Raw genomic sequence first — 49,208 nt, forward strand, 5'->3', positions numbered from 1 at the left:
CTCCCCCCCCCCTCCCCCCCCCCCCACCCCCCCCCCCCCCCCCCCCCCCCCCCCCCCCCCCCCCCCCCCCCCCCCCCCCCACGGCCGCGATCTCGCATGTGTGACGAAACATCGGACTCTCTCTGTCAAGGAGCCACGACGACATGACCATCAACAGGCGTACGGTGATGGCGGCGGGCGCCGCCGGAGTGGCGGCGGCGGCCGTGGGGACGGCCCCGGCGTTCGCCTCGGGAGGCGCGGAACCGCGGGGTGGAAGGCCGGCGAAGGAGCTGTTCGGGACCCTGCCCGACGGCACACGGGTGTACCGCTGGACCGTGGCCGCGGGAGGCACCCGGCTGCGCGTGCTGTCGTACGGCGGCATCGTCCAGGCCCTCGACGTACCCGACCGGCGTGGGCGGTACGCGAATGTGTCGCTGGGCTTCGACAACCTCGAGGACTACGTGGCGAGCAGCCCGTACTTCGGCGCGATCATCGGCCGCTACGGCAACCGCATCGCGGGCGGCGCCTTCACGCTCGACGGCACAACGTACCGCCTCCCCCTCAACGACGACCCGAACAGCCTGCACGGCGGGGACAAGGGCTTCGACAAGCGGGTGTGGGACGTCGAGCCGTACGCGCGAGGGCGGGACACCGGCCTCACCCTGCGCTACGTCAGCGCCGACGGCGAGATGGGGTACCCGGGCACCCTGCGCGTCCGGGTCGACTACGTCCTCACGCCTCGCGGCGACCTCCGCATCGACTACGAGGCCGTCACGGACCGGGCCACCGTCGTGAACCTCACCAACCACACGTACTTCAACCTCGCGGGCGAAGGCAGCGGCAGCATCCTCGACCACACGCTGAGGATCGCCGCGTCCCGCTACACCCCCGTCGACTCCACCCTCATCCCGACCGGCGAACTCGCCGCGGTCGCGCACACCCCCTTCGACTTCCGCCACGGCAAGCCCATCGGCCGGGACATCCGCGACGCGCACCCGCAGGTCGTCTTCGGCCGCGGCTACGACCACAACTTCGTGCTCGACAAGGGACTCACCGACAGCCCGCAGCATGTCGTGACCGTCACCGAGCCCGTCCACGGCCGTGTGATGGAGATCGCGACCACCGAGCCGGGAGTGCAGCTGTACAGCGGGAACTTCCTCGACGCCACGCTCGCGGGTTCCTCCGGGAAGGTCTACCGCCAGGGCGACGGCTTCTGCCTGGAGACCCAGCACTTCCCCGACTCGCCCAACCAGCCGTCCTTCCCGTCGACGGTGCTCCGCCCGGGACGGACCTACCGCTCGACGACGGTCCACTCCTTCGCCACCCGCTGATACGGGAGGGCCAAGGGACCGGGCAGACCGGGGTGCGGATGTCGTGTGTGATTCTTGTGTCCATGTCGATCATCGCAACCGTGGTGGTACTGCTCATCGCCGTGCTCCACGTCTACATCCTGGTCCTGGAGATGTTCCTGTGGACCGGTCCGCGGGCCCGGGCCGCGTTCGGGACCAGTGTCGAGTTCGCCTCCGAGACGAAGGCGCTCGCGGCCAATCAGGGGCTGTACAACGGCTTCCTCGCCGCCGGTCTTGTGTGGGGCGTGGTGGCGTCCGACCCGGTGGGCTTCCAGGCGAAGGTGTTCTTCCTGGTGTGTGTGGCCGTGGCGGGTGCGTACGGTGCCGCCACGGCCAGCCGGAAGATCCTCTTCGTGCAGACCGTTCCGGCGCTGATCGGTCTGGCACTGGTCCTGGCCGCCCACTGAGCGAGGCCCGGCGGACCGAATCGGGCCGTCGGGACGTCAGTGCCGGCGGCCTGACCGACGGGGAGCGGTCAGCGGGCGTCTGCCCCGTCCTCGCCCGGGTCGGGGTACGAGAGCCGGCACCGGCCGCCCGCCGGGAGCCGGACCTGCAAGCGCCGTGCGTCGCCAGGGGCAGTGCTGGGCCTGGCGCTTGCCGTGCCGGTATGCAGCGGTGGCCGCGGCCAGGAATCCCTCCTGGCCGGTCAGGACGGGGTTGGCCGCGCGCTCGGGCAGGTGCAGGCAGACGGTCGTGTGCCGGGCGGCCCGCAGCCCGGCGCCGGTCAGCACGCCCCGGCGCCGGCTCAGGTGGTGAGCCCGCCCCGCGCGCGCAGGCCGCGGACATCTCGAACGCCGGATCCGGGCAGTCGACTTCGACGACTACCCGGACGCCACCATCGCCGGCGCCACCCGCTCCCACGGTGGCGCCGTCACGCCCACTGATCCCGTCTGGCGCGCCCTGCTCCTGTTCCGCGACATCGACCTCTCCTGCGCGCCGTCCGGGTCGCACTCGAGACGTCCCGCGAGGGCGTCGGCACGGGCGGGGCGCGGCTCGAAATCCGCGTGGGCGGGCGGATCCTGGCCGAGATCGAGGCGCCCGTGACCGGGGACCGCTACGCCTGGACCGTCAGCACCGCCGAGCTCGCCGCGCCGCTCCACGGCGTGCACGAGCTGAGCCTGACCCTGCACGGCGACTTCCGGCTGACCGCCTTCCGGTTCGGCGCTGCCGGCACGGCCCACTGAGGCCCCTCGACCCCACAGGCCGGCGGCCCGCACAGAAGGAGCGGACCGCCACCCGGCGCGCGAACCCGAGGCGCCCTGGCGCCTCGGCCGTCCCCTTCCGACACCCCGCCGCCCCGAGGTGGGCCCCCGTGTCACCGATCACGTCATCTCACGACACCTCGCCATCGCCACACCTGGAGGAATCCCTCATGTCGTTCACCGACTTCGGACTCGACGAACTCGTCAGCTACCACCCTGAGTCGACCAACCCGCGCGACTTCGACGAGTTCTGGCGGAGAACTCTCGACGAGTCCCGCTCGCACAGTGGGGTGGTCAGGGCCGAACGCGTCACCGAGCAGTACGGACTGCGCACCGTCGACGTCGACGACGTACGCTTCCCCGGCTGGAACGGCGAGCCCGTGGCAGCCTGGCTGCTGCGCCCGCGTGGCGTGGACGGGCCCCTGCCGGTGGTTGTGACCTACATCGGCTACTCCGGCGGCCGCGGTCTGCCCACCGACCAGCTGCTCTGGTCCGCCGCCGGATACGCCCAGCTCGTCGTCGACAGCCGGGGCCAGGGCCGGGACACCCCGGACCACGGCATGGGCGACGGCACCCAGTGGGTCGAGGGCTTCATGACCAAGGGCATCGACTTCCCCGAGAACCACTACTACCGGCGGCTGATCACCGACTGCGTGCGCGCCGTGGACGCCGTCGCGGAGCTGCCCGGACTCGACGGCGACCGGATCGTGGTGACCGGAGGCAGCCAGGGCGGCGGCCTGGCCCTCGCCGTCGCGGGGCTCAGCGGGGACCGCGTCGCCGCCGTGATGCCGGACGTCCCGTTCCTCTGCCACTTCCGCGAGGCCACGCAGATCGCCGTAGAAGGCCCGTACCAGGAGATCGTCAAGTACCTGCGCCGGCACAGCCAGCACCGCGTCCAGCAGGCCTTCGCCACCCTCGACTACTTCGACGGCGTCAACTTCGCCCGGCGGGCCACCGCGCCGGCCCTGTTCAGCGTCGGCCTGATGGACCCGATCTGCCCGCCCCGGACGGTCTACGCCGCCTTCAACAGCTACGCGGGCGAGGACCGCACCATGACCGTCTGGCCCTTCGCCGACCACGGAGGCGGCTACGGCGCGAACCCGCCCACCCAGCTGTCCTGGCTGCTCGACCACGGGCTGGCGCCGAAGCTGTGATCGCCGGCAGGCGGTGTCGCCTGTGGCGCTGCCGCGGATGCCGCCACGGGTGTGGCTGAAGCTGTCCCAGATGGACGGGCCACGAGCCCACCCTGGCGGCACTGCCGTGGGCCCCGGAGGCGCTGCTCCCGTCCGCCCTGGGGCGGCGCGCTCCCGTCCTTGGCGCGGTACTGACGACCGTCCGCCGGATCATGGCGGACCCGACCCTGCTGCCCGTCGGCTCACAGCCGGAGAGCCCTCCGGCCGTCCCCGGGCGCGCGCCCTCGGCATCCCTCTCGACGGCACCCACGGCCCCTGGAACGCGATCACGGACGTCCCGGGCGTCGAGGTCGGGCACGTCACTCTGATCGAGGGCGAAGGCGTTCGTACCGGCGTCACCGCCCTGCTGCCGAGGGGCCGGAACGGGGTCGGTACGCCCTGCGCGGCCGGCTGGTACTCGCTCAACGGCAACGGCGAGATGACCGGCACGACCTGGATCGAGGAGTCCGGAGGCTTCAACCTGCCGATCGCACTCACCAACACCCACGCGGTCGGCGCGGTCCACACCGGCGTGGACCAGTGGGTCGCGGAGAACCATCCGAGGCTCGCCGCGCAGTGGATGCTCCCCGTGGTCGCCGAGACCTGGGACGGCTACCTCAACGACATCAACGGCCGCCATGTCCACCCCGAACACGCCATCGCCGCCATTGACGCGGCCGCCTCGGCCCACTGGAGGAGGGATCGGTCGGCGGCGGCACCGGCATGAACTGCTACGGATTCAAGGGCGGTTCGGGAACCTCCTCGCGCACCGTCGGGTACGGGCCGGACACCTGGACCATCGGCGCCCTAGCCCAGGCCAACTTCGGCGACCGGCGCGAACTCGTCATCGCCGGCGGGCCGGTGGGCCGCTCCCTGCTCGATGACAACCCGCTGGAGGACGACGACTGGTTCCAGCGGGACCTGGGAGGTACGCCCGGCCGCGTACCGGTCGGGGCGGGTTCCGTCATCGTCGTCCTCGGGACCGACGCGCCCCTCCTCCCCGGCCAGTGCAAGGCCCTCGCCCGCCGTGCCGCACTCGGACTCGGGCGCACAGGAACCTCCGGAGGCCACTTCTCCGGCGACATCTTCCTCGCCTTCTCCACCGCCAACGCCGGTGCCCTGAGCAGCACCTTCCCCGAGGGGGACCCGACCGAGGAGGACTACGACAACCTCCGCTTCGTCCCGTGGGGCCGGATCGACCCCTTCTACGAAGCGGCGGTGCAATGCGTCGAGGAAGCGGTGCTCAACGCCCTGGTCGCCAACGAGCCCATGACCGGCCGTCGGGGACACCGCACACCGGCCCTCCCGCACGACCGGGTCCGCGCCCTGCTCGGTCTCGCCTGACCCGAGCCACGCGCCTCTTTCCCGCAATCTCGCCCTCACCACATGACCAGATCTGCCGCGAACCCGGCCCTGACCTGCCCGGACACGACCTTCTGCGACACCCTTCAGCTGGTTCCTGTCCGGGCGGTCTTCGTGGATCAGCCCGCGGCGCCTGGCGCGGTGCATCGCAAGGCGGAGGACCGCGGCTCGTACTGGACGTACGTGCGCGGTCCGACAACGCGGCGAGGTGCCGTGCCAGGCGTGGCGGCCCGCGAGGATCGCCCGGACAGGGCCTACGGGACGTTCGTGACCGTTTCGCAGCGGACGGCCACGTCCGCGGTGCCTGCCTCGCCGTCGCAGCTGTCGGTGGCGGCGCCGCCGTCGATCTGGTCGTTGCCGGCCACGGTCACGGAGGCGTCCGCGACCGAGCTGTCCCCGACGAGGATCTCGTCCCCGGTGCCGCCGATGATGCGGTCGTTGCCCGCGCCCCGGGCCTGCCCGCCCGCCTCGTCGCTGATGCTGTGGTCGCCGATTGCGAAGAAGCCGCCGTCGGCTCCCATGTCCAACAGGTCGTTGCCGCCGCTGCCGATGGCCGCGCTGACGCCCGCGCTGTCGCCGATGATGGTGTCGAAGGCGCCCGGGCCGCCGCGCAGGATGTCGTTGCCCGCCCCGGTCCCCGTGCCCCGGAAGGGCGCGGCCGAGTCCCCGAGCAGGCCGTCGTCGCCCGCGCCGCCGTCGAGGCGGTCGTTGCCCGCCCCGCCGATCAGCACGTCGTCGCCGCCGAGCCCGCAGATCAGGTCGTTGCCCCGGTTGCCGCTGATGGTGTCGGCCGCCGCGGAGCCCACGATGACGTCATTGCCGGGCGTGCCGTTGATCGTGCCCGTGCCGGTGAGGGGGCGGGGACGCCGAAGCAGGTGGTCGCGGCGGCGGTGGCGCTGCCCACCGGGAACTCCAGTGTGATCAGCGCCGCGGTGACGACACCGGCCGTGATGAGTCGTGCCCTGCGAATCTTCCTCCCACGGTCCGTAGCGGCAACGGGGTGAGGACTGCCACGCGGCGGCCGGTGTGCAGCGGGGCTTGGGCCGTGCGGCCCGCATTCTCCTTCCTACGGGCGTACGGCACGCCCCAGGACGGAACACCTAGGTGTTCCGCCGGTTCGGCCCCCTTTGACGCGGAGGCCGGCGGAGGGTCGTTGCGGGCGCCGGCGGCATGCTGAAGCACGCGGACGATGGTGGAGTCGACCGAGATGTCCCAGTCGATCTCACCCGCCTCGTCGGCTGCGGCCTGGACCTGCTGGAGCAGTCGCTCCCACGTGCCGCCGACGGACCACAGCCAATGGAGTTCGTAAACGGTCTTCCACGGGCCGAACCGTTCGGGCAGGTCATGCCACTGCACACCGGTGCGCACCCGGTGCGGAATCCCGTCGATCACCTGCCGGTGTTTCCGCCACCGCCCACAACGCCGGTTGCTGACGGGCAGGAACGGCCGCAGCCGTTCCCACTCGGCATCCGCCAGGTCACCCCGCCCCATGACCACAACAACGACCTCGGCGCGGAGTCGTCACATGATCGGCCGGACAAGTCCCAGGGCCTGTCTTGTGCCCTAAGACGGCTTGACGGAGGACCAGGCGGTGACGGTCACCCGGTCGTCGCAGAAGGCGAACACGCCGTCGTCCATGGCGATCTGGTGCTTCCCGGCGCCGAGTACGCCGATGACCAGCGTCGGGTAGGTGGCCGGGGCGGCGCCGGACTCGCAGTAGCCGTCCGCCTCGCCCTGGACCTGGACGAACGTGAGCTTCGTCCACGCGCGGGCGCCCGGGGCCAGCAGCACGTTGGCCGCGGCGGGGCCGGTATGAGTGGTGGCCAGCGGCTTGTTCTTCTCCGGCGAGCCGTTGCCCGCCGCCGCGACCATCGGGTACCCGTACACCTTGCAGGAGGACGGGGAGGTGTTGGTGACGGAGACGACGGCGGCCCCGGTTCCCGTGCCCGGCGGGCGGACGTCGGCCTGGTGCGCCTCGGAGACCTCGATGTCGTCGATCGTGCAGGACTTCTTCGTCACGCCGCCGGTGCCGCCGGAGGAGGAGCCGCCCGAGGACGACGCGCCGCCTGTGGAGCCCCCGCCCGAGGACGACGCGCCGCCCGTGGAACCTCCGCTCCCACTGCCGCTGGTCGTTCCGCCCTTGTCGCCGCCGGTGGGCGTGGGATCGGCCTGCCGCGAGGCCGCGGGCGGCGTCGACGGGTCGACGGCCCCGCCGTCGTCGCCCGTCGGCGTACAGCCCGTCATCAGAGCCGCGGCCGCCAGGGTCGTCGCCAGAGCCGCCGCGGTGCGGCCGATGCCTGCTGTGTACTGCACTGGGTGCTCCCCGAGGTTCACGACCGGTCCCACACCGGTACTCGCGTGCAGGTACACGGCCCCCTGACCAGAGCAGGTTCCCGCCGCACGCCGCTGTGGCGGTTCCGTGACGCACCCATGACGAACGGTGGTCACCCCGCTGCCGTACACCGGGCACATCCCACGGCACGGTCAGCCCCGCCTCCTGGGCGCCGACCAGTTCGACCCAGTGCGGCGACATGCAGTCGACTCGCTGTGAGGATTCCTGGACGGCGTTCGGGAGCAGGTGAACCGTGTGGGATCGCGTCCGGGGAGCGGGGCGCGTCGGCGTCAGGACGGGATCCCGGGGTCGGCGTAGCGCAGCAAGGCGCCCACGCCCTCGTACAGTCCCAGCTCGCTCTCCGGTACGACGACCAGCTCGGCACGGGTGCCGACGAGGGCCCGGACGAGGGCCTCGTCGGCGTGTTCCTCGCGCGGGGCCCGCACGCCGAAGGACGTGAGCTCCGCCTCGGTCAGGGCGAGCTGGGTGGGCTGGGAGCCCACCCAGAGCTGCGGTGAGGACCCCGGCGGCCGGTTCAGCAGCAGTGCTGCCACCTGGCCCCGCTGGAGGGCGCCGACGGTGGCGGCCAGCCCCTCCGTAACGGGCCCGTTCAGGGCACGCCGACCGATGAAGATGTCCACGAGCTCCCGGTCGTGCGCGGCCATGCGGCCGCGGAAGACGCCGTCGAGCTGTGGCTCCAGCAGGGCGCGTCCGGTGTGGGTGGGGGTCGGGCCGCCCACGCGTACGATCTTGACCCGCAGGGGGTGCGGCAGGCGGTGGATCAGTACGTTGCACGCCCACTCGTCCCCGCCCACGACGACGGCGTCGGCATGGGCGCGCCGCGCCCGTTCGTCCAGCCGATGGCCGAGCCTGACGCAGGTGCGGTGCCAGGTCGCCACCGGGACCCTGCGCCGCAGCCGCTCACCCGGGGTGACGGTGGACATGGGCCAGGTGCCGGTCTCCGCCTCCAGCGCCACCCAGCCGTGGGTCTCGGCGGTCGGAAGGCCGCCGTAGTGGACGACCACGGCCATGTACGGGATTTCCGGAACGTGTTGGGTGACCAGGGGCATGGCGTCCGGCAGGGTGCTGTACCGCGCGGAGTCGTGCTCGGGCGGCTCGGGAATTTCTCCGTCCATGACGAGCGTGCCGTGGGCGGCGAAGATGGCCTGCCCGTGCACCCCCGGAACGTCTGCGTCGGCGCCGACCACCTCCTCCAGTACGTTCATCAGCGCCCGGTCCGCGCCTTGACGGGACAGGTTCTCCCGCAGCCGCCCCCAGCGCAGCGCGATCGCCCGCTCGGGATGATCGACGTCCCGGGAGGTGTCCAGATACACGGAGGCGTACGGGCCCGGCTCTGCGTAGAGGGGCTCAAGGAACGACAACCTCATCGCCACTCCCGTCGACGATCCCCCCACCTTCGATGATGCCCGAGATCAACCCGTCGGAGGCACTCACGCATCCGGTGCGCCAGACGCCGTCGATCGCCGACGGGGCGGGGTACTCCGGCCGTGAGGATCGTGGTGATGACAACCGGGTCGCGTGGCGGCGTGGCGCCGTACACCGGTCTCGGGCACGGGCTGATGCAGGCAGGGCACGAGGTGACGCTGGTCAGCCAGGTCAGCCAGGTCAGCCAGGTCAGCCAGGTCAGCCAGGTCAGCCAGGGCAGCCAGGGCAACCAGGGCAACCAAGGCAGCCAGGGCGGCCGGGTTGGCCAGGGCGTTCTGTCGCGCCTTACGTGGCCCCGGCCGTGGTGCCGTGACGGCGGCGGCCGTCCTCGCGGCGGCGGCAGGCGGCCTGGCACCGGCCCCGGCGCGGGCGGCACCGGTCTGCGCGGACCGGACCGGGCAGGGAGCGCCGGTCCTGGTGGCCCGCATCCCCGACTGGGTCGAGTCGATCGCCGTCGATCGGCGGGGCCGGATGTTCGCGACCGCCCTCCACTCCGGCCGGGTCTACCGCATCGACGCCCCGGGCATCACCCCGGTCCCGATCACCGGAGGCATCGGCGCGGGATCGTCGTGCGCGAGGACGGGCGGCTGCTCGTGGGCACCGGCAACGACCTCCTCCACTCCCTCACGGGAGACATCCTCCCGGTGTCGAAGCTTTTGCTGGTGGACCCGGCTTCAGGCGCGGTGAGCACGTACGCCTCGGGGCTCGGGGGCATCGACGGCGTCGCTCTCGCGCCGGACGGCACGGTGTGCACGACGACTCTGGGCGGCCGGACCATCGGCCGTGTCACGCCTGACCGCCGGGTCGAACACGACCGGGCGCGCGTGGCGCAGCCCAACGGCATCGCCGTCTCACCTGACGGAAGCCAGGTGTACGTCGTCCAGAGCACCGTCGCCCCGGGCCTCTACCGCATCCCCGTGACCGATGCGGGGCACCCGCAGCGCTGGATCTCCACCGAGGGGACCGACACCCTCGCCCTCCCCGACGGCCTCACCCTCGACGCCCGCGGCCGGCCTCTGATCGCCACCCACACGGCGGGCCGGATCTGGCAGGCCGAGCGCGGCACCTTCTGCGCCGTCGCGTCGGGACTGCCCCTGTCCACCCAGATCACGTACGGGCAGGGCGACCGCGGCTTCTCGGCGGGCCGGCTCTACCGGGCGGGGGTCGACGGGGGAATCTACGAGATCCCGTGAGGCAGGGCAGCGCGGTGGCCGGCCGAGCACGCGGTCGGCGGCGGGGTGCAGGGGCCTCACTCGGTTCCGGGACCGGCGCCTGCCGCCCACTTCCCGAGTTCCCCTTGCACGCCGCCTACGGAGCCTTCCTCACCGGCGAGCTCAGCGGCCTGCCCGCCGTCCTGCGCCTCGAATCCCACTTCACCATGAAGACGATCAAGATCGACAGCTGACGCGGGTGCCCGTACGGGCCGACGTGGGGAGCCGGAGCGGCCGACGGCCGTAGGCGTCACCGATCACCACCGGTCGTCGTCCGATGTGTCGGTGAGAAGTGGCTGTTCGGTCCAGATGACCTTGCCGTCCGCCGTGTAGCGGGTGCCCCAGCGGTCGGCGAACTGGGCCACCAGGAACAGGCCCCGTCCGCCCTCGTCGGTGGTCGCCGCGCGCCGCAGGTGTGGAGCGGTACTGCTGCCGTCCGAGACCTCGCAGATCAGGGCGCGGTCGCGGATCAGACGTACGCGGACAGGCTCGGCGGCGTAGCGGATGGCGTTGGTGACAAGCTCGCTGAGGATCAGCTCGGTGGTGAACGACCCCTCCTTCAGACCCCATTCGGCCAGCGTGCGGGCGACGGCGGCTCGAACCTGGCCGACGGCCGACGGATCGGACGCGACGTCCCAGGCGGCCGTACGGGTGCTGTCGAGCGCACGCGTGCGGGCGACCACCAGTGCGACGTCGTCCGAGGGTTGCTCGGGCAGCAACGCGTCCAGAACCGCGTCGCAGGTCTGCTCGGGCGTGCGGCCGGGGTGAGCCAGAGTGCGCCGCAGCAGTTCCAGCCCTTCGTCGATGTCGCGGGTGCGGTCCTCCACGAGACCGTCGGTGTAGAGGACGAGGCTGCTGCCCTCGGGGAGTCGTATCTCGGCGGTCTCGAAGGGGAGTCCAGAGAGCCCGAGGGGCGGGCCGCCCGGTACGGCGGCAAACGCCGCGCTGCCGTCGGGGCGCACGACGGCGGGCTCGTGGTGGCCGGCGCGGGCCATCGTGCACAGCTGGGTGCCCGGGTCGTAGAGCGCGTACAGGCAGGTGGCGCCCGTGACGGGCGCGACATCGCCGTCGCCGCTCTCGTCCTGGTCGATCCGAGTGACCAGTTCGTCGAGGTGCCACAGGAGTTCGTCGGGCGCCATGTCCAGGGAGGAGAAGTTGTGGACCGCGGTGCGCAGCCGGCCCATGGTGGCGGCGGCGTGCAGCCCGTGGCCGACCACGTCCCCCACGACGAGGGCGACGCGGGCGCCGGGTAGCGGGATGACGTCGAACCAGTCCCCGCCGACACCGCCGCTGCCCGCTTGCGCGGGCAGGTAGCGGTGGGCCACGTCGAGCGCGTTCTGCTCCGGCAGGGCGCGGGGGAGCAGGCTGCGCTGCAGGGTGACCGCCATGGTGTGCTCGCGCGTGAAGCGCCGGGCGTTGTCGATGGTGACCGCCGCACGGGCGGCCAGTTCCTCGGCGAGTGTCACATCGTCGTGCTCGAACGGCTCGGGCTTGCGCGACCGCCAGAAAGTGACGACACCCAGGATGACTCCGCGGGCGCGCAGCGGAGCCGCGATCATCGAATGGATGCCGGCCTCGACAAGTCCCCGGGCCCGATCGGGGTCTTGAGCCTGCCAGCCGGAGAAAGCGGTCATGTCCGCCTCCAGGACCGTCTCGCCCGAGCCGTAGCCGAGGCTCTGCGGGGTGGACGGGACGAAATGGATCAGTTTGCCGGGCGGATACAGCGGTGTGTCGTCCCGGATCCCCCGGAACGCGACACGGCGCATCGCCGCACGGCCCTCCGACGGCTCCTCGCCCCGCAGGACGGCGTCGGCCAGGTCGACGGTGACGAAATCAGCGAACCGGGGGACGGCGAAGTCCGCCAGCTCCTGGGAGGTCCGCTCGACGTCGAGGCTGGTGCCGATCTCCCATCCGGCGTCGTACAGCAGCTTCAGGCGTTCCCGCGCCACATCGGCCCGGCCGGTGACGACCTGCAGCTCGGTGGTGTCCCGCAGCGTCGCGACACAGCCGGACGGCCCGCCCCCCGGGTCGGTCGGCCGTTGGCTCACGGCCAGCAGCCGGTCCCCGGCCAGGTGCACCTCGTCGGTGGCCGAGCGCCCGGAAGCCAACAGCCGGGTGATGTCCGGGGCGAGGCCGAGCTCACGGGCGAGAAGGCCCTCGGCATCCGGGCTCAGACCGAGCAGCCTGCGTGCCTCGTCGTTGGCCAGCGCCAGCCGACCGTCGCCGTCGAGGATCAGAACGCCCTCGCGCACGGCGTGCAGCACCGCGTCGTGGTGCTCGTACATGCGGGTCATCTCGGCGGGCCCCAGGCCGTGGGTCTGCCGGCGCAGCCGCCTGCCGACCAGAGCGGTACCGAAGGTGGCGACTGCCAGCGCGGCCGCCGCGGCACCGAGCAGCAAGGGCAGCTGATGATCGACGACTCCGCTCACTGCCTTGAGTGTGACCCCGGCGGACACCAGAGCGATCACGTCGCCCTCGGCGTCGGTCACGGGGACCACGGCGCGGGTGGACGGGCCGAGGGTGCCGGTCACGGTCTCCCTGACGATCCCGCCCGCTGCCGCAGGGCCGATCGTGCCGATGTAGTGCCTTCCGATCTGTGCCGGATCGGGGTGGGTCATCCGGATCCCGTCCGTGGTCATCACCACGATGAAGTCGACGCCGGACGCCTTTCGCGCTTCCTCGGCGCGTGGCTGGAGCACCGCGGTCGGGTCGGGACCGGCCACGGCCTCCGCGATGCCCGGCGCGCTGGCGAAGGTCTCGGCCACGGCGAGGGACCGGTTGCGCGCTTCCCGCTCGCTGTCCGCCCGGGACTGCAGTACGAGAGCAATCACGGCGGCGACGACGAGGAGCACCACGATCGCCGCCTGGAGGGAGAAGACCTGGCGGGCGACGGTGCGGACGCTCAACGCGGAGCGCAGGCGGCCGAGGAATCCGGCCATAGTCCATGTCTAGCACCGGCCCGAACGACGGGCGAGCAGGCGGCCGGGCATGGAACGGACGACCCAAGAGCACGTGCTGCTGATCGGCCTGACCCGCCCCGCTCCAGGCACCTGCGTCAGAGGTGTGGGCCCGGCGGACGTCACCCGGATGCGATGCGCACCGAGGGTGGTGACACTGGTGCCATGGCGCACAAGGTATTGCTGGAAGGCGGGCCGGACGACCTCCCCGAGCGGATCGTCACCGTCGACACTCCCGGCGAGGACGTGAAGATCCCGCACCTCGGCGGATACGAGCATTTCAGAGAGACCGAACGCAGGCACGACACCGTGGAGGGAACCCTGCGGGTGTACGAATGGTGGGAGCGTACGGAGATCGCCGAGTAAGGCGGCCAGACCACGGCGTGACAGGTGCCGTGGACTCGGATCGCGCCACCACCGAGTCGATGCGCCCCGTACGTGCGTCCCGGTCTCTACGAGGCCGGCTCCACCACCGATCTGTCCACCTGGCCTGCGGGGGTGCACCTACGTCCTCACAGCACCGGACAGCGACAGCGACAACGACGTCGGCGACCTGCCGTCGGTCACCGGCGAGATCACCATGCGCGGCGACGGAAGCACCGTCAGACGCAGCTCGCGGGCCGGGACCCCGGACTTTCGCATCCTCACCGTCTCGGGGGAGGGAAACCTCACCCTGGAAAGGTTCACGATCGCGGGTGGACCGCCGATTGCCCGATCGCACCCGACCTGATCTGCGGTGGTGGCATCCTCAAGGCCGGATCGCTCGCGCTGCCCGCCAGCCCCGTGACCGGCAACACCGCCGCCGGCAGCGTCGGCGACGTGGTGCGGGGCGGCGGCGGGACACCTGCCGCCGGCTGTGGTGCAGCCGTACGGCCCCGTCACTTCCTTCGTCTGCCACCCCTCCTCTGGGCGTGGGACGGTTTCCGTACGGGGCAGGGAAGCGGCGCTCGCCGCCGGAGGCGTGACAGATCGCCTGTTACGCCGGCGACAACGAGCAGGGCGGACGTGGACTGTTCATGGTCGCCCAGCTCACCGAGCACTGGCCGCCCACGGGCATGGCTCACGGCGTGTGCAGGCGTACGGCCAAGGCGGCGATGTCATCGTCGAGGCGGCCTCTGCTGTGACGGAGGAGGTCGTGGTGCAGTGCCGTGAGCAGATCACGGGGAGGTGTGGGGGGCTGTCGGCGCATCCACGCCGTCAACGGGAAGAACTCACCGTCCCGGGCACGGGTTTCGGCGATCCCGTCCGTATAGAGGAGGAGAAGTTCGCCGGGAGCGAAGGCGAAGGCGTCCGCACGGTACTGGTCGCCGAGCAGTTCCGCGAGGCTGAGCAAAGGCGATGGGACGGACGGCTCGAGGATGCGCACATCCTTGAGACTGTGGATCAAGGGCGGGGGGTGTCCGCAGTTGACGATGGTGATGCGGCTGCCTTGGTGCGGGATCTCGACGAGCAGCGCGGTGGCGAAGCGCTCCATCGGTGCCTCGGGTGGATGGGCGGCGTTGTGCCGGGCACAGCTCGCGTCGAGCCTGCGGGCGACGTCGGCCATGGAGGCCTCGCTATGTGCCGCCTCCCGGAAGGCGTTGACGATCGCCGCGGCCGCCCCCACTGCCGGCAGGCCTTTTCCCCGCACGTCGCCGATGAGCAGCCGTACCCCGTACGGCGTATCGACCACCTCGTAGAAGTCCCCGCCGATGCGGGCTTCCGCGGCGGCCGCGAGGTACAGCGATTCGATCTCGACGTTCCGGAAACGGTGCGGCAGGGGCCGCAGCACCACCTGCTGGGCCGCGTCGGCGACGAGCCGTACCTGAAGGAGCGTGCGCTCCCGCTGAAGCCGGACATGGCTTCCGTATGCGGCGGCCACGGTGACCGCGACGATCCCCCCGCACGTCCACCACGTCCCCAGATCGGGGAAGACGAGGCTGAGGCCGATCATCAGAAGGAGGCAGACGGTCCCCAGGAGGACAGTCGGGAGGACCGGCCACATGGCGGCGGCCAGGGCCGGCGCCGCGGGCAGGAGACGGCTGAATGCCATCTCCGGCGGCGTGGCGTAGGCGAGGCTGCCGATCACGATGGTCAGAATCACCGGCGACAGCCGCACGAGCCTGCCGTAGCCGTAGCTCCGTCGGAGCCGCGGCTGTCCGGACTCGATCATGAATCCCAGAGTATCCGCGAGGGGCTCGGTCAGCGACGTGACAAGTGGGCTCCGCGTGTGACAGAGCCCGCCTGCCGGCTCGGGAGGGCGCGACCGCATGATTCGTCACTGACTCGTGGAGACAGGGCGGTCACAGAAGGTGATATCGGGTGCCAGGAGCGTCCTTTCTGCTGCGTCAGGTTCGTGGACGCCCAGCGGATCAGGGGGCGGCTCGGCGAGCGACCGGGCCTCACCGAAGAGCGGATGCTCGGCAGGCTGTCCTTCCTGCTGGGCGGCAACATGACCGTGGGCGTGGTTCGCGACGAGCTCATCCTGCGGGCTTAGGGCCGAGGAGGCACCCGCCCGGCCCGAATCCCGGCAGCCCATGGGCCTCGGCCGGATCGCCGGGCGGCTTGCTCCTCGTCTCGCCTGATCCGGGGGATCGTATCGACTTGCCGCCCGCGCAGATCGTGAAGGCTCCGCCACCAACGGCGCGGGCACCCACAGGCGAGGGCCTGGCCATGTGGACCGGGCGGAATGCGCTCGTCGCGCGGGGCAGAGCTTCTCCACCCTGCCGACCACCGGATACGGGGGCGACTGCCCGGACGGCGTCTGGTCCCGGCTCTTCTACCGGGGCCGGGTGCCCGACGACGGCCGCATCGACCCGGACGAGGCCGCCGTACGGACCGCCGAGGAGCGGCTCGCCCACCCTCCCGAGGGCCCCTGGGCGTTGTTCGTGCCGCTGGTGGCCCGCACTGTCCGTTCCAGGTCGAGGAACCCTGGTTCTCCCGCTTCGACCGGGCCGCCGCGCCCGACCCCGCCGCCCCTGGCGCCCCCTCCGGCGAACCCGGCTACATGAGGGCCGTCCGCGACCGCTACGGCATCGGCGAGGTCACCCCCGGAGGCCAGGTCAGTGACGCGATGGTGGAGATATCGACGTCCTGCCGACCGTCCTGGAACTGGCCGGTGTCGAGGCCCCCACCGCCACTTCGGCCGCAGCCTCGCCCCGCTGCTGCGCGACCCGGGTGCCCCGCACCGTACGTATGATGGAACGCCCCGGCTTCCCGTACGACCTCAAGGGCGCCATCCAGCACGAACGGCCCGAACTGGTCGGCAAGGCGGTCGCACTGCGGGACCGTGAGTGGACGTACGTATGGCGGCTTTACGAGCAGCCCGAGCTGTACGACCGTACGAAGGACCCGCGTGAGCGGACCAACCTGGCGAGTGCCCCCTCCTACGCGGACACCGAGCGGCGCGCCTGCGCGATGGCGGTGCTCCGATGGCTGATGGAGAACACCGACGTCATCCCCGCCGTGCCTGACCCCCGCCTCCCGCAGGTGGCCCTGCCGGCCCCGGGCGGGATCCTCCGGCCCGGGAAGTCCTCGTGTTGTCCGTGGCGGCGGCCAGGAGGCACGTCGAAGCGTCCCCGGGAGCGCACGGCCGACTCCGGCACGATCCACAGCACGAGCAGGAGATCGAGCATCCCGAGTGCGGCGGACGCCCAGAACATGGTGTGCCAGTCGAAGTTCTCCGTCACGACGGCGGCCAGGGCAGTCCGATCGCCGCGCCGATGCCGAGCGAGGAGCTCATGAGCGCGATAGACGGCAGTACGCGCTCCGCGGGGAGCTCGTCGTGGATGATGCCGAGCGGGATCACCGCGAGAGCCGCGCCTTGGAGGACCCGGCCGGTGATCAGCACGCCGATGTCGGAGCTGACCGCGCAGAGTACGGATCGGCGACGGCCATGCCGCAGAAGGCGAGTACGGGGGCGACGAGCCGGGAACGGAGGTTTCCGGACGGCGTGCCGGGCGCGGACGCGACGGTTGTCATCGTGCTCCAGAGGCAGTGCGAGAACGGGAGAGGGCCGGGTGCGGGGCTTCGTTCCCCCCATGTCCCGGAGGCGGAACGGCCGGCCGGAGCGGGTGTGCGGCCGAGAGCGCTGGCGCATACGGGTCTTGCGACGCGCACTCTGCTCGGCCGGCTGACGGTGTTGCCGTCACCGCCCCTGGGTGTGCTTCCGCCCGGGAAGCCGGGGCCGGGGCGGATGGGGGAGCGGGAGCGGAGCCGTACACGCCGATGGGAGGCGTGGGCCGGGAATCCCGGCCTCCGGCGCGACGGACGTGCCGGAAGCAGGAGGACCTGACCCGCTACGGGCGGTGGGGGCCGTGGCGAGGGAGACCGCAGCCCGGCTACGAGGCGGAATCCCCGACGGCCGGGCGCACGCGCACCTGCGGCAGGTCCGTCAGACGCCGGCAACAGCTGAGGACGCCGCTCCCGCTGTGCTGCGGCGCAACGCGGCACTCCTGGAGGTGACGGACGCGGCGCTCGCGATGTCCACCGCGGCTGTCATCGCCGACGACCCGCCCGGCGCACCGCGTGCATACACGCGCCGTGTCGTGGCTGGCCTCACTGACGACGGACCTGGGACGGCTCGCAGGCGACGGCGACGGCGTGGGTGCCCCGGCGGGCATCGGCGAGGGGTATGCCGCGAACCGTGGTGAACCGCGCTGAACGAGCGGAACAGGAGCGCAGCCGACCCGACTTGGCCGTGCGCCTCTCGTGCCTGACACATGCGATGTCATGCGGGGAGGGCGATTCTCAACGGGCAACTGAAAAGCATCGTTTCTGCGGTCGTATGGCCTCGTGATCTTCTTTCCGGCAATAGAGTGATATGTCGTGTCCCTTTGCTCCTGTGCGGTGTTTGATCGCGCGACGGGCAAATTTCTGCCGCGTCTTTCGGAGATCTTGAGGAGTAGTCATGCGTTCTCTGGCCGCGTCTGTTCTGGCTGTGGGCATCCTGCTGGGTGGCGCCGGTGCCGCGCTCGCCCACGACGGCGTCGGAATCGGAAGCTTCTCCGAGGGCAGTGCCAGCTTCAGCTCGCACTGTGCGGCCACCGGCGTTCCGTCCGTGTACGGCACGATCTTCACCGCCTCGTGTTCGGAGGCGGGCTGGGAGGAGGGCGCGGAATTCGCCTACCTCGGCGCCCACTGACCCGCAGCCACGCCCGGCGACGGGCGTGGCTCCGCACAACCCGCGAACCCAGTGCTCGTGCACGGTTGGCGGGAACGGCCCGCCCTCGCATGCGAGGACGGGCCGTGGTGTGCGCGGTGAGCCCATCGGTGCTCCCCGCCACCGCCATCGGACTGTTCCGCTCGACGTCGGCGGAGGGGGTGCGTTCGGTATCCCCTCCATCGCACTCGGCCGCCTCCGGATCGAGCCCGGCTCGCCCCCCGGCTCACAGGCCGAAGACGCATGCCGGCATCCCGGGCGAGTAGGGCCTGTTGCGAAAGTCGCTGGTCAGGGGCCTTGGAGTGTGTTTCCATGCCGCGGTGAAGAGCGAGAGTTCGTCCGGCGCGGACCGACGCCCGAGTACCCGACAGCGAGCTGATCGCGACCTGAGTGGCTGTGCGCGGGTGCTGGCAGAGGTCCATGAGCGCGACGGCTATCCGGTGAACTGGCCTGCCCAACCTGGCACATGGCTCACGCCGCCATCGCTCATCGCCTCGTGGGTGGCGGAACTGGATGGCCGCATCGTCGGGCATGTCGGCCTGTCCCAGAGCACCGTGGGAGACGCGGCGCCCGTCCTGTGGAACGCTCGTGCAGGGGTGAGTATCGACGCGACTGCCGTGGTCAACCGGCTGTTCGTCGCTCCGTCGGCCCGCGGCCACGGGATCGGTGCGCTGCTGATGGCGCAGGCCGTCGCAGCAGCGCGGGATCGCGGGTTGCATCCGGTACTCGACGTGGTGGCTTCTGACACTGCGGCGGCAGCCTTGTACGAGCGGCTCGGCTGGCAGCTGCTGGCCACGGTCGAGCAGCAGTGGGGCCCGGAGCAGAAGGTGACCGTCCGGTGTTACGCGGCGGCGGCAACCTGACGCTGGTGCCCGGGGTCACAGCCACTCGTTGAGGGCTGCGACCAGCACGGTCGCCTCATAGCGGACGGCGAGCTTGTCGTATCTCGTGGCCACGGCCCGGTGGCGCTTGAGGCGATTGATGCCGCACTCGACCGCGTGTCGCCCGCGGTAGGCAGCCTTGTCGAACTTCGGTGGTCGACCGCCGCGAGAGCCGAGCTTTTGTCGGTTGCGGACGCGGTCCACAGGGACCGGAATCGTCGCTTTGGTACCGCGTCTGCATAGATAGGCGCGGTTCCTGCGAGAGTGGTTGCCTTGTCGGCGCGCACACGGTCCGGTCGCTTGCGTGGCCGTCCCAGACCCAGTCTCGGCACCCGGGCCGCTTCCAGGACTGGCTCGAACTGAGGGGAATCGCCTCTCTGACCGGCGGTGATCACCACCGACAGCGGCTTCTGGCCCTGTTCGACCGCCAAATGGATCTTTGTGGTCAGACCGCCTCGGGACCGACCGAGCCCGTGGTCGGCCGGCTCGACGAAGACCCCGCCGGGCGACTCCTTCTGGAGATCCCCGTTACCTAATGGGGGGATGAAGCCGGTGGACTGCTACCCGTTACCCGGTCCAGGAGACCTCGAAAGAGATCGCGGCCACCGGCTTCGCCTCGGTGGCGATCAGCCAGCATCCAGTGAGCCATACACGCCCCCGGAGCTCGTGAGCACTCGGTCAAGACTTGGCCCTGGGTGCTGGCCGATTGCCACCGAGGGCCCGCGGTAGTGAGAGTGGCGTCAAGGCCAGCCTGCTCCGCCGCGCGCTTCTCTCGACCGGAACCTATTGGACGATCAGGCCGTTGACGTTCGTGGTCCGAGCCCTCTGCCGGGTGAACCTCTCACTTCGCCGGGATGCCTTCGAGCTCCTGCACAGACCGAGGCCCCTGCGGTCAGCTGGGGTCACGAACGACCAATCGGATGACGGGCCCAGAGCCCTTCCATTAGGGAGTCGCGTGCCTCCGCACTGGTCTTGACCAGCGGATATACACATCGGACAGAAGGACGTGAGAGACGCGCATGAGGGTGTTCTGCGGGATCGACTGGGCCAGCGACCACCACGACATCGCCCTCGTCGACGGCGACGGCAAGCTCCTCGGACGGGCCCGGATCAGCGACGACGCAGCCGGCCTGCAGCAGCTGCTCAACCTCCTGGCCGAACACGGCGACGACCCGGGGGATCAGATACCGGTGGCGATCGAGACCTCCCGTGGCCTGCTGGTCGCCTGCCTCAGGTCCACCGGCCGCGCTGTGTATGCCATCAACCCAATGGCGGCCGCGCGTTATCGCGAGCGCCACACGGTCTCGCGCAAGAAGTCCGACCACCTCGACGCGATGGTGCTGGCGAACATCCTGCGCACTGACGCAGACGCACATCGCCAGCTGCCGGCCGACAGCGAGCTCGCCCAGGCCGTCGCAGTCCTCGCCGCGGCGACCGCCGCACGGGAGCGGACGTCCTGCTGTACGCGGCCGTCCTCGGCTCGGGCGTGTGGCTGCTGAGCCGGCCGGGCGACGGCAGCCCCGTCCCGGGTTTCGGCGACGTCGGTCTGATCGACCCGGCGGCGGCCGTGCCCCTCATCGCCTCCCTCGCGGCGATCGGGCTCCGGGACAAGACCGTCTTCCTCGCGGCGCGCGGCGAGCAGTACGGACTGTCGCTGCTGCTCTTCTTCTTCCCGTACGGGGACATGTTCGTCGGCTTCCAGCTCGTCATGCTGGCACTGTGGTGGGGAGCGGCGACGTCCAAGCTCAACCACCACTTCCCGTTCGTCGTGGCGACGATGATGAGCAACGCGCCGCTGCTGCCCTCCCGCCGCCTCAAGCGGGCCTTCTACCGCGACCACCCGCACGACCTGCGTCCCTCGCGACTGCCGTTCGTGCTCGCCCACGTCGGAACCCTCACCGAGTACCTCGTCCCGCTGTACCTCGTGTTCCTCGGCGACGGCGGCTGGTGGACCTGGGCGGCCGTGCTCTACATGGCCGTCTTCCACCTCCACATCCTGTCGACCGTGCCGATGGGCGTGCCGCTGGAGTGGAACATCTTCTTCGTCTTCTCGCTCTTCCACCTCTTCGGTGCGCACGGCGACGTGACGGTGTGGCAGCTGGAGTCGCCCTGGCTGCTCGTCGTGCTGCTGCCGAGCCTGCTGGTCCTTCCCGTGCTGGGAAACCTGCGCCCCGACCTCGTGTCGTTCCTGCCGGCCATGCGCTACTACGCCGGCAACTGGGCCACCACCGCCTGGGTGTTCACCGGCGACGCCCTCGACCGCCTGGCGGCCGGCCTGACCACGTCGAACCGGCTCGCGGCCCAGCAGCTGGAGATGCTCTACGACCCGGACACCGCCCTGATGACGGCGAGTAAGATCCAGGGCTGGCGCGCCATGCACTCCCACGGCCGCGCCCACAACGGGCTGATCGACCGCGTCACCGACGGCCAGGACGACGCCGTCGTCCTCGACGGGGAGTTGATCGCCGGGTTCGCGCTCGGCTGGAACTTCGGCGAGGGCCACCTCCACGACGACCAGCTGCTGCGCGCGGTCCAGGCCCGCTGCGGGTTCGCGCCCGGCGAGGTCCGGGTGATCTGTCTGGAGGGCCAGCCCATCCACCGGCAGACTCAGGCCTATGAGATCCACGACGCCGCCCTCGGACTGCTGGAAAGCGGCCACGTCACGGTGCGCGACATGCTGACCCGGCAGCCCTGGCCCACCGACGGCCCGGACTATCCCGTCCACGGGGTGCGCTCCCTCCACCCGCTGCGCCCGCTTCCCGGCCGGCCGCCCGCGGAGACGGCGTCGTGACCACCGCCGTCATCGTCGGCGGCGGGCCCAACGGGCTCGCCGCCGCGGCCCTCCTCGCGCAGGCGGGGCTGCGAGTCACGCTCCTGGAGGCCGCCGACGAGGCAGGCGGCGGCACCCGCAGCGACGAGGCGATCCTGCCCGGACTGCTGCACGACCACTGCTCGGCCGTCCACCCGATGGCCGTCGCCTCGCCCGCGCTCCGCTCCCTGGACCTCGGGGCCCACGGGCTGCGCTGGCGGCTCCCGGAGATCGACTGCGTGCACCCGCTGGACGACGGGACCGCCGGCGTACTGCTGCGCTCCGTCGACGCGACCGCCGCCGGACTCGGCCCGGACGGCGACCGCTACCGCGCCCTGCTGGCGCCCTCGGTACGGCACTGGGACGCGCTCGCCGAGGACGTGATGGGCCCGCTGCTGCGGATCCCGGCGCACCCGCTGCTGCTCGCGCGCTTCGGCTTGCCGACCGTGCTGCCCGCCGTCGCGCTCGCCCGGATCTTCCGTACCCCGCAGGCCAGGGCGCTGTGGGCCGGCGTGGCGGCGCACGCGTACCGCCCGCTGTCCCATCCGCTCAGCTCGGCGATCGGACTCGGCATCCTGACGGCCGGCCACGCCTCCGGCTGGGCGGTCGCCGAAGGCGGCTCGCGGTCCATCGCGACCGCGCTTGCCGCCGTGCTGCGCGCGCACGGCGGCACGATCGAGACCGGCGTACGGATCACCGACCGTCGCCAGATCCCACCGGCCGACGTGACCCTCCTCGACCTCGACCCCGGTCAGGTCGCCGGCCTGTACGGCGACCGGCTGCCGGCCCGCGTGACGGCCGCGTACCGGCGCTTCCGGCGCGGCCCGGGCGCGTTCAAGGCCGACCTGGCGGTGGAGGGCGGCGTGCCGTGGACGGACGAGCGGGCCCGGCGTGCCGGGACCGTGCACCTCGGCGGCCCGCTCGCCGAAGTGGCGGCCACGGAGCGGGACGTGACGGAGGGCCGGATGCCCGAGCGGCCCTTCGTCCTGGTCGGCCAGCAGTACCTGGCCGACCCGTCCCGCTCGGCCGGCGACGTCCACCCCGTGTGGACGTACGCCCATGTCCCGCACGGATACGACGGGGACGCCACCGAGGCGATCCTGCGGCAGCTCGAACGCTTCGCCCCGGGCGTGCGCGAACGGATCGTGGGCCGTCGGGTCATCCGCCCGGCCGACTTCGCCGCCACCAACCCCAACTTCGCGGGCGGCGACATCCTCACCGGGGCGAAGACGATCCCCCAGCTCGTCCTGGGGACGCGCCCCACGCTCGACCCGTACTCCACCGGCCTGCCCGGAGTGTTCCTGTGCTCCGCGGCCACCCCGCCCGGACCCGGTGCGCACGGCATGTGCGGCGCCGGGGCGGCGGCTTCCGCCCTGCGCCACCTGGGAGTCCACCCGCCATGGGAAGGGCGCGTCCCCCGTCGCCGCCGAGAGTGAAGGCCCGGTGGGGAGCTGCCACCGGGGGACTGATCCACCGGCCGGACCATCTCGCGTGAGCGCGCGTCGCCATCGCGCGCCCCCGGTGCTCGGACGCGCGGGAGGGGCGGGAAGGGGCACCATCCGGTGATGGACGCAAGCATGGGCAAGGCGCGCTTCGACGATGTCTACGACCAGCCGGATCCCCGGGCGTACTTCCGGCGCCTGGGGCCGCTGGCGTACGAGATCCCGCAGCACGGGCAGGCCGCGTTCCGGCGGGCGGCCGCCGCGCGGACCGCGCTGGATGACGGGACCGGGCAGGACGCTGCGGGACGCCATGGCGGGCATTGTCCACGGCCGCCATCCGAGACCCTGCAGCTCGTGCAGGGTCTCGTCGCTTGTACCGCAGGCATGCTCGCTGACCTGCGGCTCTCCGGAGCCCGGCTCCCGCCGTCTCCCGAGGGTCACACACGGGGCAGTGCGAAGGGGACGTGCCCGGTGGCCAGGCCGGTGGTGCCGAGGAGGCGGCCCATGCGTTTGCGGGAGCGCAGGAAGACGGTGCGGTCGCTGACCTTCAACTGGGGGAAGCGTTCCGCGAGCTGTGCCTCGAAGGGGTCGATGGCGTGCAGGCCGCGGAGCCAGGCCATCACGAGCAGGTTGTCGGAGCCGCTGACGGAGACGGCGAGGCGCACCTCCTCCATCCGGGCCAGCGCGTTGCCCGTGGCCGCGAGGTGGGTGTGGGGGACCGCGGTGCGGTAGAGCACCACCGTCGAAAGCCCCGCGAGGGGATGGGCCAGGTCGCAGCGGAAGCTGATGTCACCGTCCCGGATCAGCCGCTGGACCCGACGGCGGGCGGTGTGTTCGCTCATCCCGGTCGCCGCGCCGAGCTCGGTGTAGCCGAGGCGTCCGTCGACTCCGAGGGCCGCCAGCAGGGCATGGTCCTCCGGCGCGTGCGGGTGGTGCGTGCGGGCGCTGTACACAGTCGAGCCCGAGGCCCGCGAAGCGGAGAGTTCCGCGTGTCCGGCGGGCTCCATGGCCCGCATCCGCCAGTCGCCGCCTTCGCTGTACAGCGTGATCCCGAGGCGGGTCCGGGTGGACCGGACGCCCTTCAGCCCGCCGATCAGGCCGTGCACCGAGCGGCCGAGGGACGGCAGGTCGGTGGCGGCGACGGATGCCAGGAGGTCGAAGTCACCAGCGGTCTCGTCGACGCTGAAGACCCAGGGCATGTCGGCCAGGGCCCGGCTGACCGATTCGAGCGCCCGTGGCCGGCACCGTACCTCGACATAGGCGACGGTGGCCGATTTCGCGGCGTTGTACGCGGTGACCCAGGCGAGACCGTTCGCGCGCAGCCGTTCCCAGCGCCGGGCCACCGTGGTCGCGTCCACACCGAGCGCCCGGCCGATCTGCGACCACGGGGCCCGGGGGGCGGCCTGCAGGGCGTCGACGAGCGCGAGGTCCAGTTCGGAGAAGCGGACGTCCGCAGCGGCTGAGCGGGAATCGGGTGTCATGGGCGCCTCCGCTGATGCTTTCCGGCAATTCTCCGGGGATCCCGGTCACAGGCCGGATGGTAGGGGCACTTCCGGCCGATGCCCAGTTTCGGCCACGGTGATGAGGAGTGCCGCGTGTCTGCTCCGTCCCCGCAGTCCGCCCGGAGAACCGTCCGGATCACGATCGTCCTGTTGTTCGCCGCCTGGCTGGTCGACTATGCCGACCGGCTCGTCATCAATCTGGTCCTGCCCTCCCTCGGCGCCGAGTTCGAGCTCAGTCGCGGGCAGCAGGGCCTGATCGTCTCCGCCTTCTTCCTCGCCTATGCCCTCGCCCAGATACCCGGCGGGATGCTCGCCGACCGGTACGGCGCGCGCCGGGTCACGCTCTGGGCCCTGCTGGCGTGGTCGGTGTTCACCGCGCTGACCGGTCTCGCCTGGTCGTTCGTGGTGCTGCTGGTGCTGCGGTTCGCGTTCGGTGCCGCCGAGGGAATCTTCCCGCCCGCCTCGCTGAAGGTCCTCGTGGAGCGGACCACCCCGGACGAGCGGATGGCCGCCAACGGTTGGATCATGAGTTCCAACGCGGTCGCCGGTGTCCTCACCCCGCTTCTCGTCGCTCCCCTGATCGCGGCCCTCGGCTGGCGTTCGGCGTTCTACTCGACGGCGGCGCTCGGCGTCTTCGTCCTCGTGGCGGTACGGATGCGGCTCCCCGCCCCGCTGCCCCGCACGGAACCGGCGACGGGCACCGTCCGCCCCGGCGCGGGCGGTGTCCTGGGGCTCGGTGTGGTCTGGCGCTTCAGCGCCATGATGTTCGGCTACAGCGCGATCGTCTGGGGCTTCAACACCTGGGTCCCCTCCTACCTCGGCGAAGAGTTCGGGGTCTCCCTCACCGAGGCCGGAGTCCTCGTGGCGGTCCCGGCCCTCGCCGCCGCCGGGGCGATCGTCGTCGGCGGCCGGATCTCGGACCGGCTCGGCGGCCATCACCGCAAGGTGATCGTGCCAAGCATGACGGGGGCCGCCGCCGCGCTGCTCCTGGTCGCCTTCTCGTCCTCGCTCACCGGCTTCGTCGTCTTCGGCACGATCGCCTCGGTCGCCGTCTCCCTCTGCTACATGCCCATCCTCGCCGTCCCGCTGAGCGGACTGGCCCCGGAACAGGTCGGCGTGGGCAGCGCGGTGGTCGTCCTCGGCGGCCAGGTGGCCGGCATGGTCGTCCCGCCCGTCGTCGGCGCGCTCGCCGACGCCTTCTCCTTCCAGGTGGCCTTCGCCTCCCTGGTCCTCGGCGCCGGCATCGCCGCCGTCATGGCTCTCCTGACCCCGCAGGACGCCGCCTCCTTCCGGACCGCCACCGGCGCGTCCCACCTTCCCGCGCCCGCAAAGGAGCACTCGTGACCGCCGCCTCCCTCACCCGCCTGCTGACCGCCCTCCCCGACCGGCTGCCCGGCCTGCGCGCCGTCTACGAGGATCTGCACACCCACCCGGAACTGTCGTTCCAGGAGTTCCGCACGGCCGGGATCGTCGCCGACCTGCTGCGGCAGCAGGGCTGGGACGTCACCGAGGGCGTCGGCGGCACCGGCGTCGTCGGGGTCATGGTCAACGGCGAGGGCCCCGTGGTCCTGCTCCGCGCCGACATGGACGGGCTCCCGGTCCAGGAGCGGACGGGACTGCCGTACGCCTCACGAGCGACCGCCGTCGATGGCGCGGGCAACGAGGTGCCCGTGATGCACGCCTGTGGCCACGACATGCACGTCACCTGTCTCCTCGGCGCCACCGCCCAGCTGGCCGCCGCCCGCGGGGAGTGGCACGGCACGGTCGTCGCCGTGTTCCAGCCCGCCGAGGAGGTCGGCGGTGCGCCGGTGATGATCGAGGACGGATTCCTGGAGCGCTTCCCCCGCGCCGACGTCTGCCTCGGCCAGCACGTGGCCCCCGCGCCCGCCGGGTTCGTCGGCACCCGGCCCGGACCGGTGATGGCCGCCTCCGACAGCCTGAGGGTCCGCCTCTTCGGTCGCGGCGGGCACGGCTCGACGCCCGAGTCGACCGTCGACCCGGTCGTCATGGCCGCCGCGGTCGTCATGCGGCTGCAGACGATCGTCTCCCGGGAGACGGGGGCGGCACAGACCGCGGTGGTCACCGTCGGCTCGCTGCACGCGGGCACCAAGGAGAACATCATCCCCGACACCGCGGACCTGCGGATCAACATCCGCTCCACAACCCCCGCGGTACGGGACCGGGTCCTCGCGGCCGTCGAACGGATCGTCCGCGCCGAGGCCGCCGCCTCCGGCGCCCCGAAGGACCCCGAGATCACCGGGCTCAACTCCTTCCCCGTCACCGTCAACGACGAGCCCGCCACGGGCACCGTGCTGACGGCGATCTCCGAGGTCCTCGGCCAGGAGCGGGTCTTCACCCTGCCCCAGACCCTCACCGGCAGCGAGGACTTCGGCGTCTTCGGCACGGCCCTCGGCGTCCCGTCGGTCTTCTGGCACTTCGGTGGCGCCGACCCCGCTCTCTTCCGGGACGTCGACCCCCAGGCGCTGCTGACGGACGGCCTGCCCGACACGATCCCCGCGAACCACTCGCCGCACTTCGCCCCCGTACCCGACCCCACCATCCGGATCGGCGTGACGGCCCTGCTCGCGGCAGCCGCCCCGTGGCTGTGCTCCGAGGAGGCCGGCGGCCGGAAGAGCTGACGTACCGCTCCCGTCGCCGTAACGCACCGCCCTTCGCTCCGTCCCCTCCCTCCCTCAGCCCGGCCCTCCGGAAAGGCTTCCGCATGAGCATGTACGACTCCGGCTCCGATCTCGCCTACCTCAGCGCCACCGAGGCCCGACGCCTCTTCGAGGCCCGCGAGCTGTCCCCCGTGGAGCTGATGCGCGCGGTGATCGACCGCGCCGAACAGACCGAACCGGTCGTCAACGCCTTCACCGAGCGACTCTTCGACGAGGCACTCGAACAGGCCCGGCACGCCGAGGACCGCTTCCTCGGCAGGGGCGGCCTGGCGCCGCGCCCGCTGGAGGGCATCCCGGTCGCCACCAAGGAGAAGCACGCGATCGCCGGGCGGTCCCTCACCGAGGGCTCGCTCGTCAACGTCGGCGCCACCGCGAACGAGAACGCCCCGGTGATCGACCGCATCCTGGAGGCCGGCGGCATCATCCACGCCCGCACCACCACCCCCGAGTTCTCCATCGCCACCTTCACCCACAGCCGTCTGTGGGGCGTCACCCGCAATCTCTGGAACCCCGAGTTCACCCCCGGCGGCTCGTCCGGCGGCGCGGGCGCCTCGCTCGCGGCGGGCACCACGCTCCTCGCCTCCGCCTCCGACATCGGCGGATCCACCCGCATCCCCGCGGCCTTCACCGGCACCGTCGGCTACAAGGCCCCCTACGGCCGGATTCCCGGCGTCGCACCCCTGTCGGCCGACCACTACCGCGGCGACGGCCCCATGGCACGGACCGTCGACGACTGCGTCACCTTCGCCAACGTCCTGGCCGGCCCCGACCCGCGCGACCACGTGTCACTGCGCCCGAAGCTCGTCCTGCCGACCGAGTACGACACGGTCGCGGGGATGCGCGTCGCCCTGTGCCTCCGACTGGGCGCGTACGACGTCCACCCGGAGGTCGAGGCCAACACCCGTGCGGTCGCCCGCGCCCTCACCGACGCGGGTGCCGTCGTCGAGGAGATCGAACTCCCGTGGACCAAGGACGACCTCCTCATCAGTCTCGCGGCGCACTTCTCCACCATCTTCGGTGCCCTCGTCTCGGAGATCGAAGCGAAGCACCGCGACCGGATGTCGGCCTACGCGGTGGCCTTCGCGGACGTCATGGCCGCCGCCCGTGAGCAGATCACGTACCTTGACGGCCTGCGTGTCGAGACCCGCCTGCAGCGCGAGCTGGGCGAGGCGATGGCTCCCTACAGTGCCCTGATCTGCCCGACCACGGCCGTCCCGGGACTGCCTGCCGGAGACGACCTTCTCGGCCGCCTGGTGGTGCACGGCGAGGACCACGGCGAGCCCCTGTGGGCAGCCATGACTATCCCCTTCAACATCAACAACCGTTGCCCCGTCCTCAACGTCCCCAGTGGCCGCTCCAGTTGGGGCCTGCCCACGGGCGTCCAGATCGTCGGCCACACCTACGACGACCCGACCGTCTTCCGTATCGGCAAGGCCCTGGAGTGCCTCCGCCCCTGGACCTACACCCGGGACCACCGGCCTGCCGTCTCGTGATGATCTAAGTTCCTATACTTAGATATCGGGAATCGGCGCGGCCATTGACAGTTATGTCCAGCCACCTCACGATGCCGCATGCGTTCTTACGCACATTCATACCGTCATTCCCCATGCTCAGGACCCGACTCCCTGGGAGCGTGAATGCCACTCGTCCCCCACTGTCTGACTGCCCGTCGCCTGGACTGCCTGTGACCACCTCGGACCCCGCCGGGGCCCCGCCGTCGGCTGCCGGGCTGGCGGCCGGACTGATGGAGGCCGAGGCCGAACGCGCCCAGGAGGCCCGCGCCGGGCAGGAGATCCTCTTCGCCGACGACCTCCTGCCCGGCGTCGGCGGTGAACGACTGACCCTGCGTCAGGGTTTGGCAGCCGGCGGCTCGGCGACGTTCGTCACCTTGACCGCTCTGGCGGCGTTCGACGAAATGGAGAGCGCGACCCTCGGGGTCCTGGCCCCCGACATCCGGGACACCTTCGGGATGAGCGACGGCGCGATCGTGGCTCTCTCCGCCGCCTCCGGGGCGTTCCTGGTACTCGGTGCGCTGCCGATGGGCCGGCTGGCCGACCGGTGCCGCCGCGGCAGGGTCGCAGGATGGGCCGGCCTGGCGTTCGCAGCGACCGTGGTCGCGAGCGGATCGGCCGTTAATGCCTTCCTGCTGTTCCTGGCCCGGCTCGGCGTGGGGGTCGCCAAGTCCAGCACTCTGCCCGTCCACGGATCGCTGAACGCCGACGCCTATCCGATCGCCGTCCGCGGCCGTCTCGCCGCCGCCGGCGGGTTCGCCGGCCGCCTGGCCGGGACGCTCAGCCCCCTGGCGGTCGGTGGGGTCGCCGCGCTGGCCGGCGGGACCGAGGGGTGGCGCTGGGCGTTCTTCGCCCTCGGTGTCCCGACCGCTGTCGTGGCCCTGCTCGCGTTCCGGCTGCCGGAACCCCGGCGCGGCCAGAACGAGATGAAAGCCGTCCTGGGCGAAGTCATCGGCCACGAGAAACCGATGCCGATCTCCCTGGAGGCCGCCTTCGCCCGTCTGACGCAGATCCACACCACCAAAACCGCCGTTCTGGCCTTCGCCGCCCTGGGTTTCAGCCTGTTCACCGGACCGGTCCTGACCAACCTGTGGATGCAGGACCACTTCGGCCTCAGCACCTTCGCCGCGGCGTCTACGGCACCCTCGGCGGCCTCGGCGTGCTGGCAGTCCTGCCGTTCGTCGGGCCCCGCTACGACCGCCTCTACCGCACCGACCCGGCGCGCGCCCTGAAACTCGTCGGCTACCTGATCCTGCCGACCGCCCTCGTCACGCCGATCCAGTGGTTCATGCCGACCGCTCCCGCGTTCGTCATCCTGCAGATGATGTCGCTGATCCTGCTGTCGACCGCGTTCGCGATGACCGGCCCGGTGATGCAGTCCGTATCGCCCCACCGGCTGCGCGGCCTCGGAATGGCGCTCGCCGCCGTCTACATCTTCTTCGTCGGCGCCACCGGCGGATCACTGCTGTCCGCACTCTTGCTGGCCTCCTACGACGCCCGGATCGCGGCGCTGGTGATCGGCGTTCCGTCGACGCTCGTGGGCGCCGTCCTACTGATCCGCAGTGCTTCGTACATCAGGAACGACCTGTCGCTGGTCGTCCACGAGCTCCGGGAGGAACTGGCCGAGCAGGAACGACAGTTGCAGGACCCTGACGGCGTCCCGGTACTGCAGGTCGCCGACATCGACTTCTCTTACGGCAACGTGCAGGTGTTGTTCGACGTCGGCTTCGACGTGCGGCGCGGCGAGGTACTGGCCCTGCTGGGCACGAACGGCGCGGGCAAGTCCACGATCCTCAGGGCGATCTGCGGCCTGGGAACGCCCTCGCGGGGCGTGGTACGCCTCAACGGACACACCGTCACCTACGTCTCCCCGGAGCGGCGCGGCCGCCTCGGCATCCGCCTGCTGTACGGCGGGAAAGGCGTGTTCGGAGCCATGACCGTCAAAGAGAACCTGGACATGGGCGCCTTCCAGCTGCGCGAGACCGACCAGGCCCACCGCGCGGCACGCCTCGCCCACGTCCTGGAACTGTTCCCGGACATCGCCGACCGCCTCGACCGGTGTGCCGGATCGCTGTCCGGCGGCCAGCAGCAGATGCTCGCGCTCGCCATGGTCCTGATGCACGACCCCGAGGTGCTGCTGATCGACGAACTGTCCTTGGGCCTGGCACCGGCGGTGGTGCAGGACCTGCTGAGGGTGGTCGAGCGCCTCAAGGCGGACGGGTTGACGATCATCTTCGTCGAACAGTCCCTGAACGTCGCCCTCGCGATCGCCGACCGGGTGGTGTTCCTGGAGAAGGGGCAGGTCAGGTTCGTCGGCGACGCCCGCGAGCTCGCCGAACGCGACGACCTGGCGCGCGCGGTCTTCCGTGGTGGAGAGTGATCATGGGTCGCAGTCCGCGCGCGAGGGCGCCTTCGACCATGCGCCGGTAGTGGGCGATCGCGGCGTGGGAGAACCTGCCCGGCGCGGGTTCGATGCGGGCCCATTCGATGCTGAACCGGTAGTCGGAGAAGCCGAGTCCGGCGAGCAGGTCCATGTCCTCGCGCCAGCGGTGGTAGCTGTCGCAGGCGTCCCCACTGGGTTCCTTGATGTGGTCGGCGAGGCCGCTGTGTTCCAGGGCCCACCAGTCGCTGGCCGTGTTGGCGCCCTCGGTCTGGTGCGCGGAGGTGGAGGCGCCCCAGAGGAATCCGTCGGGATATCGCGAGGGGCGGGCGGACGTTCGCGTCATGGGGTGGTGGGGTCCTTCCGGACGGGCCGCGGTCATGTGACCCGGCGGATCGGCAGGATGCACAGGCCGCCGGCGACGCCGATGACGGTCGCGAGCAGGAACAGGGGCGGGTATCCGAAGGCGGGAACCACCGCCGCGGCGAGGACAGGGGCGAGCAGGGAGGGCACGGTGTTGGCGATGTTGAGGAACCCCAGGTCCCGGGCCCGCGTCTCCGCCTGCGGCAGCACCTCGGCCATGACGGCCTGGTCGACGGCGAGGAAGCAGCCGAATCCGAGGGCCGCCGCGACGACGAACGTGTAGTACGCCCACAGCGAGGTGGTCGCGGCCAGCGGGACGACGGCCGCCGCCCCGATCGCGGCGGAGACGACGATGAACACCTTGCGCCGCCCGAGGCGGTCGGAGAGCGGACCGGACACCGCGATCGCGATGCCGGAGACGGCCACGTTGAGGATGCCGGCCAGCGCGATCGTGGAACCGGCACGCTCGGTCGACATGCCCAGGTAGTCCTTGAGCACGTAGAGCTGGTACACGAGGACGAGGCTGATGCCGAGCAGGGTCAGCAGCCTGCCGGCCATCGCCCACAACAGGTCCGCGTCCCGTGGCGGCACCAGGCTCCGGGCGAAGAGCCGACCCGAGAACCGCTCACGGGGCAGGCGGACGCTCGACCGGTCGGGCACCGCGAACAGCAGCACGAGCCCGCCCACCGGGATGATCCAGAAGATCCAGCGCAGTGCGAGCACGGGGGTCGCGACCAGAAGACCGGCGGCGACACCGCCCATCCCCATGCCCAGCAGCTGGCCGATACCGGCCCAGGAGGACGCCTTGCCCAGGTCGGCGGAGGCCACCCGGTCGGGCATGACCGCGTTGAGCGGCGCGACGAGCGCGTTGAGGCCGATCTGGAACCCGACCCACAGCAGTACGAGGACCGGGAAACTCCGCGTGAAGGAAACCGCGCAGCCCAGGAGGGCCGTGGTGAACCCGCCGAACAGGATCCACGGGTGACGCCGTCCCCAGCGCGAGCGGGTGCGGTCGGACAGCACCCCGATCACGATGTTGGCGGCCATCGCGGCGACCGCGCCGGCCCCTGCCAGAACGGCGAATCGGCCGGTCTTGGTCCCCTCGTCGAGCTGTTCGAGGAGTGACAACAGCAGGGTGTTCGACGCGGCGACGGGCAACACCCAGCTCAGGTTCGCGATGCCGAGTACGGGGCCCAGGCGGCCTGTTCTCGCGGGTGGTTCTTCCTCGGGGACCGGCACGTCCGGAAGGACGGGACCGGCAGACGGTGACGTCATGGACAGCTCCTTCGCTGTGCCCGCGCTCAAGGTCGGCTCACCCTAGCCACGAAAACTTAGGGCTACAAGGTTTTTGTGTGAGGTTCGTAGACTGACGGCATGAGCACTCCTCGGGGCCCCTACGCCAAGACCTCGGCCAAGCGCCAGAAGATCCTCGAAGCCGCCCTCGCCGCCTACGAGGAGGCGGGCAGCCGCGGCGTGTCCGTACGCGACATCGCCCAGCGCGTGGGGATGACCGACGCCGGCGTGCTGCATCACTTCGGAAGCCGCGAGGGGCTGCTCACGGCCGTCCTCGAAGCCCGCGACGCCGAGGCCGTGGCCCGCTTCGGCGACCCGATCGAGAACCCGCCCGCCGCGCTGGAGGTCCTGGCCCGCAACGCCGCCACACCGGGGCTGGTCAAGCTCTTCCTCGACGTGGCCGCCGCCGCCGCCGAACCGGAGCACCCGGCCCACTACTTCTTCACCCGGCGCTACGAGCGGTACCGCGACGGCCTCGCCGACATGCTCGCCAAGACCGCCACGTCCAACGCCCCCGCCGTAGCTGCCGATCAGTCGGAACTCGACGCCGCCTGGGCGGCCCGCGTCCTGCTCGCCGTCACCGACGGCCTCCAGCTCCAGTGGCTCCTCAAGCCCGACATCGACATGGCCGCCGACCTCGCCCGCCTGCATGCCGTCCTGGTGGACGGTCTGCGAGAGCGGACACCGGACGCGACCTGAACGAGCCGAGCCGGCGAATGCGCCGTCTGCCCTACGTCCACCAGCCACCGGACGGACCTGGAAAACCGGAACAGTCGACCACTCCCCGGTTCCCCAGCGGTCCCGTCGTCCTCACGCCGCCCCCTTCTGAACATGGGCGCGGCGGCGGGCAGCCCAGCGGACGGTCATCGGGGTCACGACGGAGGTGCCGGCGAAGAGCAGGGCGAGGGCGGTCCAGCCGAGCAGTCCGTGGGGCAGGACGAGCAAGGTGAGGAGCGCCGGGGCGATCATGCCGGTGGTGGCCGTGCCGAAGGCGTACGCGCCCTGGTAGGCACCCATGGCGTGGTCGGGGGACAGGGCGTAGCCGAGGGTCCAGCTGCCGGCCTGGTACAGGACTTCACCGATCGACAGCAGGAGGACCGCTGCGACCAGGACGGCGATGGCGGTCCAGGGGGTACGGGCCGCGGCGAGGCCGGCGGTCACACAGGCCGCGGCGACCAGCAGGCCGCCCCGGCGGAAGGCGCGCGCCGCGCCGTCGAGGTGCGCGGTGCCACGGGTCGCCCGTATCTGGAGGAGCACGACGGTCACGGTGTTGACGATCAGCAGGTGACCGACGAGCGCGGGGGGCGCGGAGGTGTACTCCGCCAGCCACAGGGGAAGCCCGACCTGCATGACGGTGAACTGCGTGTTCACCACGGCGTTGAGGGACGTGACCGCCATGAAGGGCAGGTTGCGGAGGGGGCGCCCGGCTGTTTCGCCACCGTCGGTGGAGCCGTCCGGGCGGGTCGCGCGCCGCTCGGCAGAGACCCCCCGGAGGACGGCGGCGGCCAGCAGGAAGCACCCGGCGTCCGCCAGGATGGCCGAGGCATAGGCGGCCTCGGAGTCGAAGACCAGGACGAGCGAGCCGAGCGCCGCGCCGGCCCCGAGTCCCAGGTTGAGCACCGTCCGCAGCAGGCCGAGGACCTGGGTGCGGGTGCCGGCGGGCACGGCGTCGGCGTACAGCGTCCCGCGGACGGCGGTGGCCGCCTGGTCGGTCACGGCCACCAGGCAGGCCAGGACCAGGAAGGCCGGGTAGCCGCCGGCCGCGGTGTAGCCGGCGGTGAAGGCCGCCTCGGCCAGAAGCAGGAAGGTCAGGAGGCGCTTGCTGCCCCAGCGGTCGGCGGCGCGGCCGGCCGGGACGGGCGCGAGGAGTCCGCACAGCCCGGCGAGGGTGAGGGCGAAACCGATCCGACCGGGGGACAGGTGCAGGCTGCGGGTGAACCAGATCAGGCTGACCGTGAGGAAGAGACCGCGTCCGATCGCTCCCGCGAGGGTCATCACCGCCAGTCTCCTGACGGTGGGGTCGGCCGTGAGCCTGGTGGTGGGAAGGGGCGCGGAGGGGATCCTCGGAAGGGTTCCGGATGGCGGTGCCGTGTTCATGGGGGTCAGCACAACGGTTGCGCACGGACCGCAGAACTGTTTAAGTCCGATACTTAATGATCCGATTCCGGCTGGAGATCGGCGACCTGGCCGCCACCTCCTTCGCCTGCTCGCCGCTCCAGGAGACGGTCCTCAGCCTGCGGGTGTGGACCCACGCGCCGCTCTTCCCCTGGCAGACGGCCCTGCTCGCCGACCGCCGCGCCGCCTTCGGGGAGGCGGACACCGAGCTGCTCACCTCCCTGGTGGCCCGGTCCCGCCCCTGGGTGCCGGATTTCCTCACCCCGCGCCCCACCACCTCCCACCCCGCTGTCGGGGCGGAGTTCACACGGCTGCGCGCCACCGATCCCGGGAGGCTCCCGGGCGACATCGCCCGGACGTTCCACCCCCTGGGCGAGGACGTGCCCGCCCGCCTCGCCGCGGGCCTCGCGCGCCCCGAGATCCTCCTCGCCGAGATCGCCGACGCCCTCCAGACCTACTGGGACCGGTGCCTCGCGCCCCACTGGCCCCGGGTCCGGTCCGTACTGGAGGCCGACCTCGTCCACCGGGCGCGGGTCCTCGCGGAGCAGGGCGCCGGGGGGCTGTTCGCCGGCATCGACCCGCGGCTCGTCTGGGAGGAGGGGCACCTCACCGTCCACTCCGACACCTTGGCGCCTCCGACGCATGACATCGCGGTCCGGGGGCGTGGGGTCCTGCTCACCCCCACCTGCTTCAACCGCAAGGCGTCGACGATGCTCGACGAGCATCTGCCGCCGCACATCGTCTATCCGGCCCGTGGCCTCGCGACCCTCGCCGAGTCGACCATCGTCCCGGTCGCCACGGAGGCCCTGAAGCGCCTCTTGGGCGGTCCGCGCGCCCAGCTTCTCGCCCTGCTCGCCGAGCCGTCCTCCACCACCGAACTGGCTCACCGCCTGGGTGTCACTCCCGCCGCGGTCAGCCAGCACCTGGCCGTCCTGTCGGACGCCGGACTCACCCGGCGGGCACGCCACGGCCGGCTCGTCCTCTACGCCCAGAGCCCGCTCGGCGACGACCTCTGCCGCCTCGGGCGGGACGAGGAGTCATAGGGGGAACGAACGGGGCCGGGTCTCCGGAAGGAGACCCGGCCCCGTTCGTTCGGCGGCCGGAACGGCGGCCCGGAGGCGGCGGACCGGGGACGGGCGGCCCGCCGCCGCACGGATACGGGTGGAGCCGTACCCGTGCGGCTTCGGGAGATCAGCGGCGCCGAAGGTCAGCTTGGTCGTGACTCTTGAACGCATGAGCTCGTTCCTGTGCGAGTGGCGCACGTGTGGAGACGGGTGGAGCCGCCCCGGCCGGGTGGTGCCTCGCTCACTCCACCGCCTGCCACCGCGCCGTAGAACCCATTGAGTGCCGGACTTAATCGTCTGTGCGGCAGCAGCCGGAGCGGTACACACCTGCCGTGAACCTCCACCACGCGCCCTTCGACCTGAACGCCTTCGTCGTACGGGCCAAGGCCGCCACCTACGTCGGCGGACGCGGCCACGTACCCGCGTCACGCACCGCCTCCCACGACCTCGAGTACCGGGAGGACGGCCTCGTCTACCGCGACAGCTACTTCGGAGGCATCGACTTCCTCGGCCAGGAGACCGTCCACTCCGACGGCCAGCCGGTCTGGGGCATGAACTACTACGGCTGCCTGCTCACCGACGACATCACCGCCCACACCGCCGGCGAGACGATCAAGGCCGCGCTCACCGCCCTGTACGCCAAAGGCCGTTTCCTCGGCGGCTTCCGCCATGAAGGCGCCGACGGGCTCCGGTACGTCGACGAGAACACGGGAACCGTCGAACGCTTCACCGGCATCGAGCACATCCTCACCCCGACCGGCGAGCGCGCCTACGAACTGCGCTACCACGGCGGCCGCGTGCTCGGCTGAACGCGCCGAAGCCACCTGGCCAGGGCACGGCCCTCCCGTGAAGGTGGGCGCAGTCGGCGAGCAGGATGCGTGAGCGATGCGTGGGCGGACGTCCCGGCACAGCACAGTTCCGTCCGGATCACGCGTCACCGCTCATCCCGTCCGATCAGGGCGCCCGGACGGCGTGACACCGTCCGGCGTCACCCGGTCGGCCCTGGCCGGAACCTGCCATGGGGTTCACCGCGCAGGCTTGGTCCGGGAATGGTCCGGGTCGCGCTCGATCCCTTGTGGCAGATGGGCCCACGCGGCTGACGTCCTTTCGAGAGCCGGCGGTCAGCGGCGTGTGTCGGTCGGCAGGTAGTAGGGGCGGTTGTGGGCGGCCACCGGGGGAGACTGGTACGTCCAGGCGCCGGCGGCCGGTGTACCGTCGCCGAGCACGGCGTGCACGTCGCGGCCGAGCTCACCGTCGGTGGCGTGGTGGGATGAACTGGGAGTTTCGGTGTAAACACACCCGCTCGCCAAATGGGGCAAGCGAGAGGCGCCTGACCGACGAAAGCCCAGGTCAGGCGCCTCTTCTCGTGCCGCTAGAAGAAGCCGAGCTTCTTCGGCGAGTACGCCACCAGGAGGTTCTTCGTCTGCTGGTGGTACACGACGCGTGGCCCCCTTGACCTGCGGACATGGCCGCTCGTGGCGGTCGAATCGCTTTCGTGGACCGGGAATGGTCCGGATGGCGCTCGGGGTGCTTCGGCGGCGAGCCCGTGGCGTTCTCCCGCATCTCCTGCCGTGAGTAGAAGCGGGACGAGGGTGAGGGGTGGGAGGGGGCTTTCGGTCTCAGAGCCAGCCGCGACGGCTCGCCTGGACGCCGAGTTGGAAGCGTGTTCGTGCGCCCAGCAGCTCCTGGAGGCGGGTGATGCGGCGGCCGACCGTCCTTTCGCTGACGCCGAGTTCGCGGGCGATCGACTCGTCGGTCAGACCACCGCTGAGACAGGTGAGGAGCTGTCGGGTCTCGGCGGTGGGAGCCGCGCGGTGGTCGTCGGTCGTGTCGACGGCGTTGGGCAGCGGGACGGCGATCTGCCAGTACGAGTCGAAGACACCGATCAGCGCGTCGAGGAGGTCCGACCGCCGCACGACGATGTGGTGACGGCGGTCCCAGTCGCGTGCCGGGGGAGCCACCAGGGCGAAGCGGTCGTCGCAGATGCCCATGTTCAGAGGGACCTCTGTGAAGACACGCGCTTGTTCACCGAGGCCGATGGAGGTCTGGACGGCCTCCCGGGCGAGCCTGTCCCGCAGGACCTGGGACCCGTACACGACCGAGGTCCTGACGCCGCGGGACAGTGCCTCCTCGCAGCCCGGTGCCAGTTTGTTGGGGCGTGCCGACCGGCCGGTGTAGCCGATGGTGAGGGCGCGGATCTGTTCGGTAGCCTCGTCGTACAGCCGTCGGCCGATCGCGGTGCGGGCGGCCTCCGTGCGGATGATCTCGATGTAGCCGGCGCCCTGGGCGTGATGGTCGTGCCAGAACCGGGTCAGCTCCTCGACACCGTCGCGCAACGTGGCGAGCTCCTTGGCCCGGCTCTCCACCAGGGCGTCGAGCGCGGCACGCGGAGATTGTGCCACGAGCCTCGCGCCGTCCGGGTCCACCAGGCCGAGGCCGGTGAGTTCGACGACAGCCGCGCTCATGGCGTGCCCGCTCACACGCAGGACGCCCGCGAGTTCGGCCGGCGCCGTCGGGCCGCGCTCGACGAGGGAGAGATAGACGTCCTCGGCAGTCGCACTGATGCCAATGCCTTGAAGTGAATACACGTTCAAACTATTGCACGAGCCGCGCGGGAGTCGGTGGGGTCCTTCATGGGCGAGGCCTGTCCTCTTTCCGCCATGCCGGAATCCGACACCACGAACGCTTCGGTTTCATGCCGGTTCCCCGCACACTCTGCGTACGGCACGACTGATCGCCCGCGCCTCATGCCACTTGAACATTTCCCGACATGAGGCTTCCTGTGAGAGCGGCGTCGTGCGACTTCGCGTGCCCGCGTCCCATACGGCGTCCGTTTGTGCGGCCCGGTGCCCGCTGCTGCCCGGTGATCGACGTCAGGCGACCTTGGATCGCCAACTCCCTTTCCAGGAAAACCTGTTGCGAACGTTCATGTTGACTACTGGGTCATTGTGTTCGACCATGTGCGAAGTTGGTCCGTTGTCGGGGCGCTTCCGCCGACGGGACAAGCGTCGCCTCCCGGACTCGGAAAGCGCGTGCAGGGATGACACGAGCCTTTTGATTTCGCGTGAGTTCGGCGATGTGTTGCCGTTCGCGCACCGCCGCGCGTTTCTCGAGCCGTCTCTCAAGGAGTAATTCCATGTCCACTCATCGCAGTCGCCGACGTGCCGCAGCCGTCGCTCTGGGAACGGTCGTCACCCTGGCGCTCGGGGCGTGTTCCAGTGGCCAGGACACCGTGAAGCCGGGCGGCGACGACACCGCGAAGGTCGAGGGGAAGATCTCCCTGACGTATCTGCAGAAGCAGGGCGACCAGGAGTACTTCATCGGTGAGGCCGCGGGGGCCAAGGCGAAGGCCCAGGAGCTCGGCATCGACCTGAGAGTGGTCAACCTGGGCAACGACGCCAACAAGACGATCAGTGAGGTGCAGTCCGCCATCGCGCAGAAGACGAACGGCCTGATCGTCGTCGTCCCGGACCCCGCGGTGGGCCCCCAGCTCGCCCAGACCGCCAAGGACGGAAAGGTCGCGCTGCTCACCTCCGACGACCAGATCTGCACGACCGGCCCGGACCCGTCCGCCTGTGCTCCCGAGGCCCTGGTGCCGCGCATCGGGTTCAGCGGCGCCCAGATGGGTGGCGAGGTCGGCAAGCGCGCCGCCGAGGAGTTCAAGAAGGCCGGCTGGAACGCCGCCGACACCCGTACCGTCTCCGCCTGGAAGCAGGACGTCACCGTCTGCACCGACCGGGTGAAGGCCGCCGAGAAGGCCTTCAAGGACGGCGCGGGCGCGGACGTGAAGAACATCGCGGTCCCGACGGACAACACGCCGACCGGTGCCCAGGACAAGATCGCGGCGACCGTCACCGCCGACCCCGGCGTGAAGCACTGGATCGTGTGGGGCTGCAACGACGAGAACGTCCAGGGTGGCGTCACCGCCCTGGAGAACGCCGGCTTCAAGGCGTCCGACGTCATCGGCGTCGGCCTCGGCGCCTACCTGGCCTGCAAGAACTGGAGCTCGGGCAAGCCGTCCGGGATGAAGGCCGCCCTGTTCATCAACGGGGCCGACGTCGGCGCCCTGGCTGTGCAGACCATGTACGACAGGCTCAAGAACGGCAAGGGGTTCCCGAAGGAGGCGTTCGCGCCGACCAAGATGGTGGACGCCGCCGACTGGGAGGCCTCCGGGGTCACGTGCGGCTGACCCGGCGCCTCGCGCCGACGGGCTGACCAGACGCTCCGCGTCCGTCCGGCGCGGCCGTGCACCGTGACCGCCGCGCCGGAGTCGTGCCCTCGTACCGCTGCCGCCCGGCTGCGCTGTCCCGGGCAGCCCCAGCCACCCCTGTCGACACCGCTGCCAGCCTGTGAGGCCCCCATGAACCAACCCGGCGCCGAACCACCGGAGCCCACCCCGCCGCTCGACCGCCCCGGCGCGGTGATCACCGTCCAGAACATCGTCAAGCGCTTCGGGACCGTCCAGGCGCTCGATGGCGTCACGCTCGACTTCCCCGCGGGACAGGTCACCGCACTGATGGGGGAGAACGGCGCGGGCAAGTCGACCCTGCTCAAGATCCTCACCGGCGACCACCAGCCCACCGAGGGTCGGGTCCTGCTCGACGGTGAGCCCGTCGCGTTCGCCGCCCCGCAGGACGCCATCAGGGCCGGCATCCGGATCATCCCGCAGGAACCGGAGATCATCCCGCACGTCTCGGTGGCGGAGAACGTCTACGCGGGCTCCCTGCCCCGCAAGCGCGGACGCGTCCTCGACCGTGCGGAGCTGAGGCGCCGCGTCGCGGCCGACCTCGCCCGGCTGGGCTTCGACAAGGTCATCGACCCCGGCGCACTCGGCTCGGAGCTCACCGCGGCCCAGCGTCAGCTGGTCGAGATCCTGCGCGCACTGACCGGTGATGCCAAGATCATCGCCTTCGACGAGCCCACCTCCTCGCTGTCCGAGCACGAGGTGGAGGCGCTCTTCGCGCTCATCGGCCGCCTCCGCGCCCAGGGCATCGCCGTCATCTACGTCTCGCACCGGATGAAGGAGATCTTCCGGCTCGCCGACCGGGTCGCGGTCCTGCGCGACGGCACGGTGGCCGGGGTGCTGGACGCCACGGCGACGAACGAGGAGGAGGTCGTCCGGCTCATGGTGGGCCGCGACCTGTCCTCGCTCTTCGTCCGCCAGGACGTCGCCCGGGACGAGGTCGTCCTCGAACTGCACGACGTCACCACCGACGACGTGACCGGCGTCAACCTGCGGATCCGGGCCGGTGAGGTCGTCGCCCTCGCCGGACTCATCGGCGCCGGCCGCTCGGAACTGGCCGGCGCGATCGCCGGAGACCTCCCGATCCGCTCCGGCAGCATCAGCATGAACGGCCGGCGTCTCTCCCTGCGCAACCCGAAGGACGCCATCAGGGCCGGTATCGGGCTCGCCCCCGAGGAACGCAAGGCCCAGGCACTGTTCCTCCAGCGGTCCGTCCGGGACAACACCTCACTCGTCAGCCTCGAACGGCTGCGCCGTCTGAGGTTCGTGAGAAGAGGTCAGGAAAGCGCCGTCGCACAGGAGTACACCGACCGGCTGCGGGTCCGCACGCCCTCCATCGAGCACGAGACCGGGAAGCTCTCCGGAGGAAACCAGCAGAAGGTGGTCCTGGCCCGCTGGCTGGCCCGCACACCCCGGCTGCTGATCCTCGACGAGCCCACGCGTGGCATCGACATCGGAGCCAAGGCCGAGATCTACCAGATCATCGCGGACCTCGCCCGCAGCGGCGTCGCCCTCCTGGTGATCTCCTCCGAACTCCCCGAGGTGCTCGGCCTCGCGGACCGTGTCGCCGTCATGCAGAACGGCCGGATCACCGGCGAACTGAGCCGGGCAGAGGCCACCGAGGAGGCCATCCTCAGCCTCGCCATGGCCGACGACCTCAGCACCCCCGCCCTCATGCCTGGAGCACTCCGATGACCGACACCACCGTCTCCCCCGCCCCGGACCGGACGGAGGGCGATCCGGCACCGGCACCGGCAGCGCCCGGCCGGCGGTTCCGGATCACCGCGGTCGGCGGGCAGAACCTCAGCCTGATCGGCGCCCTCGTCGTCGTGCTCGCGCTGTTCGGCTCGCTCAACGACAACTACCTCAGCTGGTCGAACATGCAGGTCATCGGCGAGGCCGCGACCCTCGTCGGGCTGCTCGCCGTCGTCCAGACCGTCGTCATCATCTGCGGCGCGCTGGACATCTCCGTCGGCTCCCAGGCCGGACTCGCCTCCGTCGTCAGCGCCATGGTCTTCACCTCCACGGGCTCCAGCGCCGTTGTCGGCATCGCCGCGGCCCTCGGCGTCGGCGTGCTCGCCGGCGTACTGAACGGTGTGATCATCGTGTACGGGCGGGTCAACCCGACCATCGCGACGCTCGCCGGACTCGCCGCGTACAAGGGCATCGCGCAGCTCGTCTCGGACGGCCGCGCGCAGGGCTACGTCCTCAACGACAGCGTCTTCGTCTTCCTCGGCCGCGGGAAGATCGCCGGACTGCCGGTGATGATCTGGATCCTGGCCGTCGTCGCGCTCGCGGTCCACGTCCTCCTCACCTACACGGACATCGGCCGCAACCTCTACGCCATCGGCGGCAACGACACCGCGGCCCGCCTCGCCGGCATCTCCATCAACAAGTACCTCATCGCCGCCTACTCCCTGTGCGGCGTGGTCGCGGCCGTCGCCGGCGTCCTGCTCACCGCACGCACCGGATCGGGACAGCCCGTGTCCGGCAGTGAAGGCCTGGAACTCAAGGCCATCACCGCCGCCGCACTGGGCGGCTGCGCCCTCAAGGGCGGCAAGGGCGGCATCGGCGGCACCCTCCTGGCGGTCGCCCTGCTCGGCGCCCTCGAGAACGGGCTCACCGTCCAGGGCATCAACACCTTCTGGCAGAACGTCGCCCAGGGCGCGCTCCTGGTCATCGCCGTCGTCATCCAGCAGCGCCGAAACAAGGAACGCCGCATCGGCCTCCCCACCTGAGGTGACCGCGACCCGGCAGGAACCCCCCCGTCTCACAAGGAGTGGAGATTTGACGCGCAGACGCACCTTTCTCATGGCAGGAACCGCCGTCGTGGCGGGAGTGGTGGCCGGCCCGCTGGGCTCCGCGACCACGGCGGCGGCCTCCGGGACCGTCGACGGAGCGGGAGCGGGGGCCCCGGCAGACGCTCTGCCGCAGCCCACGGTCACCCTGACACCCGTGCCCGACACCGTCGCGGGGGTGCGCGAGCCGGTGATCAGCCTCAACGGCAGCTGGTCGATCTTCACCGAGCCGCCCGCGGAGTTCTGGCGCGACGACGTCGACACCTCGGGCTGGCCGCGGGTCGAGGTGCCCGGAGAGCCCGCCATGCAGGGCGTGGACGTGCCGCAGGACAAGGAGTTCGCGTACCGGACCAAGGTCCCGGTGCCCGCCGACTTCGCCGGGCAGCGGATCGTCCTGCGCTTCGACGGGGTGTACAGCGACGCCCGGCTCTGGGTGAACGGGGCCCACGTCCGCGACCACCGCGGCGGATTCACGAGCTGGCAGGCGGACATCACCGACCACGTCACCCCGGGTGCGGAGGCGTGGGTCACCGTCGGCGTCACCGACCGCTGGCAGGACCTGTCGTACGAGACCTTTTACGCCCGCCACCGCATCGGCGGCATCCTCGGCGACGTACGGCTGATCGCCCTGCCGCCGGGACATCTGTCGAGCGTCCACGTGTCCACGACCTTCGACACCCGGTACCGCGACGCGGTCCTCGGCCTCCGGCTGACCCCGGCGGGCGCCGGCGCACTGCCGGTGCGGCTGGTCCTGCGGGACCCCGCGGGAGCCGAGGTGCTCAGCCGCTCCCTCGCCCCCGGCGGACCCGCGCAGTACGACATCGCCGTCACTGCCCCGCTCAAGTGGGACGCCGAGCACCCGAACCTCTACACCCTGGAACTGACGGCGGGGCCCGAGGGCGCCGAGTCCACCGTGACGCGCAGAGTGGGATTCCGGCAGATCAAGGTCGACGGCAAGCGACTGCTCGTCAACGGCCGGGAGGTCAAGCTGCGCGGTGTCGCCCACCACCAGGTCAGCCCGACCATGGGCCGGGGCGCCACCGGCCGCTGGGACGAGCAGGACGTACGCCTGTTCAAGGAAGCCAACGTCAACCTCATCCGCACCTCCCACTACCCGCCCACCGAGGCCCTGCTCGACGCCGCCGACCGGTACGGGATGTACGTGGAGGAGGAGACCGCGGTCTGCTGGGTGAACCAGCAGGGTCACGACGACCTCCTCGACGACCCGGCGTTCAAGCCGGACTGGCTCGGCCAGCTCGCCGAGATGGTGGAGCGGGACCGCAACCACGCCTGCGTCCTGATCTGGTCCATGGGCAACGAGAACATCGGCTGGGGCGCCAACCCGCAGGCCCAGTGGGACTACCTGAAGGCCGCCGACCCCTCGCGGCCCGCCGTCTACAGCCACGCCGAGACGTACTCGACCGGCGCGAGCTACGACATCTTCACCGCCCACTACCCGGACGTGAAGGGCCAGTTGGGCGGCGAGACCGCCAAGCCCTCGCTCTACGACGAGTACGCCCACCTGCCCGCGTACGACGTCGACGACCTGAGGACCGACCCGGGCGTCCGCACCTTCTGGGGCGAGACGATCTCGCGGTTCTGGCCCAAGGTCCACGACACGTACGGGGTCGTCGGCGGCGCGATCTGGGGCGGGGTCGACGAGGTGTTCCCGCTCCCCGGAGAGGTCTCCGGCACCGCCGAATGGGGCCTCGTCGACATCTGGCGGCGGCAGAAGCCGGAGTACTGGCTGGCGAAGAAGGCGTACTCGCCCGTCCGGGTCCCCGACGCGCCGCTGCTCGGGCAGCGGGCCCGTACCCCCCTCACCGTTCCGGTCTCCAACTGGTTCGACTTCACGAACCTGTCGGAGCTGACCGTCCGTTGGCGGGTGGGCGGCGCCCAGGGGACGATGCCCGGCATCGACCTCAAGCCGGGAGCGAGCGGCAAGCTGAGCATCCCGTACCGCTCCTGGACCGAAGGCGAGGTGCTCGCACTCGACTTCTTCGACGACCGGGACCGCCTGGTCGACTCCTATGCCCTGCCCATCGGCCCCGTCGCCGCGCCGGCACTGCCCCGCCCGGCAGGCTCCGCGCCCGCCGTCGAGGAGAGCGACGCGAGCCTCACACTGACCGGTGCCGGCTTCTCCGTCGTCTTCAGCAGGACGACCGGCCTGATCACCCGGGCGGAGTACGGCGGCACGACCGTGCTCACCGACGGCCCGCACCTGCATGTCCGCGGCGGACATCTGCCGCCCTGGACCTTCGGGTCGATCAGCGTGCGCCAGAAGGACGCGGGCACCACCGTCGTCACGATCTCGGGCAGCCACGGCGCGAGTCCGGTCGTCTTCGACGTCACGGTCGACGGCACCGGACTGCTCACCACGACGTACACCATCGTCAAGGCCCTGCCGGGGCAGCCGGACAGCGGCTACAAGGAACTCGGCGTGCGCTTCGGCGCCCCCGACGGGGCCGACCGCATCGACTGGCGCACCGGTTCCCTCTGGTCGGTGTACCCGGACGACCACATCGGCCGGCCCGTGGGCACCGCGCTCGCGGTGCCGCAGCACGCGGGATCCGTCTACCGGGAACGGCCCGGATGGAGCTGGTCGCAGGACACCCACTCGTACTTCCTCTACGGGAAGGACGACGCCGGCCGGGAGACGAACGACTTCCGCGCCCTGCGCTCCGCCGTCCACACCTTCGCGCTGACCCGCCCGGACGGCACCGGCGTGCGCGTCGAGTCCGACGGGAGCGTCGCGGCCCGGGTCGACCGGACCCCGCCCCGGTGGGTCGACGACAGCGACCCGGGCATCACGTACCAGGGCGCATGGACACATGCGCGGGGTGAGGGGTGGACGCACGATGACTTCGGGGACACCGAGTCCTTCTCGTTCACCGCGGGCGACTGGTGCGAGTTCGGCTTCGACGGCACCGGCGTCGAGTGGCTCGGCGGTCACGGCTCCAACCTCGGCCTGATCGACGTGTTCATCGACGGGCGACTCGACACCACCGTCGACCAGTACGCGCCCGCCAAGCAGTACCAGCAGGTCGTCTACCGCAAGACGGGCCTCGCCGAGGGGCGGCACACCATCCGCCTGGTCGTCACCGGAGAGAAGAACCCCTCTTCCTCAGGCATCCTCCCGCTCGTGGACGCGTTCCAGGCCCTGTCGGCCACCACAGGGGCGGCACGGGCCCTGTTCGTCGACACGCATTGGAACTATCCCGACTTCGGCTACGGGGGCGGCGACTACTACCGGCCCACCGTGCGGGTCGTCGACGGGACGACGGGCGCGGTCTCGCTGCGGCTGGGAACGTTCGCGACGACCTGACACGTGGGCCCTCGGGCAACCCCGAGGGCCCACCCCGACTGTTCCGCACCTTCGCAGTCGATTCCCGGCGCCCGGTGCCACCTCCAGGCGCCCCCACCCAGAAGGAGTCCACATGACCCGGGCACCCGTGCGCCTCCGGCGCACGCTCGCCGCGTTCCTCGGCCTGTCGTTGGGCGTGCTCAGCGGCGGCCTGGCCGCGCCTACGGTCTCGCAGGCCGCGCCCTCGTCCGCGCCCACCCCCTGGTCCGCGCCCACCCCCTCGACCTCGACCTCGATCACGGTCAACGGCACCAAGCCGGGCCTGACCTTCGACGGAGTCGGAGCGATCTCCGGCGGCGGCGGCAACTCCCGTCTCCTGGTCGACTATCCGGAGCCACAGCGCAGCGAGCTGCTCGACTACCTGTACAAGCCCGGCTACGGCGCCTCCCTGCAGCTGCTGAAGCTGGAGATCGGCGGCGACACCAACTCCACCGACGGTGCCGAACCCAGCCACATGCACACGGCCGGCACCGTCGACTGCAACCAGGGCTACGAGTGGTGGATGGCCGAGCAGGCCAAGGCCCGCAACCCGCAGATCAAGCTCGCCGCACTGTCCTGGGGCGCCCCCGGCTGGCTCGGCGGCGGCAACTTCTGGTCCCAGGACACCATCGACTACCTGATGTCCTGGATGGACTGCGCCGACGGCCACGGCCTCACCATCGACTACCTCGGCGGTTGGAACGAACGCGGCTACGACAAGACCTGGTACCGGAACCTCAAGGCCGCGCTGGTCTCCCACGGCTACGGCGCCACCAAGGTCGTCGCCGCGGACAGCGACTGGGGCGTGGCCGACGCCATGGCGCAGGACAAGGCGTTCAAGGACGCCGTCGACGTCGTCGGCGTGCACTACCCGTGCGGGTACCTCGACGCCTACGCCACCTGCCCCAGCACCCCCACCGCACAACGTCTCGGCAAGCCGCTGTGGGCCAGTGAGAACGGCTCCCAGGACGCCGACACCGGCGCGCCCGCCGTGGCGCGGTCGATCAACCGCGGTTACCTCGACGGAAAGATGACCGCCTACTTCAACTGGCCGGTCATCGCCGCCCTCTACCCGAACCTCTTCTTCTCCACCGACGGCATGTCCGTCGCGAACCAGCCCTGGTCGGGCAACTACCACATCGGCAAGACCGCCTGGGTGACCGCGCACACCACGCAGTTCACCCGGCCCGGCTGGCGCTACATCGACTCGGCGGGCGGCTACCTGGGCGGCACGCGCACCAACGGCAGCTACGTGACGCTGAAGTCGACGAACAACACCGACTACAGCACCGTCATCGAGACGATGGATGCCACCAGTGCCCAGACCGCCTCGTTCTCCGTCACCGGCGGCCTGTCCACCGGCCAGGTCCACGTCTGGGACACCGACGTCAAGTCGGACGACTCCTCCCGCTGGTTCGTCCACCAGCAGGACATCACCCCGAGCGGCGGCAAGTACACGCTCACCCTCCAGCCCGGCCACCTCTACACCGTGACCACCACGACCGGCCAGGGCAAGGGCACGGCCGTCTCGCCCGCCCGCAAGGCGCTCGCCCTGCCGTACTCGGACGACTTCGAGACCCGCGCCACCACCACCTCGCCGAAGTACTTCTCCGACATGAACGGCACCTTCCAGTCGGTGTCCTGCGGCGGAGGCCGTACCGGCACCTGCCTGCGGCAGATGGCTCCGATGTCGCCGATCCGGTGGACCGAGGAGCCGTACAACGCCCCGTACACGATCATGGGCGACGGCACCTGGAGCAACTACACCGTCTCCGCCGACACCATGTTCGAGCAGGCGGGCACCGTCGAACTCCTGGGCCGCGTCAACCAGCAGGGCAGGAACAACAACGGCCTGAACGCCTACCACCTGCGGGTCAGCGACACCGGCGCCTGGTCCATCGACAAGAGCGACACCAAGTGGAACTTCACCACCCTGGCGAGCGGCACCACCGGCGCACTCGGCACCGGCAGTTGGCACACCGTCGCGTTCACCCTTGAGGGCTCGGCCCTCACCGCGGTCGTCGACGGCGTCACCGTCGGCAGCGCCACCGACCTCAGCTACACCAACGGCCAGGCCGGCCTCGGCGTCACCGGCTACGTCACCGAACAGTTCGACGACTTCGCCCTGACCCCGGGCACCCCCACCTCGCACGAGGGCCAGGCCGCCTCCGGTCTGGCCGGCAAGTGCGCCGCCGCCGACGCCTCCGGAGCGAGCGGCACCCCGGTCCGCCTGTGGGACTGCGACGGCAGCGTTGCGCAGACCTGGACCTGGTCCAACGGCACCCTGACCCAGGGCGGCAAGTGCCTGGACGTCACCGGCCAGGGGACCGTCGACGGCACGGCCGTGATCCTCTGGGACTGCACGGGCGGCGCCAACCAGCAGTGGGCGCCGCAGCCCGACGGCAGCCTGAAGGGCGTCCAGTCGGGCCGCTGCCTCGACGTCCCCGGAGGTTCGACCACCAACGGCACCGAGCTGGTGATCTGGGACTGCAACGGCGGGGCCAACCAGCGGTGGACGCTCCCGTAGCGACTGCCGGAAGCGGGGGGGGGGGGGGGGGGGGGGGGGGGGGGGGGGGGGGGGGGGGGGGGGGGGGGGGGGGGGGGGGGGGGGGGGGGGGGGGGGGGGGGGGAGGGGG

35 protein-coding genes and 5 pseudogenes are annotated in these 49,208 nt (G+C 71.3%); 27 read left to right on the forward strand and 13 right to left on the reverse strand.

All coding sequences use genetic code 11. The features are described from left to right. Positions 1-143 precede the first annotated feature (143 nt). From ACZ7HT_RS29475 to ACZ7HT_RS29495, 5 genes and pseudogenes are all read left to right on the forward strand, one after another. Positions 144-1,310, forward strand: coding sequence for an aldose epimerase family protein (locus ACZ7HT_RS29475; RefSeq protein ID WP_471171435.1), 1,167 nt, complete (start codon positions 144-146; stop codon positions 1,308-1,310). Positions 1,311-1,372: 62 nt separating this feature from the next. Beyond that, on the forward strand, positions 1,373-1,735 hold the full coding sequence (locus tag ACZ7HT_RS29480) for a DUF1304 domain-containing protein (protein ID WP_471171436.1): 363 nt from the start codon (positions 1,373-1,375) through the stop codon (positions 1,733-1,735). Positions 1,736-2,332: 597 nt separating this feature from the next. Further along, a complete protein-coding gene (locus ACZ7HT_RS29485; protein ID WP_471171438.1) occupies positions 2,333-2,512 on the forward strand; it encodes a carbohydrate-binding protein in 180 nt (59 codons plus the stop codon). Between the two features lie 188 nt (positions 2,513-2,700). Next, positions 2,701-3,684 (forward strand): acetylxylan esterase, encoded by a 984-nt coding sequence (locus ACZ7HT_RS29490; RefSeq protein ID WP_471171440.1) that lies wholly within the window; start codon positions 2,701-2,703, stop codon positions 3,682-3,684. Between the two features lie 70 nt (positions 3,685-3,754). Beyond that, positions 3,755-5,046, forward strand: a pseudogene (locus ACZ7HT_RS29495) (DmpA family aminopeptidase). A 272-nt stretch (positions 5,047-5,318) separates the two neighbouring features. Here ACZ7HT_RS29495 and ACZ7HT_RS29500 read toward each other — a convergent pair. From ACZ7HT_RS29500 to ACZ7HT_RS29515, 4 genes are all read right to left on the reverse strand, one after another. Continuing rightward, positions 5,319-5,939: a calcium-binding protein gene (locus tag ACZ7HT_RS29500; protein WP_471171493.1), complete on the reverse strand. Its 621-nt coding sequence runs from the start codon at positions 5,937-5,939 to the stop codon at positions 5,319-5,321. Between the two features lie 46 nt (positions 5,940-5,985). Continuing rightward, positions 5,986-6,555, reverse strand: coding sequence for an IS5 family transposase (locus ACZ7HT_RS29505; RefSeq protein WP_471171441.1), 570 nt, complete (start codon positions 6,553-6,555; stop codon positions 5,986-5,988). A 72-nt stretch (positions 6,556-6,627) separates the two neighbouring features. Further along, positions 6,628-7,377 (reverse strand): DUF4232 domain-containing protein, encoded by a 750-nt coding sequence (locus ACZ7HT_RS29510; protein ID WP_471171443.1) that lies wholly within the window; start codon positions 7,375-7,377, stop codon positions 6,628-6,630. Between the two features lie 309 nt (positions 7,378-7,686). Beyond that, positions 7,687-8,784, reverse strand: coding sequence for a baeRF2 domain-containing protein (locus ACZ7HT_RS29515; protein ID WP_471171444.1), 1,098 nt, complete (start codon positions 8,782-8,784; stop codon positions 7,687-7,689). A 627-nt stretch (positions 8,785-9,411) separates the two neighbouring features. Here ACZ7HT_RS29515 and ACZ7HT_RS29520 point away from each other — a divergent pair. Next, positions 9,412-10,035, forward strand: coding sequence for an SMP-30/gluconolactonase/LRE family protein (locus ACZ7HT_RS29520; protein WP_471171445.1), 624 nt, complete (start codon positions 9,412-9,414; stop codon positions 10,033-10,035). 275 nt (positions 10,036-10,310) lie between these two features. On the opposite strand, the gene ACZ7HT_RS29525 is transcribed toward ACZ7HT_RS29520, so the two are convergent. Beyond that, complete coding sequence (locus ACZ7HT_RS29525; RefSeq protein WP_471171446.1) at positions 10,311-12,992, reverse strand: SpoIIE family protein phosphatase; 2,682 nt, start codon at positions 12,990-12,992, stop codon at positions 10,311-10,313. Between the two features lie 183 nt (positions 12,993-13,175). Here ACZ7HT_RS29525 and ACZ7HT_RS29530 point away from each other — a divergent pair, with 183 nt between their 5' ends. Beyond that, entirely contained in the window at positions 13,176-13,376 is a 201-nt protein-coding gene (locus tag ACZ7HT_RS29530; RefSeq protein WP_471171447.1) for a DUF5988 family protein, read from the forward strand. 694 nt (positions 13,377-14,070) lie between these two features. Here ACZ7HT_RS29530 and ACZ7HT_RS29535 read toward each other — a convergent pair. Then, complete coding sequence (locus tag ACZ7HT_RS29535) at positions 14,071-15,162, reverse strand: PP2C family protein-serine/threonine phosphatase (protein ID WP_471171449.1); 1,092 nt, start codon at positions 15,160-15,162, stop codon at positions 14,071-14,073. A 183-nt stretch (positions 15,163-15,345) separates the two neighbouring features. Here ACZ7HT_RS29535 and ACZ7HT_RS29540 point away from each other — a divergent pair, with 183 nt between their 5' ends. Together ACZ7HT_RS29540 and ACZ7HT_RS29545 are read left to right on the forward strand one after the other, a co-directional pair. Next, positions 15,346-15,486 carry a hypothetical protein gene (locus ACZ7HT_RS29540; protein WP_471171450.1) on the forward strand — a complete coding sequence of 47 codons (141 nt, stop codon included), beginning with the start codon at positions 15,346-15,348 and terminating at the stop codon, positions 15,484-15,486. Between the two features lie 178 nt (positions 15,487-15,664). Continuing rightward, positions 15,665-16,000: a hypothetical protein gene (locus ACZ7HT_RS29545; RefSeq protein ID WP_471171451.1), complete on the forward strand. Its 336-nt coding sequence runs from the start codon at positions 15,665-15,667 to the stop codon at positions 15,998-16,000. 555 nt (positions 16,001-16,555) lie between these two features. Here ACZ7HT_RS29545 and ACZ7HT_RS29550 read toward each other — a convergent pair. Beyond that, positions 16,556-16,872: pseudogene (locus tag ACZ7HT_RS29550) on the reverse strand (MFS transporter); the annotation flags it as partial. 1,026 nt (positions 16,873-17,898) lie between these two features. On the opposite strand from ACZ7HT_RS29550, the gene ACZ7HT_RS29555 reads away from it, so the two are divergent. Further along, positions 17,899-18,132 carry a hypothetical protein gene (locus ACZ7HT_RS29555; protein ID WP_471171453.1) on the forward strand — a complete coding sequence of 78 codons (234 nt, stop codon included), beginning with the start codon at positions 17,899-17,901 and terminating at the stop codon, positions 18,130-18,132. A gap of 338 nt (positions 18,133-18,470) precedes the next feature. After that, positions 18,471-19,013, forward strand: a complete 543-nt coding sequence (locus ACZ7HT_RS29560) for a GNAT family N-acetyltransferase (protein ID WP_471171455.1) — start codon at positions 18,471-18,473, stop codon at positions 19,011-19,013. 15 nt (positions 19,014-19,028) lie between these two features. Here the strand turns inward: ACZ7HT_RS29560 and ACZ7HT_RS29565 are convergent. Further along, a pseudogene (locus tag ACZ7HT_RS29565) lies at positions 19,029-19,510 on the reverse strand (IS5 family transposase); the annotation flags it as partial. Positions 19,511-20,050: 540 nt separating this feature from the next. On the opposite strand from ACZ7HT_RS29565, the pseudogene ACZ7HT_RS29570 reads away from it, so the two are divergent. From ACZ7HT_RS29570 to ACZ7HT_RS29580, 3 genes and pseudogenes are all read left to right on the forward strand, one after another. Then, positions 20,051-20,464: pseudogene (locus ACZ7HT_RS29570) on the forward strand (IS110 family transposase); the annotation flags it as partial. Between the two features lie 26 nt (positions 20,465-20,490). Next, positions 20,491-21,822: a DUF3556 domain-containing protein gene (locus tag ACZ7HT_RS29575; RefSeq protein WP_471171495.1), complete on the forward strand. Its 1,332-nt coding sequence runs from the start codon at positions 20,491-20,493 to the stop codon at positions 21,820-21,822. After that, positions 21,819-23,276 (forward strand): phytoene desaturase family protein, encoded by a 1,458-nt coding sequence (locus ACZ7HT_RS29580; RefSeq protein WP_471171456.1) that lies wholly within the window; start codon positions 21,819-21,821, stop codon positions 23,274-23,276. The genes ACZ7HT_RS29575 and ACZ7HT_RS29580 overlap by 4 nt, the downstream gene beginning before the upstream one ends. Before the next feature lie 443 nt (positions 23,277-23,719). Here ACZ7HT_RS29580 and ACZ7HT_RS29585 read toward each other — a convergent pair whose 3' ends face one another. Beyond that, positions 23,720-24,763: an Lrp/AsnC family transcriptional regulator gene (locus ACZ7HT_RS29585; protein ID WP_471171458.1), complete on the reverse strand. Its 1,044-nt coding sequence runs from the start codon at positions 24,761-24,763 to the stop codon at positions 23,720-23,722. A gap of 114 nt (positions 24,764-24,877) precedes the next feature. Between ACZ7HT_RS29585 and ACZ7HT_RS29590 the strand changes: the two genes are divergently transcribed. From ACZ7HT_RS29590 to ACZ7HT_RS29610, 5 genes are all read left to right on the forward strand, one after another. Then, the gene (locus tag ACZ7HT_RS29590; RefSeq protein WP_471171460.1) at positions 24,878-26,128 is read left to right on the forward strand and encodes an MFS transporter; all 1,251 of its coding nucleotides are present in this window, start codon (positions 24,878-24,880) and stop codon (positions 26,126-26,128) included. Further along, positions 26,125-27,423, forward strand: a complete 1,299-nt coding sequence (locus ACZ7HT_RS29595; RefSeq protein ID WP_471171462.1) for an amidohydrolase — start codon at positions 26,125-26,127, stop codon at positions 27,421-27,423. Before ACZ7HT_RS29590 ends, ACZ7HT_RS29595 begins: the two co-directional genes overlap by 4 nt. Before the next feature lie 83 nt (positions 27,424-27,506). Next, positions 27,507-28,955, forward strand: coding sequence for an amidase (locus tag ACZ7HT_RS29600; protein WP_471171463.1), 1,449 nt, complete (start codon positions 27,507-27,509; stop codon positions 28,953-28,955). Positions 28,956-29,146: 191 nt separating this feature from the next. After that, positions 29,147-30,205: an MFS transporter gene (locus ACZ7HT_RS29605; RefSeq protein ID WP_471171465.1), complete on the forward strand. Its 1,059-nt coding sequence runs from the start codon at positions 29,147-29,149 to the stop codon at positions 30,203-30,205. 179 nt (positions 30,206-30,384) lie between these two features. Then, the gene (locus ACZ7HT_RS29610) at positions 30,385-31,353 is read left to right on the forward strand and encodes an ABC transporter ATP-binding protein (RefSeq protein ID WP_471171497.1); all 969 of its coding nucleotides are present in this window, start codon (positions 30,385-30,387) and stop codon (positions 31,351-31,353) included. Here ACZ7HT_RS29610 and ACZ7HT_RS29615 read toward each other — a convergent pair. Both ACZ7HT_RS29615 and ACZ7HT_RS29620 read right to left on the reverse strand, forming a co-directional pair. Beyond that, a pseudogene (locus ACZ7HT_RS29615) lies at positions 31,340-31,699 on the reverse strand (family 1 glycosylhydrolase); the annotation flags it as partial. The gene ACZ7HT_RS29610 and the pseudogene ACZ7HT_RS29615 sit on opposite strands and share 14 nt — an antisense overlap. 32 nt (positions 31,700-31,731) lie before the next feature. Then, complete coding sequence (locus ACZ7HT_RS29620; protein ID WP_471171467.1) at positions 31,732-32,991, reverse strand: MFS transporter; 1,260 nt, start codon at positions 32,989-32,991, stop codon at positions 31,732-31,734. Positions 32,992-33,090: 99 nt separating this feature from the next. On the opposite strand from ACZ7HT_RS29620, the gene ACZ7HT_RS29625 reads away from it, so the two are divergent. Further along, a complete protein-coding gene (locus ACZ7HT_RS29625; protein WP_471171468.1) occupies positions 33,091-33,708 on the forward strand; it encodes a TetR family transcriptional regulator in 618 nt (205 codons plus the stop codon). A gap of 111 nt (positions 33,709-33,819) precedes the next feature. Here the strand turns inward: ACZ7HT_RS29625 and ACZ7HT_RS29630 are convergent, their stop codons facing one another. After that, the gene (locus tag ACZ7HT_RS29630; RefSeq protein WP_471171470.1) at positions 33,820-35,004 is read right to left on the reverse strand and encodes an MFS transporter; all 1,185 of its coding nucleotides are present in this window, start codon (positions 35,002-35,004) and stop codon (positions 33,820-33,822) included. 158 nt (positions 35,005-35,162) lie between these two features. Here ACZ7HT_RS29630 and ACZ7HT_RS29635 point away from each other — a divergent pair, with 158 nt between their 5' ends. Next, positions 35,163-36,167: an ArsR/SmtB family transcription factor gene (locus ACZ7HT_RS29635; protein WP_471171472.1), complete on the forward strand. Its 1,005-nt coding sequence runs from the start codon at positions 35,163-35,165 to the stop codon at positions 36,165-36,167. 353 nt (positions 36,168-36,520) lie between these two features. Next, positions 36,521-36,997, forward strand: coding sequence for a DUF5680 domain-containing protein (locus tag ACZ7HT_RS29640; protein WP_471171474.1), 477 nt, complete (start codon positions 36,521-36,523; stop codon positions 36,995-36,997). 810 nt (positions 36,998-37,807) lie between these two features. Here ACZ7HT_RS29640 and ACZ7HT_RS29645 read toward each other — a convergent pair. Continuing rightward, a complete protein-coding gene (locus tag ACZ7HT_RS29645; RefSeq protein WP_471171476.1) occupies positions 37,808-38,776 on the reverse strand; it encodes a LuxR C-terminal-related transcriptional regulator in 969 nt (322 codons plus the stop codon). 548 nt (positions 38,777-39,324) lie between these two features. Between ACZ7HT_RS29645 and ACZ7HT_RS29650 the strand changes: the two genes are divergently transcribed. From ACZ7HT_RS29650 to ACZ7HT_RS29670, 5 genes are all read left to right on the forward strand, one after another. Next, the gene (locus ACZ7HT_RS29650) at positions 39,325-40,377 is read left to right on the forward strand and encodes a substrate-binding domain-containing protein (RefSeq protein ID WP_471171478.1); all 1,053 of its coding nucleotides are present in this window, start codon (positions 39,325-39,327) and stop codon (positions 40,375-40,377) included. Between the two features lie 171 nt (positions 40,378-40,548). Then, positions 40,549-42,126: a sugar ABC transporter ATP-binding protein gene (locus ACZ7HT_RS29655; RefSeq protein ID WP_471171480.1), complete on the forward strand. Its 1,578-nt coding sequence runs from the start codon at positions 40,549-40,551 to the stop codon at positions 42,124-42,126. Beyond that, positions 42,123-43,169 (forward strand): ABC transporter permease, encoded by a 1,047-nt coding sequence (locus ACZ7HT_RS29660; RefSeq protein WP_471171481.1) that lies wholly within the window; start codon positions 42,123-42,125, stop codon positions 43,167-43,169. The genes ACZ7HT_RS29655 and ACZ7HT_RS29660 overlap by 4 nt, the downstream gene beginning before the upstream one ends. A 73-nt stretch (positions 43,170-43,242) precedes the next feature. Further along, positions 43,243-46,554, forward strand: coding sequence for a glycoside hydrolase family 2 protein (locus ACZ7HT_RS29665; RefSeq protein ID WP_471171482.1), 3,312 nt, complete (start codon positions 43,243-43,245; stop codon positions 46,552-46,554). A gap of 112 nt (positions 46,555-46,666) precedes the next feature. Further along, positions 46,667-49,099, forward strand: coding sequence for a ricin-type beta-trefoil lectin domain protein (locus ACZ7HT_RS29670; protein ID WP_471171483.1), 2,433 nt, complete (start codon positions 46,667-46,669; stop codon positions 49,097-49,099). Positions 49,100-49,208 lie beyond the last annotated feature (109 nt).

The organism is Streptomyces sp. NPDC037410, assembly GCF_055602235.1.

Excerpts from the sequence above, each read along its gene's own strand:
- ACZ7HT_RS29475 (WP_471171435.1), top strand. The coding sequence starts at position 144 with ATGACCATCAACAGGCGTACGGTGATGGCGGCGGGCGCCGCCGGAGTG.
- ACZ7HT_RS29480 (WP_471171436.1), top strand. The coding sequence starts at position 1,373 with ATGTCGATCATCGCAACCGTGGTGGTACTGCTCATCGCCGTGCTCCAC.
- ACZ7HT_RS29490 (WP_471171440.1), top strand. The coding sequence starts at position 2,701 with ATGTCGTTCACCGACTTCGGACTCGACGAACTCGTCAGCTACCACCCT.
- ACZ7HT_RS29505 (WP_471171441.1), bottom strand. The coding sequence starts at position 6,555 with ATGGGGCGGGGTGACCTGGCGGATGCCGAGTGGGAACGGCTGCGGCCG.
- ACZ7HT_RS29515 (WP_471171444.1), bottom strand. The coding sequence starts at position 8,784 with ATGAGGTTGTCGTTCCTTGAGCCCCTCTACGCAGAGCCGGGCCCGTAC.
- ACZ7HT_RS29525 (WP_471171446.1), bottom strand. The coding sequence starts at position 12,992 with ATGGCCGGATTCCTCGGCCGCCTGCGCTCCGCGTTGAGCGTCCGCACC.
- ACZ7HT_RS29530 (WP_471171447.1), top strand. The coding sequence starts at position 13,176 with ATGGCGCACAAGGTATTGCTGGAAGGCGGGCCGGACGACCTCCCCGAG.
- ACZ7HT_RS29535 (WP_471171449.1), bottom strand. The coding sequence starts at position 15,162 with ATGATCGAGTCCGGACAGCCGCGGCTCCGACGGAGCTACGGCTACGGC.
- ACZ7HT_RS29555 (WP_471171453.1), top strand. The coding sequence starts at position 17,899 with ATGCGTTCTCTGGCCGCGTCTGTTCTGGCTGTGGGCATCCTGCTGGGT.
- ACZ7HT_RS29585 (WP_471171458.1), bottom strand. The coding sequence starts at position 24,763 with ATGACACCCGATTCCCGCTCAGCCGCTGCGGACGTCCGCTTCTCCGAA.
- ACZ7HT_RS29600 (WP_471171463.1), top strand. The coding sequence starts at position 27,507 with ATGAGCATGTACGACTCCGGCTCCGATCTCGCCTACCTCAGCGCCACC.
- ACZ7HT_RS29610 (WP_471171497.1), top strand. The coding sequence starts at position 30,385 with ATGGCGCTCGCCGCCGTCTACATCTTCTTCGTCGGCGCCACCGGCGGA.
- ACZ7HT_RS29620 (WP_471171467.1), bottom strand. The coding sequence starts at position 32,991 with ATGACGTCACCGTCTGCCGGTCCCGTCCTTCCGGACGTGCCGGTCCCC.
- ACZ7HT_RS29625 (WP_471171468.1), top strand. The coding sequence starts at position 33,091 with ATGAGCACTCCTCGGGGCCCCTACGCCAAGACCTCGGCCAAGCGCCAG.
- ACZ7HT_RS29630 (WP_471171470.1), bottom strand. The coding sequence starts at position 35,004 with ATGACCCTCGCGGGAGCGATCGGACGCGGTCTCTTCCTCACGGTCAGC.
- ACZ7HT_RS29635 (WP_471171472.1), top strand. The coding sequence starts at position 35,163 with ATGATCCGATTCCGGCTGGAGATCGGCGACCTGGCCGCCACCTCCTTC.
- ACZ7HT_RS29650 (WP_471171478.1), top strand. The coding sequence starts at position 39,325 with ATGTCCACTCATCGCAGTCGCCGACGTGCCGCAGCCGTCGCTCTGGGA.
- ACZ7HT_RS29655 (WP_471171480.1), top strand. The coding sequence starts at position 40,549 with ATGAACCAACCCGGCGCCGAACCACCGGAGCCCACCCCGCCGCTCGAC.
- ACZ7HT_RS29660 (WP_471171481.1), top strand. The coding sequence starts at position 42,123 with ATGACCGACACCACCGTCTCCCCCGCCCCGGACCGGACGGAGGGCGAT.
- ACZ7HT_RS29665 (WP_471171482.1), top strand. The coding sequence starts at position 43,243 with ATGGCAGGAACCGCCGTCGTGGCGGGAGTGGTGGCCGGCCCGCTGGGC.
- ACZ7HT_RS29670 (WP_471171483.1), top strand. The coding sequence starts at position 46,667 with ATGACCCGGGCACCCGTGCGCCTCCGGCGCACGCTCGCCGCGTTCCTC.